This window comes from Desulfallas sp. Bu1-1 (assembly GCF_015594625.1).
In the GTDB taxonomy this organism is placed as follows: domain Bacteria; phylum Bacillota; class Desulfotomaculia; order Desulfotomaculales; family Desulfallaceae; genus JADNRQ01.
Genome location: NZ_JADNRQ010000006.1, coordinates 1 through 57,671, shown reverse-complemented (window position 1 = coordinate 57,671; position 57,671 = coordinate 1). Strand labels below are relative to the sequence as shown.

Sequence of the window (57,671 nt, the reverse complement as noted above, 5' to 3'; positions counted from 1 at the left end):
ACCAAAAAGTGTTCAACTTCAACTGCAGTTTCCATCCCCCCATGATTGTTGTTTAAAGGGTGCCCGGCTTCACATTCCCACTGTTTTCAATAATTCCATCAGCAATACCGGCATAGTAACCGCCATCGATGAAACAATAAAACCAGGAGGTGAATAATATGAAAGGCAATGCAACAAGCTGGGCCGTTTTGGGCACCGGCGCTGTCGTGACGGCGGTTGGCAGACTGGTGGGCGGCAGTTTGGGCGCAGGCATCACCGGCTTTGGCCTTGCCCACATGGCACTGGGCATTCTGGACCAATTTAGACCAAGTGTAAGACGATAACAAATTATAATATTGCCCTTTAATATTAGAAAATATTATACCATGATTTGGAAATAAGTGGTGCGCTTTAATTGCAGATAACAACCCCCGGAGACCACGGGGGTTGACATTTTTAAAACCGTTCTTTATTTTCCAGCGATTCAATCTGTTCCAGAACCCGGCGTTTTCTTCGTCCCCCGCTTCCTCGCTTAAAATACCCTCGCCCAGCAGTCTTTCCACACCTGGTGCTCGGCGTAAAGCAGCTTTTACGCGCGGTGAACTCCTGCTCCTGGAGCAGCAGCTCGGGGTATTTTTTATACAGTTCGTTCAACTGCCGGTTGGCCTGTTCATTGCGTTCATTGTTTTCCCTTTCCAATTTCATAAAAACCGGCGTGAAACCCGGCCCTCCATGTACATACGCTTAAGCTCCCGGTTGGCGTGGCCTCCCCTTGCCGTCTTTCCCCCGGTTGCGCCGATTGCAATTAAATCATTACTTGCTTTTACTCTCGTAAACCGCCGGGGGCGGAAGTTACTGAAACCCGTTCGACGTGCGACAAGATGTGATCAGTGGACGGCTGATGTGACCAAGATTAAATTCAAAGTGTGAGCTTGATCATAGTTGCCATTGGATTTCTCGATTAGAGTATAGGTAACAGAAAAATAAATGACAGCTTGATTAGCGAAAAAAAATTCAAGGAGGAAGATACGAATGTTTTGTTACCAGTGTGAACAGACAGCCGGCGGAACCGGCTGCACCAAAGTGGGAGTATGCGGCAAGAACGAGGACATCGCCAGCCTGCAGGACGCCCTGATTATCGGGTTGAAAGGCATCGCAGCCTATTCCTTCCACGCCGGGGAACTGGGCTACCGTGACGAAAAAGTTGACGCTTTCATGCATAACGCCTTGTTTACCACCCTCACCAACGTCAACTTCGACCTGAATAACCACGTGCAGAAAGTCCTTGAGTGCGGCGAAATGAACCTGCGCGCCATGGAACTGCTGGACAAGGCCAACGTAGAACGTTTTGGTTCTCCTGAACCCACACAAGTATTCACCGGCTTTAAACCCGGCCCCGCCATTTTAATTACCGGCCATGACCTTTTGGATATGTATGAACTGCTAAAACAGGCCGAAGCCGCAGGGGTCAACGTTTACACCCACGGTGAAATGCTGCCGGCCCACGCTTACCCGGAACTGAAAAAATTCAAGAACCTGGTTGGCCACTACGGTTCCGCGTGGCAGAACCAGAAGAAGGAATTCGAGGAATTCTCCGGCGCCATCCTGGGCACCACCAACTGCGTCCTGATTCCTAAAGAATCATACAAGGACCGCATGTTCACCTGCGGCGTCGCCAGGCTGCCGGGCGTTACCCACATCGAGAACCGGGACTTCTCGGCGGTAATTGAAAAAGCCAAAGCTCTGGGCTCTCTGCCGGAGAAGGAAGGCGGCACCCTCACCACCGGCTTCCACCACAACTTTGTGCTGTCCATTGCCGACAAAGTGATCGACGCCGTAAAATCCGGCAAAATCCGCCACATCTTCCTGGTGGGCGGCTGCGAAGGCGCCAAAGCTTCCCGCAGCTATTACACCGAATTCGTCAAGCAGGTTCCCCGGGACTGCATCGTCATCACCCTGGGCTGCGGCAAGTACCGTTTCAACTACCTGGACCTTGGAGAAATTGACGGCATTCCGCGCCTATTGGATATGGGCCAGTGCAACAACGCCTACTCCGCCATCCAGGTGGCCGTGGCGCTGGCCAACGCCTTCAATTGCGGCGTCAACGACCTGCCCCTGAGCCTGGTGCTGTCCTGGTTCGAGCAGAAAGCGGTGGCTATCCTGTTCACTCTGCTGCACCTGGGCGTGAAGAACATCCGCATCGGTCCCTCCGCCCCGGCGTTCCTGACACCCAACGTGCTAAGCGTGATCCAAGAGAATTACAATTTGAAGCTGATCACCACGCCGGAGCAGGATCTCAAGGATATTCTGGTTAATTAACCAATAGATTAATTAAGACTCACTAACGCGACAAAATAACGAGTTGTAAGGGCGATCCGGCGGATTTGCAGTATGCTGCAAGCGTTAACCTTAAGCAGCTCCGACCTGAATAGTAAAATTGCAAAACGAACGGAAGAAACCGCCAGAGCGCCCTATAGATAAGAGTAACGAAAAAAGCATGCTCGTTCATAATAACAGGTTTATAGCGTACACCAACGGGATGCCGGAAATTTCGCCGGCGTCCCGTTAACATATGCGCGGGGAGGTTTGCAGATTTTGATCGTTGGCTAGATAGATGCAATTGTCATTTTGAACAAGTCGGCATGTATCCCCGGTAAATTTCAAACCGTACTTTTCATTGTCAGCGCGATCCGGCCGCGTTCCGCGTCCACCGAAAGCACCCGCACCGTTACCACATCACCCACGGAAACCAGGTCCAGCGGGTGGCGGACATAATCAGCCGTCATTTCGGAAATATGCACCAGTCCGTCGTTTTTCACCCCGATATTCACAAAAGCCCCGAAATCCACCACGTTGCGCACCGTACCCTTCAAAGGTACATTCACTCCTGAGCTCTATTAAGTTATCAATAATAAACGCCCATGCCGTTTCCCGGGCTTTTTTCAGGCTAGTTCACCCGGTAATGCGCCCCATATTATTGTACAACATTATTTATTACCGGGCTAACGATACTGTTTTTGCCATTGTTTTCAAACGCCACAACGTTATTTAAGAGTAACAATATTCCAATAACTGTTTTTAAGTGAGGAGAATTACCCGAAGACTTTTTTAAAAAAATATCTCTATAGCCTTAAGATAATTGTTGCATCCATTCACTTGACTTATAGATACACGGAAAGAGGGAGATCGTTTAATGTACAAGCTGCATAAACAAAAGCCAACCATTATGGTTCTGCTTTATGTAAGCTTAATTTTAACCGGCATTTGCAGTATTTTTAGTGAGGAAAATCCAGTTCCTGCGCTAAAAAACGTCAGGGGAAAAACTGTAGTCATTGACCCGGGGCACGGTGGCAATGACGCCGGCTGTACAGATAAAGGCAAAATCTTAGAAAAGGACGTCACCCTTGCGGTAGCCCGCAAACTGGCCCAAATGCTGGAGTTTGAAGGCGCTGCTGTGAAACTTACCAGAGAAGGTGACTATGAGCCCGGTCAAAAATTTTTTTCCTTAAAAAGAAATAATGATCTGGATGAGAGAGTTGCCTTCGCATCTAAAAACAAGGCTGACATATTTGTAAGCCTGCATATCAACTCCTCCCCCAAAGGAAACAGGGCCGGGGCGGTGGTGTTTTACAATGAGGATAACCGTACAGGGCAGTGCCTGGCCCAAAACATACAAAATGAATTAAGGCGTATTCCCGAAGTGATCAAAAGGACGCCTCGAGCCAGGAACTATTACGTTTTAAACCACCTGGAAATACCCTCCGTGGTGGTGGAGATGGGGTACATTTCCAGCGACAGGGACCGGCAATATTTGGCCGATCCCGCATACCACAAAAAGATAGCCCGGTCGATTTGCACAGGCATAATCAATTACTTTAATCATACCTGCCCCGTAGATAATTCCATAAACCCGAATGCGCTTAAATATGAGCGTGATGGTACGGCGGAGGTAAATAATAATGCCAAACCACCTGGCTTGTATTTTGTACCTAAAAACAAAACCGGGTTGTTTATGGCCGCAGAAGAAATGAGCCCGGTAAATAATACGGCGCAAGGCACGGTTAAAGAATTGGCCCGTTCGGCGCTGGAACAGCTGGTGGATGGCCCGCAGCAAAAGGAAGCGCTAAGCCCGTGCATACCTGACGGCATTACTATTAAAGACTTAAAAATATCGGAATCCCTTGCTATAGTGGACCTTTCAATTAAAAGCATTAAATCCGGTTTTATCGGCAGCGAAGGGGAATGGATAACACTCGGCGCCATTGCCTGTACCCTATTCGAGTTCCCGGAAATACAGCAGGTACAAATTATGGTCAACGGTGGAAAAAGAAAAACCCTGGCCGGGCACATGGATATCAGTGATCCGCTTTACCGTGGTAAACCGTCGTTAACCAGGGTCCCCGGGGGAATAATGGAAGGCAAAAAGGCCAAGGTCGCTATTGTTATCGACGATTTCGGGCAAAGCAACCCCAGGGGGTTAAAAGAAATACTCACTGTCGACAGGCCCCTGACCTTTGCGGTCATGCCGAACCTGGAATATTCAAGGCAGCAGGCCGCGCTAGCGGCAAAGCGGGGATACGAGGTAATCGTTCATTTGCCAATGCAGCCACTCAGAGGTAAAGCCAGCTGGTTGGGACCCGGAGCCATAACCTCCAACATGACCCCTGAAGAAATTCGTAACCAGGTACGCCGTGATTTCGATCAGGTGCCTTACGCCAGCGGATTCAATAACCACATGGGCTCATTGATTACTGCCAGGGAGGACCTGATCCGCCCGGTGCTGGAAGTGGCCAGGGAAAAGGGATTTTACGTATTGGACAGCAGGACTTCGGAAGAATCAAAGATTGTTCCCCTGGCTCAGAGTATGTGTATTGCCTATGCCCAAAGGGATATATTCCTGGACGACGTTAAAAGCACGGCTTACATCAAAAAACAATTACATCTCCTGGCGGATGAAGCACTGGCCAAAGGCAGCGCCATTGGGATCGGCCATGTGGGTTTGGGCGGAGAAAAAATGGCCCGGGCTATCAAGGAGATGCTACCGGTAATGGAAGCCAGGGGAATCGAGTTTGTTTATCTGTCTGAATTATTGCATTAACCAGAGCCGATACACCCGGAGGGCGACATGAAAAACATATTTATTGTAATTCTGGCGTTATTTATTGTTATACATCAGCCTGCCGCGGCAAATGCAGCAGCTAAAAAACCGTTGCAGTCAAAAACTATTGCTGTTGATCCCGGGCATGGCGGTTATGATCCCGGCGCAGTTTGGGGGAATATTTATGAAAAGGATATTAATCTCAAAATCTCAAAGATATTATCAAAGTACCTTCAAGACGCCGGCGCCAAAGTAATCTTGACCCGGGACGGGGATTATAACCACGCTATTGTTGGACTGCACGGTCGCGACGCCAAGCGGTACGATTTAAACCGGAGAATTAAACTCATTGAATCGCACAAAGCTGATTTAGTAATTACCATACACGTCAACAGCTTGCGCCAAAAATCCTACGAGGGGGCTGAAACTTTTTACCACCCAAAGTCAAAGGAAGGTAAATTACTGGCGCTGGCCATACAGCAGGAACTTAGAACCATACCGGGTATGAAAAAGAGAATCGCCAAGATCAGCAACTGCTATATGTTGAGCAATACCAAGGTACCTGCGGTACTGGTGGAAGCCGGTTTTTTAAGCAATCCGCACGAAAGGAAACTTTTGCAATATCCGGAATACTTAGATGTTCTGGCCCAAAAGATTGCCGCGGGGGTGGTTAAATATTATACTTCGCCGGCTGAGGTTGAAAACCAAGGAGTTTTACAAAAAACATCCGCTGGCATAGATTTCATATTCAGGGTAATGGAGCATGCCTTCCTTGCCGGCGATGATTTTAAAAACGGCCATTGCGATTGTATTATTCACTAGAATCCATTCGTCATCGCGTCGAACCCGGTTGTTTTTTTTGGTCATGGCCTTTCCTCCCGTACCGTTTATACACTTTACTATAACCGGTTCGCGGCTGTATATTGACGATACCGCGTGGCAGGCCGCCCGGTGCCCGGGACGCACTTCCCTGAATGGCTTATGTTCCATAAACTTTATTGCCACCGGTTCCGGCAATATCAAATCTTACGGCGAGCTTTTCGAGTTCCTTGGACAAATCATTTAGATTTTGCGCATTTAAAGTGACGTTTTCCATGTTTGCGGCTTGTTTTTCCGCGGTATCGGTGACACTTTGTATCGCCGATGCCATTTCTTCAGTGGCTGCGGTTACTGATTGTATTTCACCCGCCAAATTATCTACGGAAATAAGAATCCGTTCAAAGGTTTCGCTCACTTCCTTCACCACTTCCAACCCGGATTCAACCTGTGAAATACTTTGATTGGCCACCTGTACCGCATCCCAAGTTTTTTGCTGCGTCAATTCGATCAATTTTTGAATTTCCCTGGCTGAATCAGCCGACTTTTCGGCTAAATTGCGCACTTCCTCCGCAACCACGGCAAAGCCCCGCCCGGAGAATCCCGCCCTGGCCGCTTCAATAGCCGCATTTAAGGCCAGTAAATTTGTTTGCTCGGCTATTTGGGTAATAATCTCAACAATTTGCGATATTTGTTGCGCTGTTTCATTCAAGCTCCGAATTGCCTCCGAACTTTGAATGGATACTTTTTGAATGTTATTCATCTGGCCCGCGATACGACTCAGGCCTTTTCTGCCCTCATTAGCGTAATCAGCGGTTTGAGTGGACGATTGGGCTATTTGCTGTGAATTGGCCGCAACCTGTTGAATTGAGGCCGCAACCTGGCTGATTGCCGATGCCGTTGATATTGCACCGTCAGATGTTTCTTTTGAAGCATTGGTCATTTGACTGGATGCTTTTTGAATTTCAGCAGTAACCTTTGACAAATCCCGGGTTAAATTATTCAGTATTTGGCGAAAGGCCTGCTTGATATCGTGTATGGTTCTTATGGATAATCCCTTGATCCGGCTTTGGGCCACAAGCGTATCGAGATCATCGATAATGGCTTTCATTGGTGCGATGAGCTGCTTATAATTTTTAGCGCTTATTGCTATTCCCAGCAGACCTGATAATAGCCCGGCCAGCAGCATGGAACTATATATGTTGTTAATAAAGTTCATTATTACATACACGATAATTGCGCCCCCCGGCGCTGCAAGGATAAACGTTCGGAAAAGGTACGAATGAATTTTTATTTTTTTTATGTTCACTTTATTTAACTCCTTTAATATTAAATAATAAATGACCATTCATTCAGTTAAATTTTATCAAAATTTATTAATGAGTTTCAAGATGTTTCTAACAAAATAATCTGTGTTTAACTTTATCTGACAGGGACAACCCGATTATTATTTGTACATAATAACAAAAACACCGGGAACATGGTGCGGCTTTTGCCCCATGGACTTTGCCGACAGGTTAAAAAGACGCGTTTTCGAGGTGAAAAGTTTTGCATATGTCAACAATCGGGTGGCTGCGCCGGTTTAGTTTTCATAGCGCCGGATTGAAGCGAATTTCCGCAGACCTGGCCCTCATCGGCGCCGGCGCTTTTATAACAGCAATTAGTATCAATACTTTTATTATTCCCTATCACTTGTTGACCGGGGGAGTAACCGGCCTGGCCATTATCTTGAATTACTTGTTTAAAGTTCCGGTTTCCTTGATGATTTTATTGATCAATATCCCTATTTTCTGGTGGGGTTACCGGGAAATCAACCGCCGGTTCTTGCTTTACAGCCTGGCGGGCACTTTCGCCTTGAGCGCGTTGCTGGCCATGACAAAGAATCTTGTTCCGGCGCCCCAAATCGACCTGATCATGGCCGCCGTTTTCGGAGGCGCCCTGGGCGGAGCTGGCTTGGGCCTCATTTTCAGGGCCGGAGGCAGCACCGGCGGGGCCGATATTGTCGCGATGGTGTTGAAAAAAAGAAAAAACCTCGGCCTGGGCGAGGTAACCTTCTATTCCAATTTACTTGTTATTGCCGCTTCCCTGTTCTTTTTCCCCGTCAACACCGGTCTGTATACCATTATCTCAATGTTCGTACTGGGCAAGACGGTTGATTCGGTAATCACTGGCCTGAACACCAATAAATCTGTGATCATCATATCTGATCAGGCCGCCCAAATATCGGACCAGATTATCCGCGAGCTGCACCGGGGCGTAACCTTTTTCGCCGGCCACGGTGCTTATTCCAATACGCAAAAAACAGTGATAAACTGCGTAATCAACCGGTTTGAACTGGCCCGTCTCAAGGATATTGTTGTAAAAATCGACCCCGGCGCGTTTATGTACGTTTCGGATGCCAGCGAGGTGCTGGGCAAGGGTTTTGCCAGGTGGTAACCGCCGCCAACCGAAATATGCCATCTGGAAGAAAACAAAAAATACATTGCTGAATTGATGTGCCAGTGAAAAGTTGAACCCATCAAAAATTTTTGATATAATACCGGCATGGATAGTGTTAAAATCGCCAAAGCCTTAAGCGACCCGATCAGGTACAGAATCATGTTGCTATTGGCCCGCAGCGAAGGAACTTGCTGCGCCACGAACAAGCATGACAACCACCGGTACGGCATGTGTAATTGCGAGTTGATGACCGAACTGGGCATGATTCAGTCCAGGGTTTCCTACCATATGAAAGAACTGACCGGAGCCGGATTGGTCACGGAGGAACCCCGGGGCAAATGGAAGTTTTATTCTATTAACAAAAAAACTCTGCAAGATTATCTGGACCAGTTAAATAAGGACTTTACAATTAAGACCACGTAAATTTTTTTGCTGTCATATATCAAATTAATTTGATATATGACAGCATTGGCAAGTAAAATATACCATTGGGGAGGGTTAACTATGAGCAATACCAATACCAAAGGCGGTTGCTGTTGCGGAACAACAAACAACCCGGCCACCGCAAACACCACCTCCTGCTGCACCGCCGGTTCCTCGTGCTGCAACCCGGTACAACCTGCGGACCAGCCGCGTCGGCTGGAAATTGACTTTTTATATCTCGATTTAAGCACCTGCACGCGTTGCCGGGGCACCGAAAACACCCTGGAAGAAGCTATAGCGGAGGTGGCCCGTGTTCTTGAAGCAACCGGCATGCAGGTTACAGTACGCAAGGTTCACGTGCAAACCGAAGAACAGGCCCGCGAGCTGGGGTTTATCAGTTCTCCTACCATTCGTATCAACGGTAAGGATATCCAGCTGGACGTTAAAGAAAGCCTGTGTGAGTCCTGCGGCGATCTCTGCGGCGAGGATGTGGACTGCCGGGTATGGGTATACCAGGGCCGGGAATACACCGTGCCTCCCAGAGCCATGATCATCGAGGCCATTCTTAGAGAGGTTTACGGGGGAGGCAATAAAGCCGCTGATAATCCCCGGCCAATAAAAGATGTACCCGGTAACCTGAAACGATTTTTTGCCGCCAGGCGTAAGAAAGAAGCCGGTGACTGAAAACCCGGCTGATAAGAAAAAGCGGGGGTAGAGGAATGCCTCTCCAGCCCGCTTTACATTTAACCCACAATGCTCCCGAATACCATGCCCGTAAGTGTGGACAGCACCACTACAATCAGCACATATACGATGGTCCTTTTGGTACCCATGACGTTCCGGAGCACCAGCATGTTGGGCAGGCTAAGCGAGGGGCCGGCCAGCAGCAGTGCCAGGGCCGGGCCTTTGCCCATGCCCATGTCCAAAAACGCCTTGACGATGGGCACCTCGGTCAGGGTGGAGAAATACATCAGCGCGCCGAACACCGAGGCCAGCAGGTTGGCCGACAGGCCGTTGCCGCCCACCGAAACCTCAATCCAGTGCTGGGGAATTACGGCTTTGAGGATACCGGCCACAAACACGCCCACCAGTAGGATGGGGAATATCAGCTTAACGAATTTCCAGGTTTCCACCAGCCATTCCTTTACTTCGTCACCATCGAACCACTGGGTGAGCACCACGGCCAAAAAGCTGAGCAGCGAGAAAATAATGGCGATTTTGCTCCAGAAGGGAATGGCCGCAGTGCCGAACAGCAAGATGGCCACCAGAGTGCCGAAGAAAGCCAAAAGATGACCCACCGGCTTGCCCTCTTCACCGGCAAACATGCCGCCGTCATCGCTGCCGGCAACTTCTTCTTTCCTGAAGATGAAGGCCATTAACAGGCCGATAATAATGGAAAACGATATAGCGCCTATGGCCCGGGCCAGGCCCAGCTCCCAGCCCATTTTCCGGGCGGTGAGTACTATGGCCAGGATATTGATGGCCGGACCGGAGAAAAGAAACGTGACCGCCGGGCCGAGCCCCGCGCCTTTTTTGTGGATACCCGCAAACAGGGGCAGCACGGTGCAGGAGCAGACAGCCAAAATGGCGCCGGATACCGAGGCCACCCCGTAAGCCAGGTGCTTGGGCGCCCGGGGGCCGAAATATTTTAACACCGCGCCGGTGGACACCACCGCCGCAATGCCGCCGGCGATGAAGAAGGCCGGCACCAGGCAGGTGAGCACGTGCGCCGACAGGTATTCCAGAAGTTCGTTAATACCGCTCTGTAATATTGCCATGAAGGTCATATTGTTCATCTCCCCAAAAGCATCTTAATTGTATTTTGCAGTTTACTGATTGGTTAACTGGTAACTACTTATTTTTGCAGGGCGTAAATTAGTACGCAGCCTGTTAAACCATATAAATTCCTCCTTTATCCTTCCGTAAAGTTAATAAATTTGTGCTATAAACGATATTATTAAAATTATTCAGTTACTTATATAATTATATCCTTATGATCTAATATAAAAGACTTCCTATCTTCTGTCAATGTATTTTTATTAAAAACTTTATAGAATAAAAGCGGGGCCAGCCAAGCTAAAACCCCGCTATAGTAGGGTACACTTAAATTAACTAAACTCTCATGAGCAAACAGTTTTTGCCAAAAATACTGGTGGTACCCTTTTTACTTTTACCATATTTACAATTAACCGGATAACGTGTAGAATCTTTCACAAGCAGACTTTCTAGATCTGATAAATTTAACTAATCTTTTATTTAAAAATGAGTAATATTTAAAAGTCCCTACCTTGAAAGGAGGCGTTTTGATGAAAGTTAGAGTTGGGATTAACGGCTTTGGTAGAATCGGAAGAAACGTATTCCGGATTTGCAGAAACAGGTGTACCGGTATGGAAATCGTGGCAGTAAACGACCTCACTTCGCCGGCGACGCTTGCCCACCTTCTGAAGTACGACTCCGTGCACGGCACCTTGGACACAGCGGTCGAAGCCACCGAACAAAGTATATTAATAGAAGGAAAAAGCATTAACGTAACCAGCTTTAAAAACCCGGCCGAAATACCGTGGGGAGATCTCGGTGTGGATATCGTAATTGAAGCCACCGGAAAATTCGTGGATATGAAAAGCGCCCAACTGCACCTGGAGGCAGGGGCCGGGAAGGTAATCATCACCGCGCCGGGCAAAAACGTAGACGCCACCCTGGTTATGGGGGTTAACCACGAAACATACGATCACAACCGGCACAACGTCGTCTCAAACGCTTCGTGCACTACCAACTGCCTGGCCCCCATCGCGAAGGTACTCCACCGTTATTTCGGCATTGAGTACGGCATGATGACCACGGTGCACTCCTACACCAACGACCAGCAAATCCTTGACCTTCCCCACAAGGATTTGAGGAGGGCCAGGGCTGCGGCGCTGTCCATCATCCCCACCACCACCGGCGCCGCTAAAGCGGTGGGCATGGTGCTCCCCGAGCTGGAGGGTAGACTGAACGGTTTTGCCGTACGGGTGCCGACGCCCAATGTGTCGATGGTGGACTTCGTGGCCCAGGTTGAAAGGCCGACCAGCGCGGTCGAAGTGAACGAAGCGCTGCGCAGCGCGGCGGAAGGAGAACTGCGGGGCATCCTGGGCTATTCCACCGAACCCCTGGTTTCCAGGGACTTTAACGGGGACAGCAGGTCCAGCGTTGTGGATGCGCTGTCCACCATGGTGCTGGGCGGCAAGCTGGTCAAGGTCATGGCGTGGTACGACAACGAATGGGGTTATTCCTGCCGGGTGGTGGACTTGGCGGAATATATCGCGAAGTTCTTGAAATAACACCGAAAACCAATGGCAGCAGCGAAAGTTTACCAAGGCTTTATTTTAAACCTTAGGAAAAATTACGACTACATTAAATTAACGCAATTGGGGCGAAGGTTCATGTTATACCTTCGCCCTCTAAAATTATCGCTGGTAATTGTTTCAACAAACAATGAAAGTGTTAAACGTATTTAATTTTAAGTAATTGATCAATTTTATAAGCTATAGCCAATTCAACTATGCTTTCAAATTTTGATAAATCCGTGTTTAGCAACTTTTCAATTTTATTTATCCTGTAACGTAAAGTATTCGGATGAATAAAAAGTTTTTCGGCAGTGACCGTAATATTACCGTTGTTTTCCAAGTAAACCGATAAAGTAGGATACAATTCCGTTTTATGCAACATGTCGTTATTGATCAACCGGCCCAATTTCCCTTTGGAATACTCACTTAATATGTTAGCTGAAGCCGGGTTCTGGCACAAATTATATAGGAGACCGGAAATGCCGACCTTGTCAAATTGAATAAAAGAATCCCCACCACCGGTCGACAAGCCCAGTTCCAAAGAAAAGCGAGCTTCTTTATAGCCTTTTCCCAGATTGTATTCACGCCGCACTAAAGATTGGCAAGCCGTGAATAACCTGGTGCCTTCAGGTAGTTCCATATTCGTTTTTCTGTGTATCTGCCGCATTAAATCAATGATATCCTGTAAATTCTTACTTTTTTCCGGCACCAAAACAACGTACCAATCGCCATGAGCCAGATCAAGAAAATTATGGCCCATAATTAATTTCAGGTTGCTTTTAAATATTTGGGTTGATTTTTCTTTTAGTTTATACTCCCCAGGGGTGAAAGCGGCCACGAAAACAAGATGCGGCTCTTCCAAATTCCGCCCGCAAACACGTGAGGCCAACTTTAACTTCTCCTTTTTGGGATTTTCTTCCATAAGAATATCTAAAATGAATTCCGTTTGATGCTTCGTTTCAAAAAAATAAAGGCGATCCTCCCGGTCCATCTCCAAAGCCAGCACCTGGGCCGCTGCCTGTAGTAGTTCCAGCATTGGCCGGTTAACATTTTTTCTTTGTGCAGCAACAATTAAATAAGCCATGTTTCCTTTTCTTTGTAACAGCGGCAGTACAAGGCATTCAATGCTTTTACCGTCGATTTCAAAGCTATATTTCTTCGGTTTTTCTTCATAAGAAAATTTGTGCTGTTCCAAAGATAAAAAAGAACGAGTAAGCACTAAACCGGGGCATTGATCGTAACCGGCATAATGAAGTACCTCTCCGGCGGAGGAAATTATCATAACCGGTAGCCTTATATTTTTATAAATTGTTTCCAATAGATCCTGGACACCATGACCGCCTAATAACATTTCAATCAATTGTTGATAAAATATACCCCTCAGGGAAAAACCCTTATATTGCCTGGAAGAATTGATACCGGTACTTTTACTTACCTGCTTCTGAATGCTTTGCTGTTGGAATAAAATAATCAATCCCTCCTCTCATTTTTTTACCCTCTTAAAATGGACAAGGAAATTAAGTAGTGTTAAATTAATAAATAAAGAAATATTATTTTTATCTTTCTGAATATTGTGAGCAAAAATGATGCCATCCATTTAGCATCATAAACGCGAAGCTTTTTTGGGCTTTCAATACTGTTTATTTTCCGGATTCCGTGCAAATCCGCACTCCTTTTCAGTGCAAATCTGCACAGCAGGGAGGGACAATAATGCTACCTGCCACTAACGATTATGAAAAAAAACGGAATAATGAAAACGGGGAAGATGCATACGGGTTGTGGATAACCGACGGTAACGGTTATAATATCGCGGCCAGCAAAGGTTATGAAATGCTGAGCGGATTGCAGGCAAGCGAGTTTATCGGCTTGCACATGAGCGATATGCTCAAGCAAAAAGTTCTTGACAATTCCGTAACCTTAAAAGTTTTGGCGGAGAACAAACCTTTTATCATTCCCCAAACCATCTTGCCCAATAACAGAAAATTACTCGCTTCCGGCACCCCCATTTATGATCAGAACGGAAATATAATTTTTGTAGTAACCACGGTAAGACCATATAACGATCTCAACGGGGAACCCATGAACACCGACACTCAAGTATATATCGAGGGGGTTGGGAAGATAGTTTCTAAAAGCCCGGCCATGCAAGATGTATTGTCTAAAGCCAGCCGGGCGGCATGCTTCGATTCCACGGTGATTATTACGGGCGAATCGGGTGTGGGCAAGGAAGTGATTGCCAGGCTGATTCACCATTTGAGCAGGCGCAATAACGGGCCTTTTGTGCGAGTTAACGCGGGGGCTATCCCTTCGGAATTATTTGAATCAGAACTGTTCGGCTATAAAGCCGGAGCATTTACCGGGGCGGCGCATGGCGGCAAAAAGGGGCTCGTCCAGGCTGCACACGGAGGTACTCTTTTTCTGGACGAGATTAGCGAACTTCCCATCTCTATGCAGGTAAAGCTGTTACGTTTGCTACAGGAACGGGAATTCCTCCCGGTGGGCGCAACACACCCGGTAAAGGCAGATGTAAGATTTGTTGCCGCAACAAACCGTAACCTTCGTGAACTTGTTGATCAGGGTAAATTCCGGGAAGACTTATACTATCGATTAAATGTCGTCCCAATCAATATACCTCCACTGCGCCAAAGGCCCGAAGATATTTTTGAATTAATCAACCATTTTTTAAATAAGATGAGACTGGATTATCACATCCAAAAGCGTTTTACCTCCGATGCCATATCATTACTGCTATCATACGAATGGCCCGGTAATGTACGGGAGCTGGAAAATCTAATTGAGCGGATTGTCGTCCTTTATCCCGACAAGGAAATTACCAAAAGCATTGTTCAGGAAGAATTGGGTCTTTTAAACCCCACTCCCGGCTTGATCATTAACGGGCTCGAGATTTCCAATCTGCAAAATGCCGTTCAGGAATTTGAAAAAAAGTTAATTATTAAGGCATTGAGTTATACTAATTCTCTAGAAACCGTGGCACAAAGGCTAGGTATCCATCGCACTACTTTAATACGAAAAATGCAAAAATACAAAATTTATAATATTTAGATATAAAAGTCTTTACTCCATAAAAATATCATAAATAAATAAGCCGAACGCTTAACACTACTTTTGTTAGCAGTGAAATTAGCGCCGGCTAAATTATTAATTATTAAATAAACTGCTTGGGATGAATTAATTCATTAAACTTTTCTTATTGCAGAGCTGGACGCTATTTGAACTCCCCCAATTTTTTCCTCATAGTTATAAGTTTTCTCACTTAATAAAAGTGTAAAAATTAATCCAACAATGGCAACGACAGAGAAAAAGGCAAACACCTGGGTATAAAAAATACCTTCTGCATTTTTAATAACTAAAAACCCTGCAACCAAGGGTGCTATAAATGAACCAAACTGACCAATACCGTTTGAAATCCCTACTGCTGATCCTAAAATTTCCTTTGGGTATCTTACCTGAGGATACCCATAAACCACACCAAACGATAAGTTGGTAAAGAACCCAAGAAGAATTAACATTAAAACAAGAAGGCCATTATTGCCTTGTGGAACTTTAGCAATTAGCAACAAGATAGGAATGCTGCAAATGAATGACGCAGCCAAAACAGGTTTTACCCTGCCCTTAAAAACCCTGTCCATTAACCACCCACCGGTCATCATTGCAAAAAATGCTGCAACATAGGGTAATGATGCTAAAGCACCCATAGTTTTAATACTAAACTCATATTGTTCATATAAAAAAGAGGAAATCCAGCTTGTACTACCCCAATAAATTCCCAGAACACAGAAAAGTGCAAAGGAGTAGCTCCAAAAACTGGCATCTTTTAGAAGAATTCTCAGAGAATCTTTGGTGCTTATCTTTGAACTTTTTTCATCGTTTATTTGAATTAGACCTGAGTTAATGTATTCAAATTCGTCCTTTGATATTTTCCCCTTTTCTAACGCTTCTTTTGGAGTATTTTCAATAAAGTAAAACAACAAGAAAATACCCAATATACCAAAAACAGCCAAACAATAGAACACTGGTCTCCAACCATTTAAACTAGCAGCTAACCAGGTAACAGTCACTGGAATAATCGCGGGTGCTACTGCCCAAGTTGTAGAGAAAAATCCTGTCGCGCGACCTTTTTCTTCTTTGGGAAACCAGTTTGCTATGGTCTTGTTTGCCGGTGCAAAATGATGTCCCTCACCCAATCCAAGGCCCAATCTGATTAAAATAAATTGGGTAAAGTTTTTTACCAGGCCGGTAACAAAGGTTATAAAAGAGAAAACAAAAATGGCAATTCCTATAACTTTTTTGGGACCAATGCGGTCAGATAACCAACCTGCAGAAAACTGGGCAAGCGCATAGGCAAAGAAAAATACCGAAGCAGCGGTGCCAATTTGCCCATGGGTAAGATTTAGGTCTTCTCTGATTAATGGAAGAAATGTTAAAACGCTGGTTCTGTCAAAGTAATTTATAATATATAGTAACCAGACGATAATTAATATTATCCACCGGGATTTCATCTTAATTTTCCCCCCATAAATAAAATTTGCTCTTTTCTAAAAATAAAAACTTTTCCCGCCAAAAAAATAGTTATTGATTAAAGGATAGTCCACCCACCGTCTACATAAAGTATCGTTCCTGTTATAAAACTTGAAGCATCGGAACCTAAGAATACAGCCGGGCCGATTATTTCTTCCGGCTCACCAAGTCTCTGCATGGCATTTCTACTTTTAACGTCCTCATACCATTCCTTATCTTCCATGACCTGACGGACTAAAGGAGTTTTCATGTATGCCGGCGCAATGGCATTGACAGTAACCCCGTAAGGAGCCCATTCCACCGCAAGCACCTTGGTCATTTGGTTAATACCACCCTTACTGGTCGCATAAGCTACTTGTCTCTTCATACAAACCGTGCCAAATATTGATGACATATTAATCATTCTACCTCTACGCTGTTTAACCATAACTTCACCAATAGTTTTTGCACAAAGATAAACTCCTTTCAAGTTTACTTTGATAACTCTATCCCATTCTTCCTCTGTTAAATCCAACGCCTCCTTTCTTACATTAATTCCCGGCACATTATAGGCAATGTCAATTGCTCCAAATTCATCCAGCGCGTATTGAGCCATTTGCTTAACCTCAGCGGCGTTCGAAACGTCCACTTGTAATCCAATTGCTTTACCGCCTATTTTTTTAATCTCTTCAATCGTTTTTTCGGCACCATGACGAGGGCTTCCCACCGCAACTACATTAGCGCCATAAGCGGCCACCCCAATTGCAATCTGCTGCCCCAAGCCGGAAGCAGCACCTGTCACAATAGCAGTTTTACCGGTTAAATCAAACAAGTTTTTCATTTCAAATAAATACCCCCCTCTTTTTGATGTAGTTCAAGCGATGAAACATTATTTTCCCCGCAAAACATTTTTCATTACTTTTCCATTGGGGTTCTTAGGCAGCTCGGTTAAAAATTCAACAAACTTTGGCACTTTGTATTTAGCCAACCGCTCCCGCACCCAATCCTGCACCTCTTCCTCGGTAAGAGTGCAACCGGGCCGGGTGACAATGAAGGCTTTGACAACCTCACCGTAAACTTCGTCCGGGACGCCGACCACCGCCGCTTCCATGACTTTGTTGTTGCTGTAAAGAACATCTTCAACCTCGACGCAGAAGATTTTTTCGCCGCCGCGGTTGATCATGTCCTTAATGCGGTCCATGATATAGACATAGCCTTCTTCGTCAATTTTGGCGATATCCCCGGTGTGCAGCCACCCGTCCACAATGGCCTTTTTGGTTGCTTCGGGATTTTGCCAGTAACCCGGGGTCAGGTTGGGAGAATTGATCAGCAATTCCCCTTCGGTGTTGGGCGGCAATTCTTCTCCGGTAACCGGATCAACCACCTTGCACTTGTTTACGGGGAAGGGCAGGCCGATTGACCCCAGCTTCCTAAGCGCGTCTTCCTTGGGCATACAGGTTCCCGGGGAGGCAATTTCCGTAAGACCGTAGGTATTATGCAGTTCAATTTGAGGGAGCCAGTCCCGGAGCATTTTTACCGTCTCCCCGGAAATGGGCGCGCCTCCGAAACCCGCCACCCGCAAATGAGACAGGTCATACTTTTTATGATCGGGGTGCATCAACATCATTACATATATGGTTGGCACCACGATCATGCTGGTGATTTTTTCTTCTTCCAGTATCCTTAGCATTTCTTCCGTTTTATACATAGGCATGAGCACGATGGTGCAGCCCAGGTTGATATAAGTCAATAGCTGGGCGTAAAGGCCGGTAACGTGAAACAGGGGTACGGCGATCACTGTCCTGTCGTCGGAAGTAAGTTCATATATTCTTTTGTAGCTGATCATCGTGTGAATAACGTTAAAATTGGTATTCATTGCTCCCTTGGGCAGTCCCGTGGTGCCGGAAGTGTACATAATAAAGGCAACGTCATGTTCATCGATTTGTTCCGTCACGGTTTCCGGAGCGCCGGGATCAATTAAGTCGCCAAATGGTTTGGTTCCGGGTATCTGTTTACCCACTACAAAAAATTCGCGGCAGTTGGTGATGGAATTTAATACCGGCTCAATGTTTGCCCACCAGCTGTCGTTGAGCACCAGAATACAGGAACCTGAATTTTTAATCATGTACTCCAGTTCGGCGCTCTTTAGCTTGGTATTCAGGGGAACCGCGATGCCGCCCAATTGGGCCACGGCATAAAGCGTAATGACAAAGGGAATGCCGTTGGTCAGCAAAAGGGCCACCCGGTCGCCTTTTTTCACGCCATACCTTGTTCGCAAAGCATAAGCCATGTTATTGACCCGCCTGTTCAATTCCCCGTAAGTGATCCGTTCATTTCCCATTACCAAAGCCACCTTATCAGGGAAACGCCGGGCGCTGTTTTGCAAAGTTTCAATTACCGTTTTGGGGCGGTCGGCGTAGACATTGACGGTTACACCGTTGATGGTTTCTTCGATGATTCCTTCGGTAAACTCGGATGGCCAGAGGTCTTTACCAATTGAAATCACTAGATATCCCTCCCCTGTTTACTAATAAAAAAGATAATTTATAAAGTTTAAATTATTTGCGATAAAAAAATTTGATCCTTATTCCTGCTCGGGGATACCCGCCAGTTTACGGGCCAACCGTTTCTTATGTTCCATGTTGGACTGGCGCATAATCATAACCCTCTGGGTCTGGGGTGATCCGGCGCCGTGCATGCTTTCCGCCAGGGCGGTGCCGCCGGTCATGTTTTCCACCAGCCGGGCTATTCTAACCCTGTGTTCGGTGGGCACACCGGCCACGCCGCGGAAATATTTTTCCAGGAAGGGACCGGTTTTGGGACTAAGAAAATCTTTTTCCGAAGGCAAAGTGGCGATAAAACCGCCCGCTATGTCATGGGCCAGCCGGCAGATTTCGTAAATATGACGGGTAACATTTTGTTTAACAATATTTGCCAAAAGAGGGTCTACATAATAAGCGCCCGATGCGGTTTTCCTTCCCTCGGCGGAGCAGGCAATGGAACAGCAGTATAATGTCTCGCTGAGATGCAGCATTTCGGTAATTTTATCCTTAATATGGGAAGCTTTGGCCGCACCGTTGTACTCGGCCAAAGTCATGGTGGCGCCAATAATAATATCACTGACCCCGCACTTGCAACCGCCGTAGTTTTGCCTGTGGTATGAAGCGAATCTTTCCACCAGCATGCCGGCATACTGGTATTCTCCGCACATAAAAACTTTGTCCCAGGGGACAAAAACATCCTCCAAAACAGTCAGCGCCTCGCCGCCCACGATACCATACCTGGCGTTGCCGGTATCTATTTCGCCTTCCAGGCGCCGCTCGTCGTTGGTCTGGCGGCCGAAAACGTGGAATATGCCGGGGGCGTCCACCGGCACGGCGCAGGCCACGGCATAGTCCCGGTCGGCCTCCCCCAGGGCGACGGTGGGCATAATCACCATGTAGTGCGAATTTACTATGCCCGTCTGGTGGGCCTTGGCTCCCCTGATGACAATGCCTTCGCCTGTTTTCTTGACCACCCGCACATACATGTCCGGGTCGGCCTGTTGGCTGGGGCGCAAACCGCGGTCCCCCTTGGGGTCGGTCATGGAACCGGCGGACATTAAATCGTTTTCCTGCACGTACTTTAAAAATTCTACAAACCGCTTGTGATAACCGGTCCCCAGCGCCTGGTCCATTTCGTAGGTTACCGAGTATAAGGCATTCAAGCCGTCAAAACCCACGCATCTCTGGAAACAGGTTCCGGTACGCTGGGCGATCATGCGCAACATTTTTACTTTCTTGACCAGGTCCTCAGTGCTTTGGTGAATATGAGTGAAACGATTTATTTTCTTTCCCGTAAGGTGGGACTTTACAGTTACCAGATCTTCAAATTCCGGTTCATGGGCCATATCGTAAGTCACTGCCGCCGCATTTATATGGGGGCGAAAAAGAGGGTGATCCACAAAGTTTTCAATTTTTTGTCCAAAAGCATAAATTTCCGTATTCAGTTTTCGCAAACTCTCAATGTACTCCGCTCCCGTCATCATAGGCATGCGTCCCTCCTGTGCAATAAATTTTCCTGGCAACCTCCTTTTCAATTTTTCTAGTTCATTCGCATTTCCCACATATTAGACCTTTGTACTCGTTAACAAGAATTTAAAGAGTTTTTTGTATGCACACATAAACAAGAAAGGCGGGTTATCTTAAAACCCGCCGCCTCTTGCTTCCTTTCGGCATATACTTTGGGAAATTATTTGCTTTAAGGCTGCATCCTTTTAACAATTACTGCAACACCGGGTCCGCTTAAGCCATCATCCTTCCCTTGATTTCAATTAGTTTTTTTGTTACTATTTCCGGAATATCTTCCTCTTTACAACTAACATAATCAACTGATAAACCTGCGACAACAATTGTCTCAACTTGTAAGCCGGGCCTGGTGGCACAATCCGTCTCACAGCCGCTTAAAATCAACAACGCGGGAACACCGGCATCCGGTGGCCCGAACCGGCAGCCCGGCATGCCCTTAACCAGGGCGTCAAGGATTTTTTTGCTGTTGATAACGGGGTTACAATTACCGCAATACTTCACCCCTACGTTAAACATCCCGGCCCTCCCGGTAATAAAATAAAAAATGCAAATTGAATTATTAATCGAAAAAAATTAACCGGTGATTTTGGCAATGATCCTTTGCAAAAATTCCACTTCTTCCTGCGTTAAATTAGCCGTAATCCTGTCGACTATATTTTTAAACATCAGTTCAACTTTGCTGAAGATCTCCCAGCACAGTTCCTCACCCGCCCGGGTCAGCTTGACCAGGACCACTCTGCGGTCTTCACTGCTCCGGATTCTCTCCACCAACTCCTTTTGCTCCAGGCGGTCGATAATCAAGGTGGTGCTGCTTAAAGGCATATTCATGCGCTTGCTGATGTCGCTTATTTTTAAATTTTGTTCCCTGTTCAGCAACAGGAGGATGATAATTTCGGTTTTGGACAGGGCCAGGTCGACTTCCAGCCATTCCATGGGGGAATACAGGCTACCCATATTATTTAAAATAATATCCAGGTATTTTTGAAACAACGTCTTTTCTATTAGTACCACCCCCCCCCCCCGAATGTTTCATTTATCGTATTATTTTAACCAAGAATAATACATGGCCAGTAGAAAGTCAAGTGTTCAGTTTTGGGTTTCCCAATTAAGCTCCTCTCTGGTAAAATATCAATCAACATAGGAAAAAAGGTGGCATTGACATGTCATACCCATTTGATATGCCGCGGGAGCGGTATTGAAGATCAATTGGAGGACATTTTCAACGCCGGGCCGTGATCACGCGCTAACTAAACGGTGTGTTTTGGGAAATCAGATGCAAAACAAATGGAGGGACTATAAAATGAAATACTCGCAAGGTAAAGTAGGCCGGGTTTTCGTGGCCCATGTGGAGCACGGCGATAACTTGCTCGATGAATTGAAGAAACTGGCGGAGCGGGAAAACATTGAAGCGGGGATCTTCTATGTCATCGGCGCGCTGAAAGAAGCCGCGCTGGTAGCAGGCCCGGAAGAGTGCTCCCGGCCGCCTGTTCCAGTCTGGCGCAAGTTCAACGATTGCCGGGAAATCATCGGCATCGGAACATTATACCGGGACAATGGCGAGCCCGTACCGCACCTGCACGCCGCCCTGGGCAGGGGCGACACGACGCTGATGGGCTGTCTCAGGGGCGAATCCGAGGTTTACCTGATAGCCGAAGTGATCATCCTCGAACTGTGCGGCACCGGCGCAATCAGGAAATTTGATCAGGTATCCGGCTTGAAGTTGCTGGATTTTTGCTTAAAACAATAAGTTTATTCAGAAGGCTAACAATAAAATATTTTCGAGCCACTTGACAAATAAGGCCAGGGCGAATATATTATTAGAAAGTGGATCCACTTAGTATACTTTAAACCGCGAGAGGTAATTTAAGATGAGGCTTAATCAAGCAACGGACTATGCATTTCGGGCGGTTTTACATCTATCACGACTTCCCCGGGGTAAAGTGGTCGAGGCCAGGCTAATTGCGGAAGAAGAACACATTCCGATGCGTTTTATGTTAAAGATCCTTCGTTTATTAAGCCGGGCCGGCATTGTTGAATCTTACCGTGGAGTTGGCGGGGGTTACGCGCTGGCCAAATCACCCGCGGAAATAACCATGAAGGATGTTGTGGAAGCTGTTGAGGGGCCGGTCCACATTAACCGGTGCTTGATCGCCCCGGAAGAATGCAATAAAAGAAACACTGCGAAATGTTCCGTTCACAAAGCACTGTACTCCATTCAGCAGGCCATTAATGACAAGCTGAAAGAATATGACTTTGAAACTTTAAGTAAATCATAACTGGTACCAGGTCTGTTTCGCTTAAAACGAATCTCGGATTACCCTATTTTTTTTAACGAAAAGTTTACTATCGCAGTATACTTTCCAATTGTCTTGGTCATCAACTTTTTATTCTTAAACTTACCCCAAAGTATACTATTCAAGTATAGTATAAATTGTTCCACAGGAGGGAAAATCCAATGCCAATGTGTACTTCGGCGGACAGCAAACTTGTTGATTTCATGCGCAGCAAGCCCGGGGTGGAAACGTCCTTCAACCGGGTGCCCAACCAAGCCGTCAAGTGCGGCTTCGGCAGGCAGGGAGTCTGCTGCCGGCTTTGCTCCAACGGGCCCTGCCGGATTACTCCCCAGTCCCTCAAAGGTGTGTGCGGGGCAACCGCGGACACTATTGTGGCCCGCAACTTTTTACGGGCTGTGGCAGCCGGAGCGGCATGTTACCTGCATATTGTGGAAAACGCCGCCAACAACCTGAAGGCTATTGGCCGGGGAAAAACCGATTTATCCATTAAAGGGCCCGAAACGCTGCGTGAACTGGCGGAATTGCTGGAAACCGGGGAAACCGACCCGGCGCGGCAGGCTGTCCGGGTAGCGGACCTGGTACTGGAAGACCTTTACCGGCCCCGGGGGCAGCAGATGGCCCTGGTGGAAAAACTGGCCTACCAGCCGAGGTTCCGGCGCTGGCGGGAACTAGGCATACTCCCCGGCGGCGCCAAATCCGAAGTGTTCGACGCCATCGTCAAAACCAGCACCAACCTTTCCAGCGACCCGGTGGATATGCTGTTGCATGCCTTAAAACTGGGCATTGCCACGGGATTATACGGGTTAACCCTAACCAACTATCTAAACGATATTATGCTGGGCGAACCGGAGATCACCGCCGCCAGGGTCGGCTTTTCCGTGGTTGACCCGAATTACATTAACATCATGGTTACCGGCCACCAGCACTCCCTAATCGGTGTGTTGCAGGAGCGCATATCCACCCCGGAAGCCACCGCTCTGGCCGGCCGGGCCGGGGCCAAAGGGTTCAAGATTATCGGCTGCACCTGCGTAGGCCAGGATATGCAACTGCGCGGGGTGCATTGCCGGGAGTCATTTGCCGGTCATGCCGGAAACAATTTCACCAGTGAGGCCCTGCTGGCCACCGGGGGCATCGACCTGGTACTGTCCGAGTTCAACTGCACGTTGCCCGGCCTGGAGCCAATTTGTGAGCAGTTCCTGGTTAAACAGATCTGTTTTGATGACGTGGCTAAAAAGTCCAACGCCGAATACGTGCGGTTTGACCCTAACGAGAGTAAGGCCCTGGCGGATAAAGTAATGCAGGCGGCCCTGGAAAGCTACACCCGGCGCCGGGGTAAAGTGCAAATGGATATCCCTGAACACGGATATGATGATGCTATCACCGGCATCAGCGAAAAATCTTTGAAAAAATTTCTGGGCGGCACCTTCAAGCCCCTGATCGACCTGATTGCCGGTGGCGCCGTTAAAGGGGTCGCCGCGGTGGTAGGCTGTTCAAACTTGACGGCCAAGGGGCATGATGTCTTTACCGTGGGATTGACCAAAGAATTGATCAAGCGGGACATCATCGTGCTGTCCGCCGGCTGCACCAGCGGCGGCCTGGAAAACTTAGGTTTGATGTCCCCGGCGGCGGCGGAACTTGCCGGCGAGAGTCTAAAATCCGTTTGCCGGAAGTTGGGTATCCCTCCGGTACTGAATTTCGGCCCCTGCCTGGCCATCGGACGGCTGGAAATAGTGGCTGCGGAATTGGCCAGGGCCCTGGATATCGACATTCCCCAATTGCCACTGGTACTGTCCGCCCCCCAGTGGCTGGAAGAACAGGCCCTGGCCGACGGCGCGTTCGGACTGGCCCTGGGCCTGCCGCTGCACCTGGCCATACCGCCCTTTGTCACCGGCAGCAAACTGGTGAGCAAAGTTTTAACGGAGGATATGGAACAGCTCACCGGCGGTAAAGTGATCCTGGAGGGTGAAATTGAACCGGCGGCGGAAAAGTTGACGGAAATCATTGAACAAAAAAGAAAAGCGCTGGGGTTATAAGGGGTGATAAACACGTGAAGCGCATCCTGATCAACAAGGAATTATGCCAGGGCTGCAGGAACTGCCAGGTGGCCTGTATGGCCGGCCACTCCGCGGCTGAATCGGTTTTGACCCTGGACCTGGAAAACCCGGCCAACCAGGCCAGAAACTTCGTCGAGGCGGGCACTGACGGCAAGCCGGTGCCCATCCTCTGCCGGCACTGTGACGAACCGGCCTGTGTCGCCGCCTGCATGTCCGGCGCGCTAACTAAAAGCCCGGATACGGGAACGGTAGACCACGACCCGGAAAAATGCGCCGGGTGTTGGATGTGTGTTATGTCCTGCCCCTACGGGATCATCCGGCCGGACGACGGGAAAGGCATGGTGGCCGTTAAGTGTGACTTTTGCGACGACAGGTCGTTCCCCCTCTGTGTGGAAGCTTGCCCCACCGGGGCTATTGCGTTGGCCGAAACGGACCGGCAAGATACCGGTAAATATTCCTGTAATGGAACCGGCGAACGGCAACGCCGCAACGGGAGAGGGAGAACGCCAATGAAATACTTGATCTTGGGCGCCAGTGCCGCTGGTATCAGCGCGGCCAGGACAATCCGCGAACTGGACGGCGATGGTGAGATTACTGTTATTTCCAAAGATGAGCATGTCTATTCCCGCTGTATGCTGCATCTTGTTATCAGCGGGCAGCGGTCCATGCAAGAGGCCGGTTTTATAGATCAGAATTTCTTTGAACACTATAACATTTATTGGCTGGCCTGCCGGGAAGCGGCCAAACTGGATCCGGATAGGAAAGTCGTCCGGCTGTCAAATGGAGAAGAACACCGGTACGACCGCCTGTTGATTGCCACCGGCGCGTCCCCCGTACTGCCGCCCGTGGAAAACCTTGCCCGGGGGAAACAAGTCCGGGTGCTGCGTAATCTGGAAGACGCGCTGGAAATAATCAGTCAGGCGGGCAAAGTAACCGCAGCGGTGGTAGTCGGAGCCGGGCTGGTGGGCATGGACGCCGCTTACGCCTTGACCCTGCGCGGGATCAGGGTGTCGGTTGTCGAAGTTGCCGGGCACCTGCTGCCGCTGCAGTTGGATGCGAGAGCCGCTGAAAGGTATGAACGGTTATGCCGGGAGCACGGCATGGAATTATTCTTTAACGAAAAGGTTGTATCGGTGGTGTTGGACGCGCGGGGTAATGTGCGGGGTGTAAAGCTGAACAGCGGGAAAATGGTGCCCTGCGGAATGGTAATCGTTGCGGCCGGAGTAAAGCCGAATGTTGAGTTTCTCAAGGACACCACCGTCGCAATGGAGCGCGGAATAAAGGTAAATGAATTTCAACAAACTTCATTGCCGGACGTTTTCGCTGCGGGGGACGTTTGCGAATCTCGGGAAACGTTTACCGGCAAGGTAATCCCTACGCCCATTTGGCCGGCAGCGGTCAAACAGGGACAGGTGGCCGGGTCCAATATGGCGGGAGTAACCCGAAAAATGGAAGATAATTTTGCCTTTAAAAACGCCATGGTTTATTTTGGACTCCCGGCAATATCCTTTGGCCTTGTCAACCCCCCGGACGAAAGTTATGAGGAGTTGATATATGAGGATGCCGGTAATTATAAAAAAGTTGTTCTGCAAAGTGGGAGAATTATGGGTGCCATTTTACAGGGCAATATTGCCAATGCCGGTTTACTGGGAGAGCTGATCAAGGATGGCATCGACGTTTCCGGTCACCAGGACCGGGTTTTCGAGCTGACCTATGCCGATTTCTTTGCCCAAAAAGAAAATGGCGAGTTTACTTTTGCCGTATAGCTGATGAAATTGGTGAAAAATTAATAATAAACAGGAGGTATGAACCATGGAACTGACTATTGAAAACAAATTGGGTGTTACCAAGGGAACTCCCCTTGAGGAAGCGGTTAAAGCGAATTTCAACGGTGAGAACTGGGAAGTTGGGTGGTACCTGGCCGCCGCCCGCCAGGCCCAGCGGGAAGGGTATCCGGAGATAGCCGAAGTACTTAAAACCATCGCCTGGGAAGAGGCCCAACACGCGGCGCGGTTTGCCGAGTTGAACGGGGAAATCTCCGGCAGCACCAAGGAAAACTTGGAGAAGGCATTAGCCGGCGAAACAATGGCCAACAAAGGGAAACGGGAGGCGGCCATTAAAGCCAAGGAGCAAAATATAGACGAGGCCCACGACTTTTTTGATGAATCCGCCAGGGATGAAGGACGCCATGCCCGGGCTTTAAAGGGTATGCTGGAAAGATATTTTTCCAAATAAAGTTTAACAAAGCCCATCTTCCCGGTGGGCTTTGTTTTTGGTTTGTGTGATTAAGATCACACTGGAAACACGAGTAAAGTTACAGAAGCCCTTCCTTTCCTGCGGTATACTATAAACAGCTTTCGTGACGTGAATATTATTGTGCCACTGCACTGCACTGGAGGGGTTGAAGCATGGACTTTTTTACCATAAAAAAATGTTTTAACTGTCCCAACCGGGTTGTGGACCTGGACAAGCTGGAATCAACGCTTCGGCGGGTGATGGCCGACCGGCGTTTTAACGCCAGGCTGGGGGCCAGGGTGAACACCTCCCGGCCGATGCACCATCAAATGTTCCACGTGGCTTTGGCGGGCTGTCCCAATTCCTGCAGCCAGCCCCAAATCAAGGATTTCGGCGTCCAGGGGCAGGCCCGGCCGGAGGTGGGAACGGGCTGCGACAAATGCGGGGCCTGCGCCGCGGCCTGCCCCGAGGGGGCGATCACCATGGACGATGCCGGGGCGATAATCAACAGGGCGGCCTGCCTGAATTGCGGCCAGTGCGCCCGCGCCTGCCCCAACGGCGCCATGCGGGTAAGTCAAACCGGCTACAGAGTGCTGGCGGGCGGTAAGCTGGGGCGCCACCCCCGCCTGGCGACCGAAATTCTCCCCCTAGCTGGTGATGAGCAGGTTGCCGGTGCCCTGGAACGCTGTGTCGAGCTGTTCCTCAAGGAAGGGCGCCCGGGGGAAAGATTCGGCAGCGTGCTGGAAAGAAACCTCAATTCCCTTTTGTCAGTTTCTTCCAACAAGTAACCGACAACCCGGTACCGGGGACAAAAAGTAAAAATACCGCAGGTGATTTTGTTAAATCGACTGTTCAAGCCCGATCCCAGGCGGGTTGAACGCGGGCGCGGCCAAGGTAGGCCTGCTACACTTTGGAATTGGACATTAGTTCAGCCGAACTGCCACTTAGAGTAATCGAACCCCGCTCCATGACCAGCGCCCCGTCCGCCACTTTTAGCGCGGCCCTGGTGTTTTGCTCCACCAGAACAATTGTTACACCGGTTTGCTTCAGCCGGGCAAGGACGGACATAATTTCGCGCACCACCAGCGGGGCCAGGCCCACCGAAGGCTCATCCAGAAGCAGCAGCCTGGGCCGGGCCATCAGCGCCCTACCGATGGCCAGCATTTGCTGCAGGCCGCCACTTAGCGTACCCGCCATTTCCTTTTCCCTGCCCTTTAAAGCCGGGAAAATTTCCATCACTTCCCGCGCGTCGTTTAAAATTGCACCTTTGCCGCAGCTGCGGTAACGATGATAGGCGCCGAGCACAAGGTTATCCAATACACTCAAAGAGCCGAAGATTTCCCTTCTTTCCGGCACCAGGCTGATACCCCGGCGCACCATTTTTTCGGGAGCATTTCCCGTTATATCTTCCCATTGGGGACATTCCCCCGCATGGGGTTTGAAACCTTTCTTATATTGGGGACATTCCTCCGCGGGAGGTGTGTCGCCTTTCCTAATTAAAATATTTCCTTTAGCCGGTTTGTGCAGGCCGGCCAGCGTCCCGAGCAGAGTGCTTTTACCCGCCCCGTTGGCACCGAGGATGGCCAGCAATTCACCCTCTTTTACACGCAGGGAAAGCCCCCTGATCGCCTGCACGTAGCCGTGATAAACATCCAGTCCTTTTATTTTAAGCAATTCGTTCATCCTCCCCCAGGTAAGCCCTGATCACTTTCGGGTCGGCCTGCACTTCCGCCGGTGTCCCTTCAGCTATGACCCGGCCGAAATTTAAAACCAAAATGCGGTCGGCCACTTCCATTACGGTTTCCATATCATGTTCGACCAAGACCATGGTCAGGCCGTTGTTCCTCAATTTTTTCAGGTAGCCGGCCAGGGTCCTGGTTTCGGTACTGTTTAATCCCGCGGCGGGTTCATCCAGCAGGACCAGCCGGGGGCCGGAGGCCAGCGCCCTGGCTATCTCCAACAGCCGCTGGCTGCCGAAGGGAAGCGCGGCGGCAGGAAGGTTCGCTGAACCGTCCAACCCCACCTCGCCCAGTAGGGCCATGGAATGTTCAATAATTTGTTTATCCTCGGCGTTTATACCGGGCCGGCGCAACATTGCCTTGATAAAGCCGGTTTTACCCTTGATATGGGCGCCGGTCATCACGTTTTCCAGTACAGTCATCCCGCCGAACAATTGAAGGTTCTGAAATGTTCTGGTGATACCCGCCGCGGCAATCTGGTAGGGTTTCAGCCCGTCAAGCCGTCTTCCCGAAAAGTTGATGGACCCGGCGTCAGGCCGGAGCATCCCGGTGATCAAATTAAACACCGTGGTTTTACCGGCGCCGTTGGGACCGATCAAGGCAAAAATGGTGCCTTCGGCTACTTGAAAACCAACATCCCTGACTGCGGCAACACCCCCAAACTGTTTGGTCAGACCTTGCACTTCCAGCAGCATACCGGGAACCCCCTTAACCAACTTCAATTAACCTCATAACCTCGACCACCACCGGGTATACCCGCTTCCGCCGCGCCCGGCTTTTTCTTCCCGGGTGATGTTAAAATTTTGCCCAAGGTCCCCAGGCCCTCGGGGCGGTAGATCATTAAAAGCACCAGAATCAGCCCGAAAAAAACAATCTCATACTCACCGCCGGCGCCGGGGATAACCAGCGGGATCGCCCAGCGCAAGAACTCTCCCAGCAACACCACCAGCGTCGCCCCCAGCAGGGGGCCGAAAAAAGTACCCAACCCCCCGACCACGGCCATCAACACAAATTGCACCGAGGCATTGAAACCAAATGGAGCGGGGCTTACAAAGGTTACATAAAAGGCGTAGAGCCCGCCGGCCAACCCCGCCAGGAGGGCGCTGAAAATAAATGCCTTTAATTTCAGCTTGCCGGTATCTATCCCGGCGGTTTCGGCGGCGTGCTCGCTTTCCCTGATGGCGCGGAGCGCCCTGCCCACCCGCGAGCGGATTAAATTGTTGATGCCGAATAAAACCAGCAGCACCACCGCCCAAACCAGGTAGAAAAATTTGATATCGCTGTCAAAGACCAGCCCACCGGTGGAAAGGTATGGAATTCCCGCAATTCCCGACGGCCCCCCGGTCAATTTCCCGGCCTCGTTGAACATTGTATGAATCAGGATGCCAAAACCCATGGTACCCAGGGCCAGGTAAAACTCCCGGAGTTTAAGCGCCGGCCTGCCGATGCCGGCTGCAACCAGCCCCGGCAGGGCAATCGCGGCCAACAGCGCCAAAACCGGCGGCCAGTCATAGCGCGTGGTCAATACTGCCACAGCGTACCCACCCAGGCCGAAGAACCCGCCGTGGCCGAAGGATACCTGCCCCGCATACCCCATCAAAATGCCCAGGCCCTGCACGATGATGGTGTAAAGGCCAATGACAATGAGCACGCTGGTGATGTAATTGCTGTCAACCACCAGGGGCAGAGCCATGAATAACACGACGCACGCCGGCCATAAAAAAGGTTTTTTAATCTTCGTAAAAATTTTATTCCGACCCACTGCTTTCCCGCCTTACTTATATTTTACGTTCACCCAAAACGCCCAGAAGACCCTGCGGCCTTACCAGAAGCACCGCCAGCAGAACGATTACCGCCAGGGCGTCTTTCAACCCGGAGGATACCAGGCCGGCACAATATGACTCCAGGACACCCAAGAGCAGCCCGCCCACAACGGCGCCCCCGACACTGCTCAACCCCCCTATGACTGCGGCCACGAAACCTTTGACGCCCAGCATAAAGCCCATATCGTAGGTGGTCATGGTTACAGGGGCGATGAAAATGCCCGCTGCCGCGCCCAGCGCCCCGCTGCCCATAAAAGCCCAAAAGGACACGGTACCGGGATTGATACCCACCAGCCTGGCCGCGGTGCGATTAACGACAGCCGCTTTTACCGCTTTACCCGCGTACGTCAGTTCAAAAAAAGTATAGAGCAGCGACAGGGTTAAAATTGCAAGCCCCAGGATCCAAATACTTTGCGGGTTGACAGCAGCCCCCCCGATGAACAGGGGCCCGCCTTTGGTAAAGGCGGGGAGCGAGTATGTTTCGGTACCCCAGATCAATAACGCCAGGCCGCGCAGTGATATGGACAGGCCAATGGTGATAATAATCAAGGTTAGCCCCGACGCCCGCCGGGCCGGGTAAATCGCCGCCCGCTCCAATAGCCCTCCCAGCATCGCCACCAGCGCAATGGACAGGATAAAAGCGACGGTTGAAGGGATTCCGGCTGCATACAGGCTGATAGCCAGCAACGACCCGATGGCGGCGAATTCCCCCTGGGCAAGATTTAGGACCCCGGTGATGTTAAAGGTGGTAACCAGGGCCAAAGCAATCAAAGCATAGATGCTCCCCAGGGTCAGCCCCGAAAAAAGAAGCTGCATCAACTGGTCTGGCATATCAACACCCCGTCATTCAAGAAGTTGCCACTTGCCGTCCTTAACTTCTACCAGTACCATGGAGTCCACGCCAAGCCCGTTATGATCCGCGGGCGACATATTAAATACGCCCGAGATTCCCACAAACCCGCTGGTGTTCTTCTCCAGCTCGTCGCGGATGGCGGCGCGGTCCGGTCCGGCCTTTTCAATGGCGGCCACCACCAGGTTGAAGGCGTCCCAGGCATACCCGCCGAAGGAATTGGGCAGTGTGTTGTATTTGGCCTGGTAATCGGCAATATAACTTTCCAGCACCTTTTTCTGGGGATCGCTGTCAGGAATTTGTGATGCCACGGCCAGCTTGCCGATGGGTAAAATAACCCCCTCCGCGGCCCCCTGGGCAAGCTCGATAAATTTCTGGTTCCCCACACCGTGGCTGTGGATCAGCGGAATCGACAACCCCATATCCCTGAAATTCTTGGTAATAATTGACGCGGAAGGCGGGATGGCCCACACCACAGCAGCCTGGGCCCCGCTGGCCTTAACTTTAGTGAGTTGCGGCGTCATATCTTTATCGCTGGCCTCAAACTTCTCTTCCACTACAATTTCAATACCGTTTTCCTCGGCTGCGGCGGTAAACGCAGCTTTTCCCCCGTCCCCGTAAGTATTGTTCATAGACAGGAAAGCCACTCTGGTCAGGCCCTGAGCTTTAAGATAAGTAATGATTTTCTTTACTGTTACAATGTCGCTTTGGGCGGTTTTAAACACCCACTGGCGCTCGCTTACGGGCTCAACGATACTGCTGGCTGCCGCCATGGACACCATGGGCACTTTGGCGTTCTGGACAATGTTGACCATGGCCATGGAAGGCCCGCTGGAACTACAGCCCAGTACGGCCAGCACATCTTTTTCAATTAACTTTTTTACTGCCAGCACCGCTTCGGTTTCTTCGCTTTTGTTATCCAAGATGGTCAATTCCACCGGGTGGCCGTTAATCCCGCCGGCTCGATTCAACTTTTCAACCAGCATCAGCAAAGTATCCCGCTCGGGCACGCCCAGAGAAGAAGAATTGCCGCTAATATCGATAACCGCCCCTAATTGATACGGTTCTCCGGCCTGTTCCTTTGCCTGCCCGGCACTACCGGAGTTATTTTGGCTTGAAGCGCATCCACCCGCTAATGCGCCAATAATTAACAACAGGGTTGTCAACAGTGTTAAACCCGTTATTCTTAATGATTTATGCATAATTTATCCCTCCTCAAGGCAACTCATTATCTTGTTGGTCGACCACGCCGCCGGCGCGGCAAAAAAGAATTATGCGGCGGGCGATCCCGTCCGGTCGCCCCTGTGCTTTAAGTCCACCTGTGGATTTATCCCTATCACCCCCGGGTTTCGGTATATAAAAAGGCCACAGCTTTCGTGGGGACGAAAGCTGTGGCCTTCCGCGGTACCACCCCGTTTGGTTTTATCAAAAACCCTCTTCTTCAGGGTACGGGAACACCACCGTACCGCCTGCCCACAGGTGTACTTAAATAAAAAAACATTTCATCCCCCAGGGACGAAATGTTACTTTCGCGGTACCACCCTAATTGACCATTAAGGCCCACTCTTGGCAGGGTACGGGAAATATTCCTTATACCCCCTTCCTTTTAACGGTGGAAGTTTCCGTCCGGGCCTACTTGTTGAGTAGTTCAGCCCGGCGGTTCGGGGGAGAACTTCAACGATGCATACCTTAGAAGCGCTTTCAGTCACGACGCTTCCTCCCTGAAAGGCTGTGTACCGCCTACTTTTCCCCTTCATTACCTTTTACCCGTTATATTTGCATTATCATAACATTTAAACAATTGTCGGTCAAGAAAATTTTTACCGGCATTGTCTTCTAAAATGTTCAACCGGCATTATTTTTCAGGTCGCAGTTATTATGCAACCCCTAAAATATAAATTAAATCCAAACAACATTGACTGAAGTTCTAATTCTGGACTTTAAAAATTGCATGATAGACCAAGTCGGTCAAAGAATCGGCAGTAGCATCAATATCAACAGAACCGGGTATTTCCATCATTACATAATGGGCATAACCTTCTAGCATAAAAGTAAAAGCTCTAATAGCCACGTCAACATCAACGTTACGACAATATCCCTTCTGCATGGATCCCTTAATGTCGCGCTCAATGCGTCTAAAAAGACTATTAGTTATTTTTTTCCATTTTTCCTCAAATTGTCTTTCAATCATCATTGCTTCTTTTAATGCCGCAAGTAAACTCCTGTGCTTTACGTAAAAATTTAATATTCCCCGTGCTTCATAATTCATTCTTTCATAAACACTTAAATGTTTATTTTTAGGGCGAACGTAATCATCCAACCGCTCAGCTAGATCATCAGCCATCATCACAAGGAGGTCCTGCTTACTTTTAAAATATTGATAAAAGGTTCCATGACCAATGTCCGCCCGTGTTGTTATGTCATCCACCGTCGTCTTGGCATAACCATATTCATCAAAAGCCTGCAAAGCAGCCTTAATAATTCTCTCCCTAATCTGTTCCTTGCGTCGTTCTATTCTAGTTGGATTGTCTTTTATCGCTGTCATTTCATTTCCCTCGTCCCAGGCTTTCTATAATGACATTATAGTCATTTATGATTTTTATATCAAATAAGATTTTACACAAAATAAAATAAAATCTTCTTACAATGTGCGGAAATCCAAGTGATTCTATAATATGCTTTACAATTATTATTTTTTCCCAAAAACCGGCTCTCGCTTTTCAAGAAAAGCCGCCAACCCCTCCTTATGGTCCCCGGTCTGCATGCAAACACTCTGAGCAAAGGCCTCACTGGATATAATTGTCTCTAAATCTTCGTTCATTCCGGCATTGATCAACATTTTTGCAAGACCCAGGGCCTGGGAAGGTCCACGGGAAAGCTTACCGGCCAAGCTTGATACTACCTGTTCCAATTTGTCCTTTTCCACAACCTTATTAACCAACCCCATCTGCAGGGCTTCTTCAGCATCGATTATTCTTCCAGTGAAAACCAGTTCCTTGGCCCGAGCAGGTCCCAATATCTTAGGGAGAAAATAGCTGCCGCCGCCGTCAATGGCCAGACCCACCCGCGTAAATACCTGACCAAATTTAGCCCCTTTAACTGCAACTAGAAGGTCAGCCGCTAGCGCAAGGTTAAACCCGGCTCCCATGGCATAACCGTTAACCACCGCTATAACTGGCTTTTCTATTTTATGGATAAGCATAATGGGACGGCCAACCTCCATCACGTAGTTCCGTCCCTCTACCGCTGATAATCCCTTTTTCATGTATTTAATATCACCGCCTACACTAAAAGCGCGACCTGCCCCAGTAAGCACCACAGTTCTGCATTCACTGTCTCTTGCAGCCCATTCTATAGCCAGGGCAAGTTCCCTGGCCATAGAAATGCTGATAGCATTTAAACTTTCCGGGCGATTTAGGGTAATGGTAGCAACCCCGTTTTTCAAGTCATAAATAATTTCCGAAAATTCCATAATCTCACTCCCATGATTACTCAATTAGCAATCTAATAAAACCATTGTGATTTATTCAGAATAATCAGGTGCTTAATACTCATAAAAACCTCGGCCTGTCTTTCTGCCGTAATGGCCTGCCCGGACCAGCTTGCGCAATAATGTGGCCGGACGGTATTTGGGATCACCAGTTTCGTTACAAAGGGTTTCCATAACCATCAGCAACACATCCAATCCGATCATATCGGCCAGGGCTAAAGGTCCGATAGGATGATTAGCCCCAAGTTTCATCCCAAGGTCAATATCCTCTTTACTGGCAACACCTTCTTGAAGCACGAAGATAGCCTCATTGATCATAGGTACAAGTATCCTGTTTACAGCAAACAAAGGCGCTTCATTAACGGTAATTGTTTTCTTGCCAAAGCTTTCACACAAATTTTGAGCAATCAAGTATGTTTCATCCGAGGTATCATGACCGCGAATTATTTCCACCAGTTCCATAACTGGCACCGGGTTGAAAAAATGAGTCCCGATTACGCGGTCGGAGCGCTTGGTGGCCGAAGCCATTTCTGTTATGCTCAAACCCGAAGTATTGGAACAAAATACAACCTCCGCTCTGCAAATCCGGTCAATTTCTCGGTATAAATCTTTCTTTTTCTCCATATTCTCGATAATCACTTCAAAAACCAGATCGGCCCCCTTAATGCCATCCAGACCTGTAATAGGCGTCAGCCTGTCCATTACTGTATCCACGGAGTCTTTTATTTTACCTTTGGCCGACAGTCGTTCCAGGCTTTTCCTGATGTTGGCGAGGCCCCTGTCCACAAATTCCTTTTGTATATCACTCAAAATTACCTGATATCCCGCGCAAGCCGCGACTTGGGCTATTCCCGACCCCATGGTCCCGGCCCCAATAACACCAATGGTTTGTATGCTCATAACTCAATCTCTCCTTCTATTAATTAATTATTTCTATAACTGCTGCCATAGCAGGACCTCCGCCTGCGCACAAGGATGCCACTCCAAAGCGATCGCCCCGGCGGCGCATTTCATAAATTAGGCTGACAACAATTCTAATTCCAGTACAGCCTACCGGATGGCCTAACGCAATCCCGGAACCGTTGACGTTAACCCGACTCATGTCTAGCTTTAATTCCCGGTTAACTGCAAGAAACTGGGCGGCAAAAGCCTCATTGATTTCAAACAAATCCATATCCTTCAAATCCAGACCTGCGTATCTGAGCGCCTTGGGAATGGCGTATACCGGCCCAATACCCATAATCTCGGGGGCCACCCCAATAGAGGCGGTGGCAATTATTCTCGCCAGCGGCTTTATACCTAATTCTCTTGCTTTGGATTCAGCCATCAGCACCAGAGCCGCAGCGCCGTCGTTAATCCCACTGGCGTTGCCCGCTGTTACGGTCCCGCCCTCCTTAAAGGCCGGCCGGAGTTTTGCGAGAGATTCCAAGGATGTGTCAGTCCGCGGGTGTTCATCCGTGTGTACCACCGAAGTCCCCTTTTTATTCTTTATTTCTACCGGAACAACTTCATCTTTGAATTTTCCTTCCTGGATAGCAGCCACTGCCCGCTGATGACTTAATAAAGCCAGTTCGTCCTGTTCCTGACGTGAAATGCCATATTTATCTGCCAGGTTTTCAGCGGTCATTCCCATATGGTACCCGTGGAACGCATCGTGCAGAGCTTCGTGCAGCAGACCGTCCTCTACCCGCCCCGCGCCCAGCCTGTATCCCGTACGCGCATCAATCAACAGGTGTGGCACTCGGGACATGCTTTCCATGCCAACAACCAAACTAACACCCGACTTGCCAAGCATAATCTGCTGTGCCGCAATTTCCATCGCCCGCATGCTGGAGGCACACTGCTGCTCTATTGTTGCTGCCGCAACAGCTTCCGGGATACCTGCTTTCAACTGTACCTGACGGGCAGGGTTTCCCTTCGCTCCCACCTTGTATACCATCCCGGCAACTACATCCTCCACCTGCCCGGGGTCTATTCCGGCACGCTCCATAGCTGCCCGGGCCGCCACTAAACCCAGTTCTACAGCCGGTATATCTTTAAGTGCACCCATAAAATCCCCTATAGGGGTCCGGGCAGCTCCAACAATAACTACATTCTCCACGCTAAACACCCCTGACATTTAGCATTTTCTCTTACATGACATCTTACCGGTAATCCCGGCTAATAGCTAGACCAATGGGCTTTCAGCAATTGCAACTATTTCCCTTGAAACCGCGGCTTTTCCTTAGCTAAAAATGCCCTGGCTCCCTCCTTTTGATCTTCCGTGGCGCATAATTCTTTAAAAAGCACGGCCTCAAGTTCCAATCCGTCGTCTAAAGTTTGATCCAGTCCCCGGTTAACAGCTTTTTTGGCTGCACTGATGGCTAGCGGTCCCTTCTCTTGAATCTTGGCACAAAGAGCCAGGGCACGTTTTAAAGCCTCTCCGGGAGGAACCAGTATATCCACCAGGCCAATCCGGTAAGCTTCACGGGCATCAATGGCTTCCCCGGTGAAAATAAGCTCTTTGGCTTTGCCCGCACCAACTAGTCTAGGTAAACGTTGGGTTCCACCATATCCGGGAATTATCCCTAAATTAACCTCGGGCTGCCCTAGTTTGGCATTTTCCCCGGCAATTCTGATATCACACGCCATAGCCAGTTCACAGCCCCCGCCAAGGCAAAACCCGTTTATGGCCGCAATTACCGGCACATTTAATGCTTCAATTTTATTAAAAACAAGTTGCCCGGTGCGAGCCAGATCGTAACCCTTTTCCTTAGTGAGATAGGGAAACTGCCGTATATCAGCACCCGCCACAAAAGCCTTTTCCCCAGCGCCGGTGATTATTACCGACCGTACATCGGTTTCTCCAACCAGTTCATCTAAAATCCGGTCAAGTTCATCTATAATCTGGTGGCTAAGAGCATTAACCGGTGGATTATCTATTGTTATTACAGCCGTATTATTTTCGCGAGTTATTTTAACAAATTGCCCGGTTGTCAAATTCAACCCTCCAATATGTTTTCTAAATTATTTAAAAAGACCCGTTTTTGCAAATTCCTCTATTTCCGCCTCGGTATAGCCAAGACTCATCATAATATCTTTAGTATTAGCCTCGGTTACAGGGATCCCAATGTGGCGGTACTCGGTGGGAGAGTCGGAAAACCTGATGGGATTGGCGATCTGTTTCACTTTTATACCACCGGGACCCGGAACATCCACCACCATTCCGCGCTCCTGGACTAGCCGACCTCCCAAAACCTCGGAGAGTGTAAGGACCGGCTCAAAGCATGCATCGGTGGTGTTGAACAGAGTCACCCATTCATCCAGCGTCTTTGCTTTTATGATTTCTCGCACCTCTTCCTTTATTTTGGCGCACTCTTTTGGTGCCACACCTTCTGCGGCGAGGTCTGGCCTTCCGATGGTTTGGCAAAAAGCGTTGAAGAATTGAGGCTCGACACCACCGAAACTTACATATCTACCATCTTTCGTCTCGTAGTAGTCGTACAAGGAACCACCGTTGACCAGTGTTTCCTCCCTCTCCGGTTCCTTTCCATCCACCAGAAAAGCCGCACCCTGCATTGCATTTAAAGCAATCATTCCATCGGTCATTGAAATGTCTATATACTGTCCTTTTCCGGTATTTTGACGGTAGATGACAGCAGCCAGGATGCCGATTATGGCGTTATTTGAACCTGAGGCAACATCTGCGACTTGAATACCCATTAGCGCTGGACCTGAATCCTTCTTCCCCGAGTAAGACGCGACACCTGAGAGTGCGATGTAGTTGATATCATGGCCGGCGCGATCCCTCATCGGCCCTGTCTGACCGTAGCCGGTTAGAGAGCAATAGATCACACGCGGGTTAACGGCCTTGAGGCTCTGGTAATCGAGTTTAAGCTTGGCCATGACTCCGGGACGGAATTGCTCGATAACAATATCGTACTCGGCCAAAAGTTGGTGGATCACCTTCACGGCACGGGGATCCTTAAGATTCAGTGTCATAACCTTCTTATTCCTCCCCAACAGTGCCGATACAGCCGACAACTTAGTCCCCGGGATAAAGGGTGGTAAAAAATCCATTACATCTGGCCTGGATCCCGATATGATCCTGAGCACATCTGCACCCATGTCCGCTAAATACATGGTGGCGTAAGGCCCCGGAAGCAAGGTGGTAAAGTCGAGAACTTTCAAACCAGCAAGTGCTCCAGCCATTTTTTTCTCCTTTCTTGAATTTACACCATTAAAGCGAATGGTTGCGTGTAAGTTTTTTATGATAAAGCAATTTCCATCTTAGCATCCACAATCATACCACCGCGGCCTTTCTCCAAAACTATGAGCGGGTTCAGATCCAGGTTCTTAATCTCGGAATGATCCGTCAACAGCTGCGATATTCTTATGAGGCACTTGATCAGGAAAGACACATCCGCCTCCTGCCTACCCCGAAAACCCTTCAAAAGCAAATGCCCCTTGATCTCCTCGATCATTTCACTTGCGACCCTTTCATCAATCGGTGCAATCCTCATGGAAATATCTTTAAGCACTTCAAGAAAGATTCCGCCCAGGCCGAATAGGATCACTGGACCAAATTCGGGATCTTGCTTTCCACCAATGAACACTTCCAACCCGGCAGGGGCCATCTTTTGTACAAGGAACCCCCCATCCTCTTTGTTTCGGTGCTTCCTGGTAGCGGAATGCATCGCCAGAAATGCCCTTTCCAGTTCTTCGGGATTTTCTATATTTAATCTCACTCCACCGGCTTCTGTCTTGTGAATAATATCTTTTGAAGCGGTCTTTAAAGCAACCGGATAACCGATCTTTTCTGCCGCCCTGAGACACTCGCTTAAATCATTAACCAGCTCATAATCCGCAACGGATAACCCATATGCCCGTAATACATCTAAAACATCGGCGGAATTTCGAATGACTATTTGATCAGAACTAATAGGAGGCGTTATTAAGCCCGGCTTATTAGATCTATCCCTTTCTTGCAGCTTATTATAGTGGGTCAATGACTTTGACAAGGCTTTCAAGGCGTAATCCGCCTCGGAAAAAATGGGACCATGCATCAGCCATTCATCTATCGGCAACATCCGGAAAACAACGGGCTTTCCGTATTTTACGGCTAATTCCATTGATGAAGAGATAAGGCGGTGGGTGGGTTCAACATCTGTGTCAAATATGATAGCGTGATTAAAAACAAGACCGTCTACAGTCTCTTCCTGGAGTGCCCTTTCCACAAGCCGGAGATAAAAGTCGACATTGAAAACATCTCCCAGATCCAAAGGATTGGTCATGCGAATGACCCCGGCCCTGGCCTCCGCACCGACCATATCGAAAAAGACGTCAGACATTTTTGCCAGTCTGAAACCGTATCGATGCACGGCATCGGCCAGCATGACGGCATAGCCGCCTGAACGGGATATAATGGCCAGATTCGGCCCCTTTAACAGGGGCAGGGAAAATATTTTTGCGAAATCCAGCATCTCCTGCATGTTTTGAACCCTGTGCATGCAAGCTTGCTTCAGGGCGGCATCGGCAACCGCATCATCGCCAGCCAGTGCCGCAGTATGAAATTGTGCAGCCTGATGACTCTCTGCCCCTATATTCGCTTTTAGAACAATTATAGGCTTGCCCGTCTTCCCGGCCAGGCTCATCAAGCGCCTGCCGTCGCTGATGTTTTCCAAATAAAGCACTATGATCTTGGTGCCTGGATCCGACAACAGAAACTCCAGATAATCATTTTCATTAAAGTCCAGCTTATTTCCCATGCTGATAACCTTATTGACCCCAATCTTTTCTGATAACAGCAGGTGCAAAGCGTCTACGACAAAACCGCCGCTCTGAGAGACTATGGAAATGGATCCTTTTTTAAAAATAGATGCATCAAGAAGAGAAAATGGTAGCGCAAGGCTGTTCTCCATATTGATAATTCCGATGCAGTTTGGACCGACGAAGCGAATACCCCATTTACGTGCGATATCCATAACCTGTTGCTGTAACGCTAAGCCTTGACCTCCAAATTCATTAAAGCCGCCAGATTCGATTATGGCATAACGGATACCCTTTTCCCCGCAAGCCTCCAGGGCTTCGGGAACGCTGCGGGCTGGAATCAAAATTACGGCCAAATCCGGAATCCCCTCGATCTCTTCAAGTCCGGGGAAAATTTTTCGCCCGTTCAAATCGCCGCTTTCCGAACCAACAGCATGGATATGACCTTTGAACTTAAAATGTTCGAGATTTTGTATAATTGTTCTCCCCAAATTCGTTGGACTATTGGAAACTCCATAAACCACAACGCTTTCCGGATAAAAAAGCTTATGCATACTTTACAATCCCCTGTTTAACAAATTTGCAATAGCGTCAAAGAAAACACCATACTATCGGCACTACCTCACTTAGCAGGCAGCTGCGCTGCCCCGTCCAGCATAATTGTCGTACCGTTGAGATAGGGGTTCTCCACAATGTGCCGCGCCATCCACGCAAACTCCACCGGCCTACCAAGCCGTTTTGGGAAGGGGATATGCCCGATAACCTCCTGCTTGAAAGACTCCGGCATACCGCCTGACATCGGTGTCTCGAAAAGCCCAGGAGCAATCGTAACGATCCGCATGCCGTAATCTCCAATCTCCCGAGCGATGGGAAGAGTCATGCCGACCACACCGGCTTTGGATGCGCTGTATGCCGCCTGCCCAACCTGACCACTAAAGGCTGCAGCGGAAGAAGTGTTGACAATAACGCCCCTCTCACCATTTTCGTCCGGTTCGTTCTTCATCATTTCTTGAACGCTGAAACGTATCAAGTGCATGGTACCTATTAAGTTTACCTGGATTACCTTGTTAAAGATGTCCATAGGAAAGAGACCCTTCTTTGAGTAGACTTTTGCTGCATTAATTAGCCCGGCGCAGTTTATGGCCACATGTACTGCCCCGAACGCTTTTACAACTGCTTCTACCGCTGCCTGCACTGAATTCTCGTTGCTCACATCAGTTTTATAGAAAACTGCAGAGGCACCGAACACCTTTGCAAGCATCTCCCCTTTTTCCTCATTTAAGTCTAATATCCCAACTTTCGCACCGGATTCCGCGAACAATCGCGAACATGCCTCACCAAGGCCAGAGGCGCCGCCGCTGATAATGAACACTCTATCCTTAACTTGCATTTTGGCTCACCCTCTCAATAGCCCTTAAACTCGGGTTTACGTTTCTCAATGAAGGCTCTGAGTCCTTCCTCAAGGTCATAGGAACGGCAGTGCTGACGTAAATTTAATATCTCATGGCGCAAAGCCGCCTCCTGAGCCTGATCCAGAGAGGCGTTTGCCACTTCCTTCATCCGGCGCAGCACTAAAGGACTCTTTGTCGCAAGCTTTTCAACAAAGCTTTCCACTTCCACGGCAAGTTCCGCATCCGGCACAACTCGGTTTATCAAACCATATCTTTCCATTTCAGCTGCTGAAACAAAATCTCCACTGAATAAGAGATACTTGGCACGGTTTAGACCTATCCTCCTCGGCAATATCGCTGCGCCACCAGCACCGGGAAAAACCCCATAGTTGGAGTGGGCATCGCCGAGTTTGGCGCTTTCGGCTGCAAAAACAAGATCACAGCACATGACAAGTTCCAATCCGCCGGCCAACGCTATGCCATTGACAGCGGCGATTACGGGCTTGGGTAGCTTCCGCAGGAGCCCGAAAACATCATTGAAGCGATCAAGAAAATCTCTAGTTCCAGGTGCAGGGTTCTTGAGAGAAGAAATCACGTTCTTCAAGTCCGCCCCTGCACAGAAGGCAGACCCTTTGCCGGTCAGGACAACAGCGCAGATATTGTTATCGGATTGGCACTCAATCAGTACAGTTTCTAACTCATCGAGCATTTGTGCAGATATTGAGTTCATCTCCCTAGGCCGGTTTAAGATAACCCACGCGCCGGCACCGCGGCGCTCGAATTGAATAGCTTCGTACTGCATGACTTCTCCTTTCTGACTCTTAGCTAACAATTTTCAGTTCCCGGTGCTTTTGTCCCAACGTTTTGATTTTGGCTGGCTGCCAAAGCGTAGTCCAGAGCAAATAGCGCCGCTCCTAAAGCTCCCACTATCTGGGGCTCACCGGGGACAGTTATAGAAACACCTAATTCCTTTTCCAAAGCCCGGACAACTCCGATATTTTTAGCAACTCCTCCTGTCATGATCACCGGTTGGCGCAAGCCTACACGCCCCACCAATCCTGTGATTCTCCTGGCAATAGCCTCGTGTATGGCAGCAAGAATATCCGCCTTTGTGTGTCCTTGGGCAACAAGAGATATGACTTCTGACTCAGCAAATACAGTACACATACTGCTTATTTTGAGCTTAGTCAGCGATTCCAGCGACAGCTCGCCAATTTTTTCTAGTCCTACTCCCAGTGCTCTTGCCATTACTTCCAGAAACTGCCCAGTTCCGGCAGCACAGGTATCGTTCATGGCAAAGTTTTGGACGTTTCCCAAAGGGTCAACTGAGATAACTTTACTATCCTGACCACCGATGTCGATCACAGTTCTGGCGTCCGGGAAGACATAGTTAGCCCCCTTGGCATGGCAGCTTATTTCCGTGATGGCCTTATTCGCAAAGCTAAATCTACGGCGTCCATACCCGGTACTAACTATGTATGCCATATCACTAAGCTCCAAACCTGCTGCTGCTAAAGCATTGTCCATTGCAATCTTTACTGCTTTCTCGCTGACGAATTCCAGCTGTTTGACACTATGCGAAACAATCCGCCTGTTCCCATCCATAATCACTGCTTTGGCAGTTAAAGACCCGCTATCAATACCCAATGTAAAAAGGGCAGCACGTTCAACTTTTGAAATAGCAGGGATGGAATTTGCCGTTTTCGATATCATCTAACTCATTCCCTTATTGTCGTATACGTTCTTGAGAAGGTATTGGCACTCCCAAGTGGCCGATGCCATGTATCAGCACTGTCATCACCTGTTTTTCTTGGCATCCAGGCTTTCAAGCAGCGCTTCGATTCGTGTGTTGACGATTTCATCCTGATAGAATGATTCGTCGACCATGTCCCCTTCAAACATGGTTGAACTGATATCCATCTTGCGACTCAAGGATTCAGCCAACAAATAATGTGACCGTGCAAAGGATCTGCATGTTCTCGCTCCATGTAGGATGACGCCGTCGATGGAATAATCGCGGCATAATTTCATCATCCGTTCCTCCGTAATCGGGTAACCAAGGTTAAGTTGGCACTCAAGGTGATTGATCGCTATTCCCTCCAAGGGATTTTCAGGATCAATAGCATCAGGCTCATGCCAGAATGCCAAATGGGTATATCGGCCCGCTACTACACATGCGTCGAAACTAGCAAACTTGTCAGCCATCCAACCCAGTTTATTCCAATTCATAATCCCTTCCCAAAAAAGTCTATACTTTTCATTCGGAACGGCACTAACATTGTTGTCGATTCTCTCTTGCACCTCTGCCTTGACTGCTTCCAGACATTCCACCGTTCCCGGCCATGCCGTTAAATAATTAACCGGTGCAATATAAATACTCCAGTCAAAGAAGCTGGCGGGAGACGGTTTCGCCTTACACATCTCCATTGCTTCCATACGCAATTTACCTACTTTCTTTGTAACAGCCATTAACTCGCAAAATTTATCCCAGTTATAGGGACGACCACTTAACTCCTCTAAAAACCGGATCAAATCCTCAAATTGTCTCTTAACATAGGCAACTTCCTCTTCAAATTCTTGGCCGCTCATGTAACTGGAGCCGTTGCGTCCATAATGATAAGGAATTACCACATTGAACCAGGGAATTTTTTTACCAAAGAGACGTTCAATGGCCCAATCCCACTGCGGCCCGCTGGAACAACCGGGATAACAGGTCACAATGGCGTCCGGCGTTGGTATTTCGCTTGCAATGGGCCCGACAATCATGTCATCGGGAACGCCTCTTTCGGCGAACATAACACATCCGAGCTGAGTTCTGGCATATGAGCAAAGCTCACGATTATATCCACGCCGCTCAGCGATTATTTGCGGCTCCTTCTCCTCATGCCGCGCCGCTACACGCGCTCCGTAACCTTCTCCGTGAATCCACGCCATATCCTGCGCCGCCATAAACGGACCTATAGGTAAACCCGTTGTATAAACTACCAGTTTGCCGTTCTCCTTCGCATGGATAAGGTCTTGCCAATACTCATTAACTAACTTGTTAACCATCTTTCCTGACTTGAGCCTATTAGCCTTTTTGGTTTCCTGTACGCTCATCTATGTCACCCCTTCTTTCTTAGTCTATGTGCTTAGCTTATTTGACATCGCTTTGGATTACTTCATTTCAATAAAGGCTTCTATCCTGGTCCTTAAGGCTTCGAGAGAAACCACTTCGTGCTCCATTTCAATTAGAAGGTGGGGGATTCCGGCCTTTTCCAATGCTTCCTTAATGTCAGGATAAAAGAACATATGAGGTTCGCAATACTTCGCCATTAAAATCACGAGCTTTTCTGCCTCATGCTTTCTCATAGAGTCGATAAGGTATTGAGGCCAATCGGTTGTGGGATCACATCTAGTCGGACAAGGTACATCTTTGTTCTTTTCCAGGTAATGAGCGGCAATGGCCTCCAGCGGTTCCATTTCCTCATTTATATCCGTGCTTACATATCTATATCCATGGAAAAGATCGTCACCCACCACAATCGCCCCGGATTGCTCAATCATCGACAATATGTCGTACTTGGGCGCTCCACACAGGCTGCCGGAAACAAAGACGCGCACTCCTTCCTTCTGGGATACCTTCCGATTGGGAAGTACCTGCAAAAGGCTCGTTAAGATTGTATTATGCTCATCCTTTGGTATAACCATGCTTGATTTGATTATGGTTACTATTTCCCTTGAATTGAGGATCCATGGATTTAATGATTTTATTTCATAAAGCTTCCTGATGAGGCCCCGGTTCATGTTATAGATACGTATACTTTCACGGATGGCTTCATCACTAATCTCTTCACCGCTAAACGTTTCGATATCTCGTTTTATTTCCTTTAAGCCTTGGGTAATATCAGCTAGCGTCCAAGACTGATTACCTACAGGAAGCCGGAAAAACATGCTATTTGCCTTCCGAAGAAGCACCCCTAAAACTTCACCAGCCCCGACGACTTGAATACAATAATCACCCGCCATGAATCCGTCCAAAAAGTCTAAATAGCCCTTTGCGGCTTGATCTATTACACTGCGGGATAGACCACAAAAAAATGGATAATAATAAGCATGTCCGGCTGTTACCGGTTCATCGCTCTCTTGAAGTAAAACGGGTAAAATTCTAGCGGCGTGAATTAACTCCTCCGGGAAATGCATGGGAAATAAACCAATAACCTTTGATCCAGAGAGCTTTTTCCACTCTTTAGCTTTCTCGTATGGTTGGTCTGTAATTTCAGCCAAATTATTCAGTATTTCATCAGCTGATCCTTTAATCTTCATAGTTATATAGCCTCCCTTGACTTGTTGGTTGACTAGCTTATAACAGCATAATCGGAATACGACCGGTCAAGGCCTGGTGATTGTCCTTTAAAAGATGGCTTATCCAGGGAATGATAGCCCGCCATTGATACTCAGGATCTGACCAGTAATTCGATCAGATTCCGGTGAGGCCATGAACAGAGCTGCTTCTGCCACATCTTCCGGTGTTGGAAGGCCCAGTCGCGCACGCTCAAGAGCTTTTTGAAATACATGACGTGCCTCAGTAGCCATAACCGCCTCAAAAGCAGGAGAGCCTTGGATCACAGTTAGACAGAGAGCGTTCACACGAATTTGCCAACGAGCAAACTCACTGGCCAACGTCTTGGTCATTAGCACCAAACCTGCTGCAGCTGACCCAATGAGGGATTCACGCGGGGTCGCAATTCTCCCCGCATCACTGGTAATGATGACAATTTTTCCATAATTCTGCTCTTTCATATGATCCAGCAATGCGCGTATGATATAAAGCCGTGCCCATTGCTGACTGTTTAGGCAGCCAACATAGTCATTGGGATCAAGTTCATGAAAGAACTTGGCGTACTTCACGGTGGTGGCACCGCTTGCTATAAGAATGTCAACCTTTCCCATCTCGGCGATAGCACGGTCAGCCATCTCTTTTACGGAATCATAAACCCACAGGTCACATTCTTGAAAGGTAGCACGCCTGCCCATAGCCTTTATCTCTGACACAACCTTCATGGCTGCATCGCGGTTTCTGTCCGCGATTACTACATCAGCTCCGCTCTTAGCAAGCTTCAAAGCCGAGGCTTTGCCTATCCCGTCAGCGCCACCTGTGACCAGTGCAACTCTTCCGTCCAGTTTTGTTAACATGTTTTTTCTCCTTTCAGATTTGATTTCTAATATAAGCTCAAAAGGATTTTTTAAATCATCTCCAAAGCGACCGCCATTGATATACCTCCACTACCGCAAAATGTCGCCAGACCCAAAGTCTTTCCCCGTTTTTTCATGGCATAAAGCAATCTGACCATGGCGGTTACCTTGCTAATTTTCGGTACAAATCCAGGCAGCAGGACTGCCAGCCTGTCCATGGTAAGGCCAAGTATAAAATGCTCATCAGTTCAGTTTAGCCATCTTTTTGTAAACAGAAGTATGCTTCAGGCGTTGTTAGATGTAATTGGAACGCGTGTTTAACCTTTAAAATCGATCCTTGAAAACTAAATAATGGTTTTGGTCATGATGATTAATGATTTCGTCGCCGCCGAGCTTGTGGGTATGTAGGTAACGCGAAGCGTTGTCCAAGCGAGTGTGAACCCTGTGGACAGGCGGGAGGTAGACCAACGGACCGCCTGTAAACAAAGTTTTTCGTTTTAACAACTCCCGGCAGGGGAAGATTCTCCTCCGCCTGTCCACAAGTCCACACGAGCGGCATATCCACAAGCTTAAATAGGAGGATTTTGAAATTCCCCAGGATAATTTTTGCCGCGAGGCTGGTTTTGGGGAGACACTATCCCTCCTTGCACGATAGTGCTTTCTTAAGAATGCGTCCCCGCTGTTGACTTATACTGCTCACCCCCACGCTGCACCCTTTTTTCGGTCCGGGGGCAGCAGCCGGCCGTGTAACACCGAAAAAGAGGCTAGTACTAATAGTGCGCAAGGATGCTGGATAAGGTCAGCACTACTGGGGGACCTCAGAGTCTTGTTAGCTCCCAGGTTATTTAAAATCTCAAATAAACAAGCATTATCCGGTGGCCCTTTTCAAACTCTTAGATGTTTATCTCTCTTGTTACTCCTTCTGCCCACTCTGAACGGGCTTAAGTTTCAGTACACCATTTACGATGTCCTCTTTGAGCTTGAACTTCCGGAGTTTACCTGTACCAGTCATGGGAAACTCTTTCACGAACGCGTAAAACCGGGGCCTCTTAAAGCGCGCCAGATTATTTAAGCAGAAGGCATCTAGCTCCTCGATTGAGGGTAGGTCATCGAAGGATTTGGGGATAATTAACGCCGCCACTTGCTCGCCCCAATACTCATCCGGCACACCTACTACAGCCACCTTGTCCACCTTGGGATGCTCTTTCAGCAGGTTCTCAACCTCTGCCGGATAGATGTTTACACCACCACGAATGATCATATCCTTTAACCGACCCGTAAATCTTACGAAACCGCGTTCGTCCATAACACCGAGGTCGCCAGAATGCAGCCATCCTTCTTCATCAATCGCCTCCGCAGTACTCGCTGGATTATTATAATAACCGCGCATCACCTGATAACCGCGAATACATATCTCACCTTCCTCGCCGATAGGAAGAACCGCTCCGGTCTCTCCATCCGCAATCTTGAAGTCTATCATTGGATAGGGTTGTCCGATGGTCTCAGCCTGATCCTCGGGAGAGTCATCACGATGGGTTTGGGTATAACCGCCGTGCGCTTCAGTCTGTCCGCAAACAATAGAGATATCGCAGCCTAAAACCTTTTTAAAACGGCGAACCAGGTCAGCTTCCACCTTAGATGCTCCAGATAGCACATATTTCCAGGACGAAAGATCATATTTCTTCAGGTCGGGATAGGCTAATATAGCTTCCATCATTGTTGGGACAAGCAGCGAGAAGGTACCTTTATATTCTTCCATCAGTGATAGGAAGAGCGGCACATCAAATTCTATGACCAGGACATGGGTAGCTTGCTGCTGGAGTGTACCCAGGGAAGCAAACCCATTTCCACCCATGAAAAACAATGGCATTACATTGATCCAGACGCCGCCATTTTCCAAACCTGCGCGCTGAGCCATGAACCTGACACTGTTAGTCATGCCAAAATGGTTAAGCATAGCTCCTTTAGGATTACCGGTTGTACCTGAAGTAAACATGATAACGTCGATATCCTCCGGCTTAACCTCCGGCAATTTGACTGGTTTGCCAGTGTTAATAAAATCATCCAATTCTTCCAGGTCATATACATCTTGCAAAGTGGGTAGAGATTCGCGTATGGACTTGATCGTGTCTATCATTTTATTGCCGCGATAATTTTTCATAGTAAAGACTGCCGCTACTTCGGCCGTCTTCAAAATGTGTTCGATTTCTCGGGCATGATAGGCGGGATTAAGCGTAACCCTTATCATTCCGGCTATGGCAATACCATATTGCATCAACGCCCACTCAACAACATTAGGCGCCATAATTGCAATTCGATCACCCGGATTATATTTGTTGAGCAAGGCATAGGCGATCCGCTCTGCGTCCCTGAGTAGTTCAGCATAGGTCCAAGTTCGACGTTTGCTAGCATCGGGGATTCCCTCAACCAAAGCCAAGCGATCCGGTACCTCAAAGGCATTTTTCCGTAGCCAAAATGGAATAGTAGTATAATAAAGAATATTATGAGTTTCTCCCGACCAGAAAGACTCTGTTAAACGCCTTTCACGATAGATTGCCGACTTTTGATGCAAAATACCATTAACGTAAGTTCCTACACGAGATAGGCTCATTCAGATCCCTCCTTAAATTTTTAAATTCTTGGCACTTTTACAAATATGATTGGCAAACGTTTTGACTATTTTGCACCTTCTTATTCAATAACCCCTCCCCTTTTTGATTAGGTTAATGCCTATATAGGCTACCGTTGTTAGTAAGTGAGACTTTTGCACAATTGCAAAAAACCATGTTGAAGCGAACCAGGGGTATAAGTATCACTGACAAAACCATTACCAGCTATTGTTAATTAAGAACAATTGATTTTTAAATCATCTCCAAAGCGACCGCCATTGATATACCTCCGCCACCGCAAAGTGTCGCCAGTCCCAGAGTCTTTCCCCTTTTTTTCATGGCGTAAAGCAATGTGACCATGATCCGGCACCCGGTAGCTCCAACTGGGTGACCCAGGCCGCATCCGGACCCATTTACATTTGTAATCTCACGGTTTAGGCCAAGTTCACGCTCAACAGCGATATACTGAGCAGCAAAAGCCTCGTTGACTTCTATGAGTTCAAAATCGTCAAGCCTAAGGCCTGATCTGGACATCAAGTTCTTAACTGCCGGAACAGGACTCATTCCCATAATTGAGGGATGGCATCCCCCAAAGCCGACGGCCTTTATCCTGGCAATAGGCTTTAGACCCAACTCTTTCGCCTTCTTGGCAGACATGATGATCATTGCAGCAGCGCCGTCATTCATCCCGGAAGAATTTCCAGCAGTTACTTTACCTATTTTAGGAACGAAAGCGGGAGGCAGTGCTGCAAGCCTTTCCATTGTAAGGCCTGGAATAAAATGTTCGTCTCTGTCAAAGATAACCGGTGGCTTTCCTTTTTTCTGGGGAACCTCAATGGGTACGATCTCTTCACTGAACGATCCGTCCTTTGTAGCCCGTTCGGCGTTGTTATGACTACGCAGGGCCACTTCATCCATCTCTTGGCGGCTGATGTTGTACATTTGGGCTACTACTTCAGCCGTGTAACCCATAATATAGGGCTTGCCCCGGCCCGCCTCAATAATCGGCCCTTCCTTGACGGGCCCGTTCTCCGGCCCGGGAAGGAAACGCGAACCGCCATGTAGTCCATGGATAAGATTATCTACAAAAACTCCGTCCTGCAGGCGGCTCCCCCATCTGGCAGATAGAACACTATAAGGGACGCCCGACATGTGCTCAACACCACCCGCCAGAACAACATCGAAAAGACCCGACTTGATCATGGCCATACCGGAAACAACGGCTTCCATTCCCGATACGCAAACCCTGTTGATCGTCACAGCGGTTGACGTTTCCGGAACTCCTGCCATCAACGAAGCAACCCGGGCCACATTATTACTATCAGGATGTTCAAAGCTCGACCCAAAGCGGACATCGTTGATTATTCCCGGATCTATCATGGCTCTTTGAATCGCGCCTTTCATCGCGGCACTGGCAATTATCGGAGCATTGAGATCCCTTAGCGTGCCTCCGAATGACCCTATTGCTGTCCGGCATGCGGATACAATTACGACATCTCTCATTTTTGTTCTCCTTCTTAGTTCACAGTGTATTATTGGGATTGCAGGACTCGCCCAATGGCCATGATCTCCGCTTCCTTCGTCCCTTCATAAAGTTCGAGTATTTTGGCATCACGGTACCATTTTTGGACGCTGTATTCCTCCATATAGCCATATCCTCCGTGAATTTCCACGGCGGCATTGGCGCAAAACACAGCTGTCTGCCCGCCCAGATATTTAGCCATGGCGGAAAGTGTGAAATCCGGTTTGCCTATATCAATAAGCCATGCTGCTTTGTAAACAAGATTTCGAAGTGATTCGATTTTTATTGCCATCTCAGTCAATTTGGTCATGGTAGCCTGATAACTCCCTATTGGGTTGCCAAAGGCAGTCCTCTCTTTAGCATACTTCACAGCCGCGTCGAGACAGGCCTGGGAAAGACCAAGCGCCTGGCCTGCAACCATCATCCGGGTCACATCAAAGAAATGCATGAGCTGGCGAAAACCGTTGCCATCTTTACCTACAAGATTAGACTGCGGTACTCGAACATTCTCGAAAACAATTTCGGCGGTATCACTAGCCCGGATTCCTAATTTTCCGTGTAGCTTGTTTCTTGTAATTCCCTCAGAATTGGCATGCACGATGATCTGGGAAAATCTATTGTGTCTTTTTTCTTCCGGTTTGGTAATCGCCTGGACCACCATAAAATCACAGACTGTGCCATTGGTTATGAACATCTTGTTACCATTAATGATAAAATCATTTCCATCTCGGACAGCTCGCGTTTTATAACCAGCAACATCTGTACCTGCATTCGGTTCGGTAAATGCTCCTGCCGATACCCATTCCCCCCGGCAGACAGGGGGTAGATACGTTTCTTTCTGTTCCTCAGTCCCATAGAGATAAATAGCTTCACAACCAAAACTGGCCGTAATAATGTTTGTGGCAATCCCCATGTCTATCCGGGAAAGCTGTTCAGTAATAATGGTGTGTCCAAGTATTCCCGCACCCGCCCCGCCATACTGTTCTGGAATCCAGGCTCCAACAAGCCCCAATTCCGCGGCTTTCTTGCGGATTTCCGGTGTGTATTTCTCTTCTCGATCACATTGCGCGGAAATAGGGGTAATTTCAGTCTGGGCAAACTTGAAGGCCATATCCTTCAGCATCTTCATTTCGTCAGTTAACTCAAAATCCATAATAATCCACCTCACATGTATTTTATGGACTATCTACGCTTTCCCCAAAATGTGGATGCACATTGCTGCTTCCTCGACGCCGATGCTTCCGCCGCCATTCTCTGCAAGTCCTATTCTTGCCCCGTCCACTTGTCTCTTACCCGCTTCTCCCCTGATCTGAGTAACGAGTTCGTGAATCTGAGCAAGACCGGATGCGCCGATGGGATGCCCTCTGCCTTCCAGGCCGCCGCTCGTGTTGATCGGTTTTGCTCCGCCCAGTTTTGTCGCACCGGTTTCGGCATATGGCCCTCCCTCTCCAGGGGCACAAAAACCCATCGCTTCGCACTGGTGCAATTCTCCATATGCTGTGGCATCATGTAACTCCGCCAGATCAATATCCCCAGGGCCGAGTCCGGCCATCTCATAGGCGGCTTTGGCGAGACGCTCGCCGATGTCCTCTCCGTCGAGATCCCGGTCAGCACCCTGTCCCAGGACCGAGGCTAGAATTTTCACCGCCCGGCTCCGGCCAACCTTTTTTAGGAACGACTCCGAGCAGACGATGGCAGCCGCAGCACCATCTCCTACGGGTGCGCACATACTGCGTGTCAGGGGAAAAGTCACCGGGCTGTCCGCCAAGACCTCCTCTACGCTCATTAGGTTTTGGTACTGGGCGTTGGGATTGAGAGAAGCGTGGAAGTGATTTTTCGAGGCAATGACCGCCAATTGTCTTTGGGTTGTTCCGTACTTGCTCATATGCCAACGAGCCATCATGGCGTAAACGTCCATAAAAACACTTCGTCCCGATCCAGGTGCGGATTCACCGGGAGGCAAAGAAATTCGGAGGTTTTTTCCATACTCCATAAGTAAATCGATCTGGCGGTCGAAATTCTCCACATCCATACAACTTGAATAGGCACTCAAAGACTTGGTTTTGTCGGGGTTTGTAAGCTTCTCGGAGCCAACGGCAATGGCTACGTCGAACATTCCCGCCCGAACCCCTGTATAAGCCAAGTGAAGAGCGGTCGACGCCCCTGCGCATGCATTCTCTACATTGGTCACGGGTATCCGATCAATGCCCATTCCCCTGAAAATCACTTGCCCCCGGATTGAATGCTGGTTGTTAAACATGCCCCAGAAAGTATTGGAAAAAAAGCAGGCCTGAAGGTCCTGTTTATTGAGCCCCGCATCGTCCAAAGCTTGGCGAATAACTTTCTCCGCCATGGTACGCACGGTCTCTCCGGGGTACTTGCCAAACCGGTTCATTCCAATACCTATAATGTAAACATCGTGCATAAGGATCCTTTCCTCCTAAGCCACATACGTAGGCCTTCATTATTTTGATTTTTTTCATGTTTCAACTCACCTTTTTGGATAAGCTCGCGAAGCATGAATTTCTGAAGCTTCCCGTTGTCGTATAGGGAAATTCGTTTGTGAAGTACCAAAACTTGGGCGTCTTGAAAACTGCTAGATTCGCGCGGCAATAGTCGTGTAATCCTCATGCGTTGGCCGGTTCTCTGGCGACTTAGGTATGATAATCTCCCCCACTTGCTCGCCCCAGTACTCATCCGGCACGCCGACCACTACCGCATTGGCGATTTTCGGGTGTTTTTTAAGTAAGTTCTCGATCTCGGCCGGGTAGATGTTCTCGCCGCCCCTGATAATTATATCCTTCAATCGGCCCGTGATTTTCAGGAAACCACGCTCGTCCATGGATCCGAGATCGCCCGAATGGAGCCATCCATCGCTCTTGAACACAGCCGCGGTTTCTTCCGGCATATTGTAATAGCCGATCATTGTTTGATAGCCGCGACAACAGATCTCACCCTCCACCCCGAGAGGAAGCACCTGGCCCGTTACGGGATCGGCGATCTTGACCTCAATTTGTGGATAAGGCTGCCCGATAGTTTTGGCCTGATCCTCGATTGTGTCATCAAGATACGTTTGAGTAATACCTCCGTGCATTTCCGTTTGCCCGAAGACGATGGAGATGCTGCAATCCAATTCCTTTTTAACGCGACGAACCAGGGAGACTTCCACCTTCGATGCACCGGATAGTATATTCTTCAGCGTCGAGATATTGTACTTTTTGCGTTCGGGGAAGTTTAATATAGCATCTAGCATTGTAGGCACAAGGAGAGCAAATTTACCTTTCTCGGTCTCGACCAGCTCGAGGAAAAGTGATGGATCAAATCCTATAACAATGACGTGCGTACCACGCAGATGGAGGGTGCCCAGTGTAGAGAACCCGCATCCACCCATGTGAAACATGGGCATCACATTATCCATGCACCGCCGGCCTTCATCCCGGCACGCTCAGCCATAAAGTTAGTACTGTTGGTCATGCCCTTGTTGTGGAGAATGGCTCCTTTGGGATAGCCGGTTGTCCCAGATGTGTACATGATAACAAAGGGGGCTTCCGGCCTGATCTCTGGGAACTTAGTGGGTCTGTTACCGGTATTCATGAAATGTTCGAAATCTGTAATGCAAATGATCTCCCGCAGCGAGGGCAAATTATTGCGGACCTGATTGGCGGTGGCCAGCATATTATGGCCACGGTATTCATCCGTGAGGAATAGTCCAGCTGCGTCTGACTGACGCAGCACGTACTCTAGCTCCTTCGCTTTGTTGGCCGAGTTAACAGTGACCAGAACTAATCTCGCAATGGCACAGCCGAATTCGATAAGTACCCACCCTACTACATTTGGCGCTCAAATCGCGACTCGCTCACCGGGCTTAAACCTGTTAAGCAGGGCTGAAGCAACTCGTTCTACAAGCGAGCAGTTGAGCGTAGATCCACCTTCGGCGCTTGGCCGGGTCGGGCACACCCTCGATCAGCGCAATACAGTCCGGAACCTCTGCTGCAACCTCCCGCAATACCTGCGCGACAGTCCAGTCGTGTAGTGGCCTTGATGTATCAGCCGGCCAGTAGGACTCGGTTAAACGTGTTGTACGATATACATCAGCTTCATGCTAACACGCTCCTTTTCTGTTATCTGGTTAAAGGGTTGGAATCGCCTACCACATTGAGCAAACCGAAACGAAATATTAAAAGATTTTGACACTTCTATTTAACACTTGGGAAGTCCTAATTATGGTGTATATTCCCCCTCTCTGAAAATCACCGAGCTTTTCAGTCGTTCCAATTCTCAATCGTCCATAAGACGGTTACGTTAGGCTCGTTTGTTCTACCGTTCCCGGTGATGTCATATTCCAAACATCCTCCCTGCATTATAGTTCTCTATTCTTGTAGGAACGCTGTCATCACCACTTCACTTATTAATTGACTGACTATTTTTATAATGACATTATAGTCAGTCATGACGATAATGTCAAGTTAAATTTATATGGGCTACCTGTTGGTTGTTTATACAGTATTGTAGCTTAAATTTCAGTCAGTTCCTTGGCTTAAAATGATGAGCTGTTCTTATAGGGTGAGAAGTGGGCACAAAAAAGCACACTGATTTGCCTAGGTGGAGGGCTGGTAGAGGATAACTTCATTTTAATATGCTTTTCGCAATGAAAAAGGTTGTCGTGACTTCCTTTGTATAAAAAAAGGGTAGCATGTTTTTGGCATAATAGAAATGCATAAAACGGCAGCCAAAAAGTACATAGCTTTACACTGGTAAAAAAGGGCATTGCTATCACGCTCTAGAATAAACCCGTCTGATTTGGGCAAACGCAGGAGGGGATACAAGAGGTGATAGCAATGACCCAACAACAATATATCAAACACCTTTACGAACAGGAAGAGTGTCCCGCGTTCGACAATACCTGGGTACAAAAAAGCCGCAACAAGGCTTCCCGCATGGGCTAGCGGCGCTAGGTAAAAAATGGCGCGTGTTACTATGTGTGATCACTGCTTTTTGTGGCTGATCTCCTGTATTTTCGGGGGCTACGGGATTTTTAAAGCCCCAAACAATTGCTTTAAAAACGGTGTTAATTCTGTTCTTTGCAGGAACTTTCCGTCACTGGTATGGAACTCGCCCAAGTGCATTCTCTGCAAGTGATCCCGCATCTGGCGCCAGGTATGACCGGTTTTGGTTTCAGCGCAACGGATCAGCAGCAGCGCCAGCCAGCAGAACAGCACATGGGACCGGATCCGGTCCTCCAGCCGGTGATACATCGGCCTGAGTTCCAAAGTGGTCTTTAAGGTGCGAAAGGCGTCTTCCACTTCCAAGAGTTGCTTGTAACCAAGGGCCACATCCTCAGGCGAGATGGTATCGTCCAAGGTACGCAACAGGTACTTGCCGTCCAGTTTCTCTTCGGCTTTTATCTTGGCCTGGTCCAGTTTTGGTTGGCCCTTCTTATCGGTTTTTAGATATCACCCGAATGTGGGGTGGGCAATTAAGTTTCACACCGCCTTGGTATGGGGAGCACCGTTAAGTTCACCGATAGCAGCCAGTTCTTGCTTGATTTTGTTGATTGTCTCGTCCCGTTTAGATTTATCCTTTATGGCTTCCTTGGGGTTACGAACCAATATGTACCGGATACGGGCTTCGCCGTCACCGACGATAATCTCTTTAACCTATCCTGAAAATTAATGATCTCGCTATAAAAAAGGCAATAACAAACTAACCCGACTAATCCATTCTTCATAAAATGGATTCGGACAGCAGAAGGATAATATACTAACTTACAAAATTAGGCTATTGCTTCAATGATGACCTTATATCCAAGTGATTCGAGTTTCTTGATAGATTGTTTAACGACGGACTGACGTCTGCGTTCTTCATAATAGGTTGGGCCTAGCTCAATATAAGGTTGCTTTCGTTGTAAAATATGGTAGACGATGGTCAAGATACTGTGTGCAACCGCCACGGCGGCACGATTCGCGCCACGCCTTGCGGCAATGCGGTGATACTGACTGGACAAATAGGTGTTCTTAGTTCGGGCTGCAGCCCTAGCTGCTTCCACCAGCGCGCTTCTTAGTTTTTGGTTACCCTTGC

50 protein-coding genes, 3 pseudogenes and 1 other annotated feature (1 of these 54 running past the window's edge) are annotated in these 57,671 nt (G+C 48.4%); of the genes and pseudogenes, 15 read left to right on the top strand and 38 right to left on the bottom strand.

All coding sequences use genetic code 11. The annotated features are described in order from the left end of the window. Positions 1-28, bottom strand: the start of a protein-coding gene (locus IT084_RS07885; RefSeq protein ID WP_395879602.1) for a M48 family metallopeptidase. It extends 1,211 nt beyond the left edge of the window; 28 of the gene's 1,239 nt are visible here — the first part of the coding sequence; its start codon is at positions 26-28; its stop codon lies beyond the left edge, outside the window. A 130-nt stretch (positions 29-158) separates the two neighbouring features. On the opposite strand from IT084_RS07885, the gene IT084_RS07880 reads away from it, so the two are divergent. Continuing rightward, positions 159-323 carry a hypothetical protein gene (locus tag IT084_RS07880; RefSeq protein ID WP_195712309.1) on the top strand — a complete coding sequence of 55 codons (165 nt, stop codon included), beginning with the start codon at positions 159-161 and terminating at the stop codon, positions 321-323. A 112-nt stretch (positions 324-435) separates the two neighbouring features. Here the strand turns inward: IT084_RS07880 and IT084_RS07875 are convergent, their stop codons facing one another. Next, positions 436-684, bottom strand: a complete 249-nt coding sequence (locus IT084_RS07875; RefSeq protein ID WP_195712308.1) for a hypothetical protein — start codon at positions 682-684, stop codon at positions 436-438. Between the two features lie 327 nt (positions 685-1,011). On the opposite strand from IT084_RS07875, the gene hcp reads away from it, so the two are divergent. Then, positions 1,012-2,298 (top strand): hydroxylamine reductase, encoded by a 1,287-nt coding sequence (gene hcp / locus IT084_RS07870; protein WP_195712307.1) that lies wholly within the window; start codon positions 1,012-1,014, stop codon positions 2,296-2,298. 341 nt (positions 2,299-2,639) lie between these two features. On the opposite strand, the pseudogene IT084_RS07865 reads toward hcp, so the two are convergent. Then, positions 2,640-2,852, bottom strand: a pseudogene (locus tag IT084_RS07865) (S1 RNA-binding domain-containing protein); the annotation flags it as partial. Positions 2,853-3,172: 320 nt separating this feature from the next. On the opposite strand from IT084_RS07865, the gene IT084_RS07860 reads away from it, so the two are divergent. Together IT084_RS07860 and IT084_RS07855 are read left to right on the top strand one after the other, a co-directional pair. After that, positions 3,173-5,077, top strand: a complete 1,905-nt coding sequence (locus IT084_RS07860) for a divergent polysaccharide deacetylase family protein (RefSeq protein ID WP_195712305.1) — start codon at positions 3,173-3,175, stop codon at positions 5,075-5,077. A gap of 27 nt (positions 5,078-5,104) precedes the next feature. After that, on the top strand, positions 5,105-5,899 hold the full coding sequence (locus IT084_RS07855; protein ID WP_195712304.1) for an N-acetylmuramoyl-L-alanine amidase: 795 nt from the start codon (positions 5,105-5,107) through the stop codon (positions 5,897-5,899). A 157-nt stretch (positions 5,900-6,056) separates the two neighbouring features. Here the strand turns inward: IT084_RS07855 and IT084_RS07850 are convergent, their stop codons facing one another. Continuing rightward, positions 6,057-7,082: a methyl-accepting chemotaxis protein gene (locus tag IT084_RS07850; RefSeq protein ID WP_195712303.1), complete on the bottom strand. Its 1,026-nt coding sequence runs from the start codon at positions 7,080-7,082 to the stop codon at positions 6,057-6,059. 365 nt (positions 7,083-7,447) lie between these two features. On the opposite strand from IT084_RS07850, the gene IT084_RS07845 reads away from it, so the two are divergent. The 3 genes from IT084_RS07845 (at position 7,448) to IT084_RS07835 (ending at position 9,439) form a co-directional block, all read left to right on the top strand. Next, on the top strand, positions 7,448-8,329 hold the full coding sequence (locus IT084_RS07845) for a YitT family protein (protein ID WP_195712434.1): 882 nt from the start codon (positions 7,448-7,450) through the stop codon (positions 8,327-8,329). 108 nt (positions 8,330-8,437) lie between these two features. Then, entirely contained in the window at positions 8,438-8,755 is a 318-nt protein-coding gene (locus IT084_RS07840; RefSeq protein WP_195712302.1) for a helix-turn-helix transcriptional regulator, read from the top strand. Positions 8,756-8,836: 81 nt separating this feature from the next. Continuing rightward, positions 8,837-9,439, top strand: a complete 603-nt coding sequence (locus IT084_RS07835) for a DUF2703 domain-containing protein (RefSeq protein ID WP_195712301.1) — start codon at positions 8,837-8,839, stop codon at positions 9,437-9,439. Positions 9,440-9,498: 59 nt separating this feature from the next. Here the strand turns inward: IT084_RS07835 and IT084_RS07830 are convergent, their stop codons facing one another. Further along, on the bottom strand, positions 9,499-10,542 hold the full coding sequence (locus IT084_RS07830; protein ID WP_195712300.1) for a permease: 1,044 nt from the start codon (positions 10,540-10,542) through the stop codon (positions 9,499-9,501). A 519-nt stretch (positions 10,543-11,061) separates the two neighbouring features. On the opposite strand from IT084_RS07830, the gene gap reads away from it, so the two are divergent. Continuing rightward, a complete protein-coding gene (gene gap, locus IT084_RS07825; protein WP_195712299.1) occupies positions 11,062-12,072 on the top strand; it encodes a type I glyceraldehyde-3-phosphate dehydrogenase in 1,011 nt (336 codons plus the stop codon). Between the two features lie 163 nt (positions 12,073-12,235). On the opposite strand, the gene IT084_RS07820 is transcribed toward gap, so the two are convergent. Then, a complete protein-coding gene (locus tag IT084_RS07820; RefSeq protein ID WP_195712298.1) occupies positions 12,236-13,552 on the bottom strand; it encodes a CdaR family transcriptional regulator in 1,317 nt (438 codons plus the stop codon). 236 nt (positions 13,553-13,788) lie between these two features. Here IT084_RS07820 and IT084_RS07815 point away from each other — a divergent pair, with 236 nt between their 5' ends. Beyond that, entirely contained in the window at positions 13,789-15,141 is a 1,353-nt protein-coding gene (locus IT084_RS07815) for a sigma-54-dependent Fis family transcriptional regulator (RefSeq protein ID WP_195712297.1), read from the top strand. A gap of 134 nt (positions 15,142-15,275) precedes the next feature. On the opposite strand, the gene IT084_RS07810 is transcribed toward IT084_RS07815, so the two are convergent. The 6 genes from IT084_RS07810 to IT084_RS07785 form a co-directional block, all read right to left on the bottom strand. Further along, entirely contained in the window at positions 15,276-16,598 is a 1,323-nt protein-coding gene (locus IT084_RS07810) for an MFS transporter (RefSeq protein ID WP_195712296.1), read from the bottom strand. Positions 16,599-16,675: 77 nt separating this feature from the next. Beyond that, entirely contained in the window at positions 16,676-17,437 is a 762-nt protein-coding gene (locus tag IT084_RS07805) for an SDR family NAD(P)-dependent oxidoreductase (RefSeq protein ID WP_195712295.1), read from the bottom strand. A 48-nt stretch (positions 17,438-17,485) separates the two neighbouring features. Further along, the gene (locus IT084_RS07800; protein WP_195712294.1) at positions 17,486-19,102 is read right to left on the bottom strand and encodes a class I adenylate-forming enzyme family protein; all 1,617 of its coding nucleotides are present in this window, start codon (positions 19,100-19,102) and stop codon (positions 17,486-17,488) included. 78 nt (positions 19,103-19,180) lie between these two features. After that, positions 19,181-20,629, bottom strand: coding sequence for a 4-hydroxyphenylacetate 3-hydroxylase family protein (locus IT084_RS07795; RefSeq protein WP_195712293.1), 1,449 nt, complete (start codon positions 20,627-20,629; stop codon positions 19,181-19,183). Positions 20,630-20,879: 250 nt separating this feature from the next. After that, complete coding sequence (locus IT084_RS07790; protein ID WP_195712292.1) at positions 20,880-21,179, bottom strand: hypothetical protein; 300 nt, start codon at positions 21,177-21,179, stop codon at positions 20,880-20,882. 57 nt (positions 21,180-21,236) lie between these two features. Then, entirely contained in the window at positions 21,237-21,674 is a 438-nt protein-coding gene (locus tag IT084_RS07785) for a MarR family winged helix-turn-helix transcriptional regulator (protein ID WP_195712291.1), read from the bottom strand. Positions 21,675-21,963: 289 nt separating this feature from the next. On the opposite strand from IT084_RS07785, the gene IT084_RS07780 reads away from it, so the two are divergent. The 6 genes from IT084_RS07780 (at position 21,964) to IT084_RS07755 (ending at position 28,034) form a co-directional block, all read left to right on the top strand. Then, complete coding sequence (locus IT084_RS07780; protein WP_195712290.1) at positions 21,964-22,410, top strand: PPC domain-containing DNA-binding protein; 447 nt, start codon at positions 21,964-21,966, stop codon at positions 22,408-22,410. Positions 22,411-22,531: 121 nt separating this feature from the next. Beyond that, on the top strand, positions 22,532-22,939 hold the full coding sequence (locus IT084_RS07775) for an Rrf2 family transcriptional regulator (protein WP_195712289.1): 408 nt from the start codon (positions 22,532-22,534) through the stop codon (positions 22,937-22,939). Positions 22,940-23,118: 179 nt separating this feature from the next. Next, positions 23,119-24,990, top strand: coding sequence for an anaerobic carbon-monoxide dehydrogenase catalytic subunit (gene cooS / locus IT084_RS07770; protein WP_195712288.1), 1,872 nt, complete (start codon positions 23,119-23,121; stop codon positions 24,988-24,990). A gap of 14 nt (positions 24,991-25,004) precedes the next feature. Continuing rightward, positions 25,005-26,777: an FAD-dependent oxidoreductase gene (locus tag IT084_RS07765; RefSeq protein ID WP_195712287.1), complete on the top strand. Its 1,773-nt coding sequence runs from the start codon at positions 25,005-25,007 to the stop codon at positions 26,775-26,777. A 46-nt stretch (positions 26,778-26,823) separates the two neighbouring features. Next, the gene (locus IT084_RS07760) at positions 26,824-27,246 is read left to right on the top strand and encodes a ferritin family protein (protein ID WP_195712286.1); all 423 of its coding nucleotides are present in this window, start codon (positions 26,824-26,826) and stop codon (positions 27,244-27,246) included. A gap of 173 nt (positions 27,247-27,419) precedes the next feature. After that, positions 27,420-28,034 carry a 4Fe-4S dicluster domain-containing protein gene (locus tag IT084_RS07755; RefSeq protein ID WP_195712285.1) on the top strand — a complete coding sequence of 205 codons (615 nt, stop codon included), beginning with the start codon at positions 27,420-27,422 and terminating at the stop codon, positions 28,032-28,034. Between the two features lie 115 nt (positions 28,035-28,149). Here IT084_RS07755 and IT084_RS07750 read toward each other — a convergent pair whose 3' ends face one another. From IT084_RS07750 to IT084_RS07625, 26 genes and pseudogenes are all read right to left on the bottom strand, one after another. After that, a complete protein-coding gene (locus IT084_RS07750) occupies positions 28,150-28,920 on the bottom strand; it encodes an ABC transporter ATP-binding protein (protein ID WP_195712284.1) in 771 nt (256 codons plus the stop codon). Beyond that, positions 28,913-29,680: an ABC transporter ATP-binding protein gene (locus tag IT084_RS07745; protein WP_195712283.1), complete on the bottom strand. Its 768-nt coding sequence runs from the start codon at positions 29,678-29,680 to the stop codon at positions 28,913-28,915. The genes IT084_RS07750 and IT084_RS07745 overlap by 8 nt, the downstream gene beginning before the upstream one ends. Positions 29,681-29,703: 23 nt before the next feature. Further along, positions 29,704-30,747: a branched-chain amino acid ABC transporter permease gene (locus IT084_RS07740; RefSeq protein ID WP_395879570.1), complete on the bottom strand. Its 1,044-nt coding sequence runs from the start codon at positions 30,745-30,747 to the stop codon at positions 29,704-29,706. 16 nt (positions 30,748-30,763) lie between these two features. Then, complete coding sequence (locus tag IT084_RS07735; protein WP_195712282.1) at positions 30,764-31,639, bottom strand: branched-chain amino acid ABC transporter permease; 876 nt, start codon at positions 31,637-31,639, stop codon at positions 30,764-30,766. Between the two features lie 12 nt (positions 31,640-31,651). Then, positions 31,652-32,863, bottom strand: a complete 1,212-nt coding sequence (locus IT084_RS07730) for an ABC transporter substrate-binding protein (protein WP_395879600.1) — start codon at positions 32,861-32,863, stop codon at positions 31,652-31,654. Between the two features lie 303 nt (positions 32,864-33,166). Then, positions 33,167-33,424: a binding site (T-box leader), on the bottom strand. Positions 33,425-33,585: 161 nt separating this feature from the next. Further along, entirely contained in the window at positions 33,586-34,203 is a 618-nt protein-coding gene (locus IT084_RS07725; protein WP_195712280.1) for a TetR/AcrR family transcriptional regulator, read from the bottom strand. A 144-nt stretch (positions 34,204-34,347) separates the two neighbouring features. Then, entirely contained in the window at positions 34,348-35,130 is a 783-nt protein-coding gene (locus tag IT084_RS07720; RefSeq protein ID WP_195712279.1) for an enoyl-CoA hydratase/isomerase family protein, read from the bottom strand. A gap of 72 nt (positions 35,131-35,202) precedes the next feature. Continuing rightward, positions 35,203-36,042: a 3-hydroxybutyryl-CoA dehydrogenase gene (locus IT084_RS07715; protein WP_313885453.1), complete on the bottom strand. Its 840-nt coding sequence runs from the start codon at positions 36,040-36,042 to the stop codon at positions 35,203-35,205. 25 nt (positions 36,043-36,067) lie between these two features. Then, entirely contained in the window at positions 36,068-37,249 is a 1,182-nt protein-coding gene (locus IT084_RS07710) for a thiolase family protein (protein WP_195712277.1), read from the bottom strand. A 95-nt stretch (positions 37,250-37,344) separates the two neighbouring features. Next, the gene (locus IT084_RS07705; RefSeq protein WP_195712276.1) at positions 37,345-38,127 is read right to left on the bottom strand and encodes an enoyl-CoA hydratase/isomerase family protein; all 783 of its coding nucleotides are present in this window, start codon (positions 38,125-38,127) and stop codon (positions 37,345-37,347) included. 27 nt (positions 38,128-38,154) lie between these two features. After that, positions 38,155-39,339 carry a CaiB/BaiF CoA-transferase family protein gene (locus IT084_RS07700; protein WP_195712275.1) on the bottom strand — a complete coding sequence of 395 codons (1,185 nt, stop codon included), beginning with the start codon at positions 39,337-39,339 and terminating at the stop codon, positions 38,155-38,157. 56 nt (positions 39,340-39,395) lie between these two features. Continuing rightward, positions 39,396-41,450: an acetate--CoA ligase family protein gene (locus tag IT084_RS07695; RefSeq protein WP_195712274.1), complete on the bottom strand. Its 2,055-nt coding sequence runs from the start codon at positions 41,448-41,450 to the stop codon at positions 39,396-39,398. A gap of 68 nt (positions 41,451-41,518) precedes the next feature. Next, on the bottom strand, positions 41,519-42,286 hold the full coding sequence (locus tag IT084_RS07690; RefSeq protein ID WP_195712273.1) for an SDR family NAD(P)-dependent oxidoreductase: 768 nt from the start codon (positions 42,284-42,286) through the stop codon (positions 41,519-41,521). Positions 42,287-42,300: 14 nt separating this feature from the next. Continuing rightward, positions 42,301-43,089 (bottom strand): enoyl-CoA hydratase/isomerase family protein, encoded by a 789-nt coding sequence (locus IT084_RS07685; protein WP_195712272.1) that lies wholly within the window; start codon positions 43,087-43,089, stop codon positions 42,301-42,303. Positions 43,090-43,112: 23 nt separating this feature from the next. Beyond that, the gene (locus IT084_RS07680) at positions 43,113-44,000 is read right to left on the bottom strand and encodes an acyl-CoA dehydratase activase (RefSeq protein ID WP_195712271.1); all 888 of its coding nucleotides are present in this window, start codon (positions 43,998-44,000) and stop codon (positions 43,113-43,115) included. 84 nt (positions 44,001-44,084) lie between these two features. After that, positions 44,085-45,386 carry a 2-hydroxyacyl-CoA dehydratase subunit D gene (locus IT084_RS07675; RefSeq protein WP_195712270.1) on the bottom strand — a complete coding sequence of 434 codons (1,302 nt, stop codon included), beginning with the start codon at positions 45,384-45,386 and terminating at the stop codon, positions 44,085-44,087. A gap of 57 nt (positions 45,387-45,443) precedes the next feature. After that, positions 45,444-46,592: a 2-hydroxyacyl-CoA dehydratase subunit D gene (locus tag IT084_RS07670; RefSeq protein ID WP_195712269.1), complete on the bottom strand. Its 1,149-nt coding sequence runs from the start codon at positions 46,590-46,592 to the stop codon at positions 45,444-45,446. A gap of 99 nt (positions 46,593-46,691) precedes the next feature. After that, positions 46,692-47,462: an SDR family NAD(P)-dependent oxidoreductase gene (locus IT084_RS07665; protein WP_195712268.1), complete on the bottom strand. Its 771-nt coding sequence runs from the start codon at positions 47,460-47,462 to the stop codon at positions 46,692-46,694. 913 nt (positions 47,463-48,375) lie between these two features. Next, positions 48,376-50,073 carry a class I adenylate-forming enzyme family protein gene (locus tag IT084_RS07660; RefSeq protein ID WP_195712267.1) on the bottom strand — a complete coding sequence of 566 codons (1,698 nt, stop codon included), beginning with the start codon at positions 50,071-50,073 and terminating at the stop codon, positions 48,376-48,378. A gap of 250 nt (positions 50,074-50,323) precedes the next feature. After that, a complete protein-coding gene (locus tag IT084_RS07655; RefSeq protein ID WP_195712266.1) occupies positions 50,324-51,574 on the bottom strand; it encodes an acetyl-CoA C-acyltransferase in 1,251 nt (416 codons plus the stop codon). A 29-nt stretch (positions 51,575-51,603) separates the two neighbouring features. Continuing rightward, positions 51,604-52,746, bottom strand: coding sequence for an acyl-CoA dehydrogenase family protein (locus IT084_RS07650; protein WP_195712265.1), 1,143 nt, complete (start codon positions 52,744-52,746; stop codon positions 51,604-51,606). A 33-nt stretch (positions 52,747-52,779) separates the two neighbouring features. Next, positions 52,780-54,018, bottom strand: a complete 1,239-nt coding sequence (locus IT084_RS07645) for a thiolase family protein (RefSeq protein WP_195712264.1) — start codon at positions 54,016-54,018, stop codon at positions 52,780-52,782. Between the two features lie 171 nt (positions 54,019-54,189). Next, the gene (locus IT084_RS18565; RefSeq protein ID WP_195712263.1) at positions 54,190-55,011 is read right to left on the bottom strand and encodes a class I adenylate-forming enzyme family protein; all 822 of its coding nucleotides are present in this window, start codon (positions 55,009-55,011) and stop codon (positions 54,190-54,192) included. After that, positions 54,999-55,421, bottom strand: a pseudogene (locus IT084_RS18560) (AMP-binding protein); the annotation flags it as partial. The gene IT084_RS18565 and the pseudogene IT084_RS18560, both read right to left, overlap by 13 nt. A gap of 1,196 nt (positions 55,422-56,617) precedes the next feature. Next, positions 56,618-56,962, bottom strand: a complete 345-nt coding sequence (locus IT084_RS18140) for a hypothetical protein (RefSeq protein WP_243276840.1) — start codon at positions 56,960-56,962, stop codon at positions 56,618-56,620. Between the two features lie 404 nt (positions 56,963-57,366). Further along, a pseudogene (locus IT084_RS07625) lies at positions 57,367-57,671 on the bottom strand (IS110 family transposase); the annotation flags it as partial.

What these genes read in the sequence shown, in the direction of transcription:
- IT084_RS07860 (WP_195712305.1), top strand. Translation starts at nt 3,173, where the DNA reads ATGTACAAGCTGCATAAACAAAAGCCAACCATTATGGTTCTGCTTTAT.
- IT084_RS07795 (WP_195712293.1), bottom strand. Translation starts at nt 20,629, where the DNA reads ATGCCTATGATGACGGGAGCGGAGTACATTGAGAGTTTGCGAAAACTG.
- IT084_RS07835 (WP_195712301.1), top strand. Translation starts at nt 8,837, where the DNA reads ATGAGCAATACCAATACCAAAGGCGGTTGCTGTTGCGGAACAACAAAC.
- IT084_RS07830 (WP_195712300.1), bottom strand. Translation starts at nt 10,542, where the DNA reads ATGACCTTCATGGCAATATTACAGAGCGGTATTAACGAACTTCTGGAA.
- IT084_RS07845 (WP_195712434.1), top strand. Translation starts at nt 7,448, where the DNA reads ATGTCAACAATCGGGTGGCTGCGCCGGTTTAGTTTTCATAGCGCCGGA.
- IT084_RS07675 (WP_195712270.1), bottom strand. Translation starts at nt 45,386, where the DNA reads ATGAGCGTACAGGAAACCAAAAAGGCTAATAGGCTCAAGTCAGGAAAG.
- IT084_RS07755 (WP_195712285.1), top strand. Translation starts at nt 27,420, where the DNA reads ATGGACTTTTTTACCATAAAAAAATGTTTTAACTGTCCCAACCGGGTT.
- IT084_RS07855 (WP_195712304.1), top strand. Translation starts at nt 5,105, where the DNA reads ATGAAAAACATATTTATTGTAATTCTGGCGTTATTTATTGTTATACAT.
- IT084_RS07760 (WP_195712286.1), top strand. Translation starts at nt 26,824, where the DNA reads ATGGAACTGACTATTGAAAACAAATTGGGTGTTACCAAGGGAACTCCC.
- IT084_RS07690 (WP_195712273.1), bottom strand. Translation starts at nt 42,286, where the DNA reads ATGCAAGTTAAGGATAGAGTGTTCATTATCAGCGGCGGCGCCTCTGGC.
- IT084_RS18565 (WP_195712263.1), bottom strand. Translation starts at nt 55,011, where the DNA reads ATGGATAATGTGATGCCCATGTTTCACATGGGTGGATGCGGGTTCTCT.
- IT084_RS07720 (WP_195712279.1), bottom strand. Translation starts at nt 35,130, where the DNA reads ATGGAATTTTCGGAAATTATTTATGACTTGAAAAACGGGGTTGCTACC.
- IT084_RS07780 (WP_195712290.1), top strand. Translation starts at nt 21,964, where the DNA reads ATGAAATACTCGCAAGGTAAAGTAGGCCGGGTTTTCGTGGCCCATGTG.
- IT084_RS07790 (WP_195712292.1), bottom strand. Translation starts at nt 21,179, where the DNA reads ATGTTTAACGTAGGGGTGAAGTATTGCGGTAATTGTAACCCCGTTATC.
- hcp (WP_195712307.1), top strand. Translation starts at nt 1,012, where the DNA reads ATGTTTTGTTACCAGTGTGAACAGACAGCCGGCGGAACCGGCTGCACC.
- IT084_RS07875 (WP_195712308.1), bottom strand. Translation starts at nt 684, where the DNA reads ATGAAATTGGAAAGGGAAAACAATGAACGCAATGAACAGGCCAACCGG.
- cooS (WP_195712288.1), top strand. Translation starts at nt 23,119, where the DNA reads ATGCCAATGTGTACTTCGGCGGACAGCAAACTTGTTGATTTCATGCGC.
- IT084_RS07665 (WP_195712268.1), bottom strand. Translation starts at nt 47,462, where the DNA reads ATGTTAACAAAACTGGACGGAAGAGTTGCACTGGTCACAGGTGGCGCT.
- IT084_RS07880 (WP_195712309.1), top strand. Translation starts at nt 159, where the DNA reads ATGAAAGGCAATGCAACAAGCTGGGCCGTTTTGGGCACCGGCGCTGTC.
- IT084_RS07805 (WP_195712295.1), bottom strand. Translation starts at nt 17,437, where the DNA reads ATGAAAAACTTGTTTGATTTAACCGGTAAAACTGCTATTGTGACAGGT.
- IT084_RS07840 (WP_195712302.1), top strand. Translation starts at nt 8,438, where the DNA reads ATGGATAGTGTTAAAATCGCCAAAGCCTTAAGCGACCCGATCAGGTAC.
- IT084_RS07660 (WP_195712267.1), bottom strand. Translation starts at nt 50,073, where the DNA reads ATGAGCCTATCTCGTGTAGGAACTTACGTTAATGGTATTTTGCATCAA.
- IT084_RS07700 (WP_195712275.1), bottom strand. Translation starts at nt 39,339, where the DNA reads ATGGCTGGAGCACTTGCTGGTTTGAAAGTTCTCGACTTTACCACCTTG.
- IT084_RS07725 (WP_195712280.1), bottom strand. Translation starts at nt 34,203, where the DNA reads ATGACAGCGATAAAAGACAATCCAACTAGAATAGAACGACGCAAGGAA.
- IT084_RS07815 (WP_195712297.1), top strand. Translation starts at nt 13,789, where the DNA reads ATGCTACCTGCCACTAACGATTATGAAAAAAAACGGAATAATGAAAAC.
- IT084_RS07695 (WP_195712274.1), bottom strand. Translation starts at nt 41,450, where the DNA reads ATGCATAAGCTTTTTTATCCGGAAAGCGTTGTGGTTTATGGAGTTTCC.
- IT084_RS07655 (WP_195712266.1), bottom strand. Translation starts at nt 51,574, where the DNA reads ATGAGAGATGTCGTAATTGTATCCGCATGCCGGACAGCAATAGGGTCA.
- IT084_RS07680 (WP_195712271.1), bottom strand. Translation starts at nt 44,000, where the DNA reads ATGATATCGAAAACGGCAAATTCCATCCCTGCTATTTCAAAAGTTGAA.
- IT084_RS07745 (WP_195712283.1), bottom strand. Translation starts at nt 29,680, where the DNA reads ATGCTGCTGGAAGTGCAAGGTCTGACCAAACAGTTTGGGGGTGTTGCC.
- IT084_RS07670 (WP_195712269.1), bottom strand. Translation starts at nt 46,592, where the DNA reads ATGAAGATTAAAGGATCAGCTGATGAAATACTGAATAATTTGGCTGAA.
- IT084_RS07775 (WP_195712289.1), top strand. Translation starts at nt 22,532, where the DNA reads ATGAGGCTTAATCAAGCAACGGACTATGCATTTCGGGCGGTTTTACAT.
- IT084_RS07685 (WP_195712272.1), bottom strand. Translation starts at nt 43,089, where the DNA reads ATGCAGTACGAAGCTATTCAATTCGAGCGCCGCGGTGCCGGCGCGTGG.
- IT084_RS07850 (WP_195712303.1), bottom strand. Translation starts at nt 7,082, where the DNA reads ATGCTGCTGGCCGGGCTATTATCAGGTCTGCTGGGAATAGCAATAAGC.
- IT084_RS07645 (WP_195712264.1), bottom strand. Translation starts at nt 54,018, where the DNA reads ATGCACGATGTTTACATTATAGGTATTGGAATGAACCGGTTTGGCAAG.
- IT084_RS07735 (WP_195712282.1), bottom strand. Translation starts at nt 31,639, where the DNA reads ATGCCAGACCAGTTGATGCAGCTTCTTTTTTCGGGGCTGACCCTGGGG.
- gap (WP_195712299.1), top strand. Translation starts at nt 11,062, where the DNA reads ATGAAAGTTAGAGTTGGGATTAACGGCTTTGGTAGAATCGGAAGAAAC.
- IT084_RS07810 (WP_195712296.1), bottom strand. Translation starts at nt 16,598, where the DNA reads ATGAAATCCCGGTGGATAATATTAATTATCGTCTGGTTACTATATATT.
- IT084_RS07650 (WP_195712265.1), bottom strand. Translation starts at nt 52,746, where the DNA reads ATGGATTTTGAGTTAACTGACGAAATGAAGATGCTGAAGGATATGGCC.